Annotated in this window: 51 protein-coding genes, 1 tRNA gene, 1 other RNA gene and 1 riboswitch (1 of these 54 running past the window's edge); of the genes, 46 read left to right on the top strand and 7 right to left on the bottom strand. The window is 56.7% G+C overall.

Annotation, left to right across the window (positions count from 1 at the left end; genetic code table 11):
- From LBK75_07000 to LBK75_06955, 10 genes are all read left to right on the top strand, one after another.
- Positions 1 to 3,104, top strand: the 3' portion of a protein-coding gene (locus LBK75_07000) for an amino acid adenylation domain-containing protein (GenBank protein ID MDR1158040.1). The gene continues 1,249 nt to the left of window position 1, outside the view; 3,104 of the gene's 4,353 nt are visible here — the last part of the coding sequence; its start codon lies beyond the left edge, outside the window; the stop codon is at positions 3,102 to 3,104.
- A gap of 5 nt (positions 3,105 to 3,109) precedes the next feature.
- Complete coding sequence (locus LBK75_06995) at positions 3,110 to 4,060, top strand: ABC transporter ATP-binding protein (GenBank protein ID MDR1158039.1); 951 nt, start codon at positions 3,110 to 3,112, stop codon at positions 4,058 to 4,060.
- A 57-nt stretch (positions 4,061 to 4,117) separates the two neighbouring features.
- Complete coding sequence (locus LBK75_06990) at positions 4,118 to 4,936, top strand: ABC transporter permease (protein MDR1158038.1); 819 nt, start codon at positions 4,118 to 4,120, stop codon at positions 4,934 to 4,936.
- Between the two features lie 97 nt (positions 4,937 to 5,033).
- Positions 5,034 to 5,173: riboswitch (FMN riboswitch) on the top strand.
- A gap of 91 nt (positions 5,174 to 5,264) precedes the next feature.
- On the top strand, positions 5,265 to 5,918 hold the full coding sequence (locus LBK75_06985) for an ECF transporter S component (protein MDR1158037.1): 654 nt from the start codon (positions 5,265 to 5,267) through the stop codon (positions 5,916 to 5,918).
- Between the two features lie 269 nt (positions 5,919 to 6,187).
- Positions 6,188 to 11,527, top strand: coding sequence for a polysaccharide deacetylase family protein (locus LBK75_06980; GenBank protein MDR1158036.1), 5,340 nt, complete (start codon positions 6,188 to 6,190; stop codon positions 11,525 to 11,527).
- 290 nt (positions 11,528 to 11,817) lie between these two features.
- Positions 11,818 to 12,318 carry a small multi-drug export protein gene (locus LBK75_06975; protein MDR1158035.1) on the top strand — a complete coding sequence of 167 codons (501 nt, stop codon included), beginning with the start codon at positions 11,818 to 11,820 and terminating at the stop codon, positions 12,316 to 12,318.
- Between the two features lie 164 nt (positions 12,319 to 12,482).
- Positions 12,483 to 12,800 carry a hypothetical protein gene (locus LBK75_06970; GenBank protein MDR1158034.1) on the top strand — a complete coding sequence of 106 codons (318 nt, stop codon included), beginning with the start codon at positions 12,483 to 12,485 and terminating at the stop codon, positions 12,798 to 12,800.
- 10 nt (positions 12,801 to 12,810) lie between these two features.
- The gene (locus LBK75_06965) at positions 12,811 to 15,036 is read left to right on the top strand and encodes an ATP-dependent RecD-like DNA helicase (protein ID MDR1158033.1); all 2,226 of its coding nucleotides are present in this window, start codon (positions 12,811 to 12,813) and stop codon (positions 15,034 to 15,036) included.
- Positions 15,037 to 15,272: 236 nt separating this feature from the next.
- Positions 15,273 to 15,515 carry a DUF6514 family protein gene (locus LBK75_06960; protein MDR1158032.1) on the top strand — a complete coding sequence of 81 codons (243 nt, stop codon included), beginning with the start codon at positions 15,273 to 15,275 and terminating at the stop codon, positions 15,513 to 15,515.
- A 257-nt stretch (positions 15,516 to 15,772) separates the two neighbouring features.
- Positions 15,773 to 16,441, top strand: coding sequence for a ComF family protein (locus LBK75_06955; protein ID MDR1158031.1), 669 nt, complete (start codon positions 15,773 to 15,775; stop codon positions 16,439 to 16,441).
- Between the two features lie 150 nt (positions 16,442 to 16,591).
- Here the strand turns inward: LBK75_06955 and amt are convergent, their stop codons facing one another.
- Positions 16,592 to 18,325: an ammonium transporter gene (amt, locus tag LBK75_06950; protein MDR1158030.1), complete on the bottom strand. Its 1,734-nt coding sequence runs from the start codon at positions 18,323 to 18,325 to the stop codon at positions 16,592 to 16,594.
- A 423-nt stretch (positions 18,326 to 18,748) separates the two neighbouring features.
- Here amt and LBK75_06945 point away from each other — a divergent pair, with 423 nt between their 5' ends.
- The 6 genes from LBK75_06945 to LBK75_06920 all read left to right on the top strand — a co-directional run bounded on the left by LBK75_06945 (position 18,749) and on the right by LBK75_06920 (position 24,624).
- A complete protein-coding gene (locus tag LBK75_06945; GenBank protein ID MDR1158029.1) occupies positions 18,749 to 19,105 on the top strand; it encodes a hypothetical protein in 357 nt (118 codons plus the stop codon).
- An 81-nt stretch (positions 19,106 to 19,186) separates the two neighbouring features.
- Positions 19,187 to 19,753 (top strand): NUDIX hydrolase, encoded by a 567-nt coding sequence (locus LBK75_06940; GenBank protein ID MDR1158028.1) that lies wholly within the window; start codon positions 19,187 to 19,189, stop codon positions 19,751 to 19,753.
- A 130-nt stretch (positions 19,754 to 19,883) separates the two neighbouring features.
- Complete coding sequence (locus tag LBK75_06935) at positions 19,884 to 20,597, top strand: response regulator transcription factor (protein MDR1158027.1); 714 nt, start codon at positions 19,884 to 19,886, stop codon at positions 20,595 to 20,597.
- A gap of 47 nt (positions 20,598 to 20,644) precedes the next feature.
- Positions 20,645 to 22,408, top strand: a complete 1,764-nt coding sequence (locus LBK75_06930; protein ID MDR1158026.1) for a cell wall metabolism sensor histidine kinase WalK — start codon at positions 20,645 to 20,647, stop codon at positions 22,406 to 22,408.
- Entirely contained in the window at positions 22,405 to 23,703 is a 1,299-nt protein-coding gene (locus LBK75_06925; GenBank protein MDR1158025.1) for a hypothetical protein, read from the top strand. The genes LBK75_06930 and LBK75_06925 overlap by 4 nt, the downstream gene beginning before the upstream one ends.
- A gap of 84 nt (positions 23,704 to 23,787) precedes the next feature.
- Complete coding sequence (locus tag LBK75_06920) at positions 23,788 to 24,624, top strand: hypothetical protein (protein MDR1158024.1); 837 nt, start codon at positions 23,788 to 23,790, stop codon at positions 24,622 to 24,624.
- Positions 24,625 to 24,775: 151 nt separating this feature from the next.
- Here LBK75_06920 and recR read toward each other — a convergent pair whose 3' ends face one another.
- The 6 genes from recR to LBK75_06890 all read right to left on the bottom strand — a co-directional run bounded on the left by recR (position 24,776) and on the right by LBK75_06890 (position 30,072).
- The gene (recR, locus tag LBK75_06915; GenBank protein MDR1158023.1) at positions 24,776 to 25,354 is read right to left on the bottom strand and encodes a recombination mediator RecR; all 579 of its coding nucleotides are present in this window, start codon (positions 25,352 to 25,354) and stop codon (positions 24,776 to 24,778) included.
- 75 nt (positions 25,355 to 25,429) lie between these two features.
- Positions 25,430 to 25,759 carry a YbaB/EbfC family nucleoid-associated protein gene (locus tag LBK75_06910; protein MDR1158022.1) on the bottom strand — a complete coding sequence of 110 codons (330 nt, stop codon included), beginning with the start codon at positions 25,757 to 25,759 and terminating at the stop codon, positions 25,430 to 25,432.
- Positions 25,760 to 25,810: 51 nt separating this feature from the next.
- Positions 25,811 to 27,460, bottom strand: coding sequence for a DNA polymerase III subunit gamma/tau (gene dnaX / locus LBK75_06905; protein MDR1158021.1), 1,650 nt, complete (start codon positions 27,458 to 27,460; stop codon positions 25,811 to 25,813).
- Positions 27,461 to 27,494: 34 nt separating this feature from the next.
- Positions 27,495 to 27,760: signal recognition particle sRNA large type (gene ffs, locus LBK75_06900), an RNA gene on the bottom strand.
- 83 nt (positions 27,761 to 27,843) lie between these two features.
- Positions 27,844 to 28,161 carry an EscU/YscU/HrcU family type III secretion system export apparatus switch protein gene (locus LBK75_06895; protein ID MDR1158020.1) on the bottom strand — a complete coding sequence of 106 codons (318 nt, stop codon included), beginning with the start codon at positions 28,159 to 28,161 and terminating at the stop codon, positions 27,844 to 27,846.
- A gap of 45 nt (positions 28,162 to 28,206) precedes the next feature.
- Positions 28,207 to 30,072 (bottom strand): flagellar hook-length control protein FliK, encoded by a 1,866-nt coding sequence (locus LBK75_06890; GenBank protein ID MDR1158019.1) that lies wholly within the window; start codon positions 30,070 to 30,072, stop codon positions 28,207 to 28,209.
- A 258-nt stretch (positions 30,073 to 30,330) separates the two neighbouring features.
- Between LBK75_06890 and rsmA the strand changes: the two genes are divergently transcribed.
- From rsmA to LBK75_06740, 30 genes are all read left to right on the top strand, one after another.
- Positions 30,331 to 31,233, top strand: a complete 903-nt coding sequence (gene rsmA / locus LBK75_06885; GenBank protein MDR1158018.1) for a 16S rRNA (adenine(1518)-N(6)/adenine(1519)-N(6))-dimethyltransferase RsmA — start codon at positions 30,331 to 30,333, stop codon at positions 31,231 to 31,233.
- A gap of 43 nt (positions 31,234 to 31,276) precedes the next feature.
- Entirely contained in the window at positions 31,277 to 32,473 is a 1,197-nt protein-coding gene (locus tag LBK75_06880; GenBank protein ID MDR1158017.1) for a ribose-phosphate pyrophosphokinase, read from the top strand.
- A gap of 140 nt (positions 32,474 to 32,613) precedes the next feature.
- Complete coding sequence (locus LBK75_06875) at positions 32,614 to 33,729, top strand: AI-2E family transporter (protein MDR1158016.1); 1,116 nt, start codon at positions 32,614 to 32,616, stop codon at positions 33,727 to 33,729.
- Positions 33,730 to 33,901: 172 nt separating this feature from the next.
- Positions 33,902 to 33,977: transfer RNA gene (locus tag LBK75_06870), tRNA-Ala, on the top strand.
- A 319-nt stretch (positions 33,978 to 34,296) separates the two neighbouring features.
- Entirely contained in the window at positions 34,297 to 34,530 is a 234-nt protein-coding gene (locus LBK75_06865) for a hypothetical protein (GenBank protein MDR1158015.1), read from the top strand.
- A 3-nt stretch (positions 34,531 to 34,533) separates the two neighbouring features.
- The gene (locus LBK75_06860) at positions 34,534 to 34,761 is read left to right on the top strand and encodes a DUF3791 domain-containing protein (protein MDR1158014.1); all 228 of its coding nucleotides are present in this window, start codon (positions 34,534 to 34,536) and stop codon (positions 34,759 to 34,761) included.
- Positions 34,762 to 35,084: 323 nt separating this feature from the next.
- Complete coding sequence (locus LBK75_06855) at positions 35,085 to 36,227, top strand: Fic family protein (GenBank protein ID MDR1158013.1); 1,143 nt, start codon at positions 35,085 to 35,087, stop codon at positions 36,225 to 36,227.
- A 102-nt stretch (positions 36,228 to 36,329) separates the two neighbouring features.
- On the top strand, positions 36,330 to 37,628 hold the full coding sequence (locus tag LBK75_06850; protein MDR1158012.1) for an ATP-binding protein: 1,299 nt from the start codon (positions 36,330 to 36,332) through the stop codon (positions 37,626 to 37,628).
- Between the two features lie 59 nt (positions 37,629 to 37,687).
- Positions 37,688 to 37,927 (top strand): hypothetical protein, encoded by a 240-nt coding sequence (locus tag LBK75_06845; protein ID MDR1158011.1) that lies wholly within the window; start codon positions 37,688 to 37,690, stop codon positions 37,925 to 37,927.
- A 3-nt stretch (positions 37,928 to 37,930) separates the two neighbouring features.
- Positions 37,931 to 38,131: a DUF3791 domain-containing protein gene (locus LBK75_06840; GenBank protein MDR1158010.1), complete on the top strand. Its 201-nt coding sequence runs from the start codon at positions 37,931 to 37,933 to the stop codon at positions 38,129 to 38,131.
- A gap of 230 nt (positions 38,132 to 38,361) precedes the next feature.
- Positions 38,362 to 38,616, top strand: coding sequence for a type II toxin-antitoxin system RelB/DinJ family antitoxin (locus LBK75_06835; protein MDR1158009.1), 255 nt, complete (start codon positions 38,362 to 38,364; stop codon positions 38,614 to 38,616).
- The gene (locus LBK75_06830; GenBank protein MDR1158008.1) at positions 38,613 to 38,996 is read left to right on the top strand and encodes a type II toxin-antitoxin system VapC family toxin; all 384 of its coding nucleotides are present in this window, start codon (positions 38,613 to 38,615) and stop codon (positions 38,994 to 38,996) included. The genes LBK75_06835 and LBK75_06830 overlap by 4 nt, the downstream gene beginning before the upstream one ends.
- A gap of 816 nt (positions 38,997 to 39,812) precedes the next feature.
- Entirely contained in the window at positions 39,813 to 40,535 is a 723-nt protein-coding gene (locus LBK75_06825; GenBank protein MDR1158007.1) for a hypothetical protein, read from the top strand.
- 99 nt (positions 40,536 to 40,634) lie between these two features.
- Positions 40,635 to 42,353, top strand: a complete 1,719-nt coding sequence (locus LBK75_06820; protein MDR1158006.1) for an S-layer homology domain-containing protein — start codon at positions 40,635 to 40,637, stop codon at positions 42,351 to 42,353.
- Between the two features lie 45 nt (positions 42,354 to 42,398).
- The gene (locus tag LBK75_06815; GenBank protein MDR1158005.1) at positions 42,399 to 44,099 is read left to right on the top strand and encodes an S-layer homology domain-containing protein; all 1,701 of its coding nucleotides are present in this window, start codon (positions 42,399 to 42,401) and stop codon (positions 44,097 to 44,099) included.
- 94 nt (positions 44,100 to 44,193) lie between these two features.
- Positions 44,194 to 44,952: a hypothetical protein gene (locus tag LBK75_06810; GenBank protein ID MDR1158004.1), complete on the top strand. Its 759-nt coding sequence runs from the start codon at positions 44,194 to 44,196 to the stop codon at positions 44,950 to 44,952.
- Positions 44,949 to 45,722 carry a CpsD/CapB family tyrosine-protein kinase gene (locus LBK75_06805; protein ID MDR1158003.1) on the top strand — a complete coding sequence of 258 codons (774 nt, stop codon included), beginning with the start codon at positions 44,949 to 44,951 and terminating at the stop codon, positions 45,720 to 45,722. Before LBK75_06810 ends, LBK75_06805 begins: the two co-directional genes overlap by 4 nt.
- Before the next feature lie 23 nt (positions 45,723 to 45,745).
- Positions 45,746 to 46,459, top strand: coding sequence for a capsular polysaccharide biosynthesis protein (locus tag LBK75_06800; protein MDR1158002.1), 714 nt, complete (start codon positions 45,746 to 45,748; stop codon positions 46,457 to 46,459).
- 44 nt (positions 46,460 to 46,503) lie between these two features.
- Positions 46,504 to 47,262: a sugar transferase gene (locus tag LBK75_06795; protein MDR1158001.1), complete on the top strand. Its 759-nt coding sequence runs from the start codon at positions 46,504 to 46,506 to the stop codon at positions 47,260 to 47,262.
- A gap of 50 nt (positions 47,263 to 47,312) precedes the next feature.
- Positions 47,313 to 48,308, top strand: a complete 996-nt coding sequence (locus LBK75_06790) for a kinase (protein MDR1158000.1) — start codon at positions 47,313 to 47,315, stop codon at positions 48,306 to 48,308.
- Positions 48,305 to 48,967 carry an SIS domain-containing protein gene (locus LBK75_06785; GenBank protein MDR1157999.1) on the top strand — a complete coding sequence of 221 codons (663 nt, stop codon included), beginning with the start codon at positions 48,305 to 48,307 and terminating at the stop codon, positions 48,965 to 48,967. The genes LBK75_06790 and LBK75_06785 overlap by 4 nt, the downstream gene beginning before the upstream one ends.
- A gap of 7 nt (positions 48,968 to 48,974) precedes the next feature.
- Entirely contained in the window at positions 48,975 to 49,667 is a 693-nt protein-coding gene (locus LBK75_06780; protein MDR1157998.1) for a nucleotidyltransferase family protein, read from the top strand.
- Complete coding sequence (locus LBK75_06775) at positions 49,664 to 50,113, top strand: HAD family hydrolase (GenBank protein MDR1157997.1); 450 nt, start codon at positions 49,664 to 49,666, stop codon at positions 50,111 to 50,113. The genes LBK75_06780 and LBK75_06775 overlap by 4 nt, the downstream gene beginning before the upstream one ends.
- A 51-nt stretch (positions 50,114 to 50,164) precedes the next feature.
- On the top strand, positions 50,165 to 51,421 hold the full coding sequence (locus LBK75_06770) for a glycosyltransferase family 4 protein (GenBank protein ID MDR1157996.1): 1,257 nt from the start codon (positions 50,165 to 50,167) through the stop codon (positions 51,419 to 51,421).
- A 290-nt stretch (positions 51,422 to 51,711) separates the two neighbouring features.
- Positions 51,712 to 52,881 (top strand): glycosyltransferase, encoded by a 1,170-nt coding sequence (locus LBK75_06765; protein ID MDR1157995.1) that lies wholly within the window; start codon positions 51,712 to 51,714, stop codon positions 52,879 to 52,881.
- 2 nt (positions 52,882 to 52,883) lie between these two features.
- Complete coding sequence (locus LBK75_06760) at positions 52,884 to 54,236, top strand: O-antigen ligase family protein (GenBank protein ID MDR1157994.1); 1,353 nt, start codon at positions 52,884 to 52,886, stop codon at positions 54,234 to 54,236.
- A 1-nt stretch (position 54,237) separates the two neighbouring features.
- Positions 54,238 to 54,783, top strand: a complete 546-nt coding sequence (locus tag LBK75_06755) for an acyltransferase (GenBank protein MDR1157993.1) — start codon at positions 54,238 to 54,240, stop codon at positions 54,781 to 54,783.
- Positions 54,698 to 55,801 carry a glycosyltransferase gene (locus LBK75_06750; GenBank protein MDR1157992.1) on the top strand — a complete coding sequence of 368 codons (1,104 nt, stop codon included), beginning with the start codon at positions 54,698 to 54,700 and terminating at the stop codon, positions 55,799 to 55,801. Before LBK75_06755 ends, LBK75_06750 begins: the two co-directional genes overlap by 86 nt.
- The gene (locus tag LBK75_06745) at positions 55,798 to 56,898 is read left to right on the top strand and encodes a polysaccharide pyruvyl transferase family protein (GenBank protein ID MDR1157991.1); all 1,101 of its coding nucleotides are present in this window, start codon (positions 55,798 to 55,800) and stop codon (positions 56,896 to 56,898) included. Before LBK75_06750 ends, LBK75_06745 begins: the two co-directional genes overlap by 4 nt.
- Before the next feature lie 15 nt (positions 56,899 to 56,913).
- The coding region (locus LBK75_06740) for a Coenzyme F420 hydrogenase/dehydrogenase, beta subunit C-terminal domain (protein MDR1157990.1) at positions 56,914 to 57,671 on the top strand (758 nt) is incomplete at its 3' end.

Genomic DNA, 57,671 nt, shown 5'->3' with positions numbered 1-57,671 from the left:
CGCTTACGCGGCGGCTCTTGAATCATCCGGATAAGAGCGTCGAGGCGGTCAGCTGCGTCTCTCCGAAGGAAGAGCGATTGCTGGAAAAATATGGACAGCACGGCTCGGAGATGTTCTGGGGGGACTGTCTGCACGAACTCTTTGACGCGCAGGCCGCCCAGAGACCGGATGCCGTCGCCGTGGAGGACGCGCGCGGCTGCCTGACTTACGGGGCGCTCAGAGACAAGTCAGACGCTCTGGCCTGCTGTCTGCAAGCCAGGGGCCTGGCGCGCGGCGCGATCGTCGCGCTCGTGGTGGAGAAGAGCGTGGACTGTGTCGCCCTCATGCTGGCGATTCTGAAAGCGGGCGGCGCCTATCTGCCGCTCGACCCCGCCTTGCCCCGAGAGCGGATCCAGTACATCGTGGCCGACAGCGGCGCCTGGCTGGTGATCTCGGAGAGGCCTCTCGGCGCGGACGTCGGCGAGGTGTTGCTGCTCTCTGATTTGTTATTGGCGCTGTCGGAGACGGCCGATAAGACGGCCCGCGGGAGGGCCCACAGACCCCTGTGGCGGAGACGCCCCGATACGCTTGCTTATGTGCTCTACACATCTGGGACGACGGGGCAGCCGAAGGGGGTCATGATCGAGCACCAGAACGTCTCGGTGCTCATTCAGAGAAATTGCGGCCTATTCCCCTTCGCGCCGGGCGATGTGTGGACGATGTTCCACGCCTATCACTTCGACTTCTCAGTCTGGGAGATGTACGGCGCTCTGCTGACGGGCGGACGGCTTCTGATCGTGTCGTCGGAGGAGGCGCGCGATACGAGACGTTTCCGCGAGATGCTAATCGAACACCGCGTGACGGTTCTGAATCAGACGCCTTCGGCTTTTTCCCTGCTGAGTCAGGAGGACATGGCGCACGCGCCGGACCTGTCGGCGCTGAAAGTTGTTATCTTTGGCGGAGAGGCCCTGCACATCGGGAAGCTCGCGCCGTTTGCGGAGCGGTACCCGGCGGTGATGCTGGTCAACATGTACGGCATCACCGAGACCACCGTGCATGTGACGTACAAACAGATCACGAAAGAGGACATCGCGGCGGGCAAAAACACCATCGGACGGGTGCTGCCGACCTATCAGGGGTATGTGATGGACCCCCGCCACAAGCTGGTGCCGTTTGGCGTGGTGGGTGAATTTGTCGTCGGCGGCAGCGGTGTCAGCAGAGGGTACCTCGGCAACAAACCGCTCACAAAAGAAAAATTCATCACCTACCCATATCTGCGCAGAGGGCGGCTGTACTGCAGCGGAGACCTGGTGCGCTACGGCGCCGACGGCGAATTGGAGTATTGGGGGCGGATCGACAAACAGGTGCAGATCCGGGGTTTTCGCGTCGAACTGGAAGAGATTGAAAAAACGCTGCTCCGCCACGAGGCGGTACGGCAGGCCGCTGTTTTGGCCAGAGAGAGCGACGGCGGACTCACTGAGCTCGCGGCCTACCTCGTCACGGAGGGGGCGTCGCAGCCGGATGGGCGCGCGGTCCGCGATTTTTTGCAGGAATATCTGCCGGAGTATATGATTCCGAGCAAATTCCTGGTGGTGGACGCGCTCCCGATCACCGCCAACGGGAAGCTCGACAGCGAGACGCTCCGGCGCGCCCCGGCCAGGAGCCTCGATTTGGGGACCGCCTTTGTGGCGCCCGTCACGCAGCGGCAGCGCGAGATAGCCGAACTGTGGGGGCAGCTGCTGGAGGTGGAGCGGATCGGCATATATGACAATTTTTTCCATATTGGCGGCAATTCGATTCTGGTGACGCGGCTGATGTTTTTGATCAGCGAGCGGTTTCATGTGGACGTGCCCTACAAGTACTTCTTCTCGAAACCGACCATTCAGGATTTGGACAGTTATCTGGCGGACGGAACGGTCCAGACCGGCGGCGAAGTGGATCTGGACCGGGAGATGGCGCTGGCCGCGGACATCGCGGCCGCGGCGCAGAGTACCGCGGCGTGCGGGGCGGACATTCTGCTGACCGGGGCCACGGGCTTTTTGGGTGTCTACCTACTCAGGGACTTGCTGTGCATGACGAAGGCCCGCGTCCACTGCCTGGTGCGCGCCGACGGCGACGTCCAGGCTCTGGCGAGGCTGAGGACCGGGCTGGACTACTACGGGCTCGCAGACGTCCCCGTGGAGCGTGTGATCCCGGTGGCGGGGGATCTGACGCGCCCGCGGTTTGGGTGGTCCGAGGACAGATACGAGGCGTTGGCCGGGCGTATCGATGCGGTGTACCACTGCGGCGCGTCGGTGCAGTACGGGCACTCCTACGAGCAGCTGAAGGCGGCCAATGTCACGGGGACGGAAGAGATTTTGCGTTTTGCCGCGCGGACGCGGTCCAAGCCGGTGCACTACGTCTCGACGCTGTCCGTCTTCGACGGCACCCGTCTGGAGGTGGCGGGGGAGGACAGCATCCCGGACGTCACACACGGGAACCGCGTGAGCGGCTACGCGCAGACCAAGATCGTAGCGGAGGGGCTTATCCGGCAGGCGCGGGCGCGGGGGTTGTGCGTCAACATCTACCGCCCGACGAGGATAAGCGGCGATTCCGTCAGCGGCGCGTGTCAGGCCAGCGATTTTCTATGGCTGATGATCAAAGCGTGCGTGGAGGTCCGCGCTATGGTGGACCAGGGTATGCCGACGGACATGGTGAGCGTCGACGCGCTGAGTCGGGTGATCGTCGGGATCTCCCGGCAGGACGCCGGCATGAACCGCAACTACCATCTGAGTTGCGCGCAGGATCTGACGGCGGACCGCCTGTGGGCGTGGCTGTGCGCCTGCCGGTATAAGATGGCGCTGCTTGACTACCCGGCCTGGCATGCGCGCGTGCAAGAACGGGCCAGACGGGCTCCGCAGAGCACTTGCGCCAGCCTGCTGCCGCTGCTGCCGCGCGGCACGGAGAGGGCGGCGGCCATCCGCGTCCGCTATGCCGACGACAACACGCGCGCCTATTTCGACCCGGACGAGGTGTTCGCGATGCGGGATATGGAGCGATTGTTCCAGCGCACGGTACGGTTTTTCATACAAAAGGGTGTACTCCCGGATCCAGCGCTAAGCGATCCAAACACGGGAGAGGGGTGAGGCCTTTGGCCGATACAGTGCTGCAGGTGGAAGACCTGTGCAAGGAATACAGGACGCGAAAGGGCTGCGTGGTGGCCAACGATCACATCAGTTTCTCTGTGGACAGAGGTGATATCGTGGCGTTTCTCGGCCCGAACGGCTCGGGGAAGACGACGCTGATCAAGCAGATCATCGGCTACACGACGCCGACGTCGGGGCGCATCACCCTGTTTGGGGAGACCGTCTGCGGCGCGGGCGGGCTCTCCAAGATCGGATACATGATGCAGTCGCGCTTCGCGCACTGGGATCATCTGACCGCGTGGGATGCGCTGTTTTACACCGGGCGGCTGAAGAAGATGCCGAAGGCGGAGATTCTGGCGCACATAGCCTCTCTGGCGGCGCAGCTCCACTTGGAGCAGGACCTCCGGGTGGTGATGGAGACCATGAGCGGGGGCAAGAAGCAGGCGGTGGCGCTGGCCTGCGCGGTCATCGGATCTCCGGAACTCATCATCTTGGATGAGCCCACGAACGCGTTGGATCCGGAGATGCGGCAATACTTCTGGCATTTTCTGAAGCAGACCGCCGCCGCCACAGGTGCGACGGTTCTGTTGGTCACGCACAGCATCGGGGAGATCGAGAGCATCGCCTGCGAGGTGAAAATCTTTGCGAGCGCCAAGATCATCCGGGAGGGCAGTCCGCGCAGCCTGATCAAGGAGCTGAACCGTCAGATTCGGGTGGAACTCCTGCTGAAAGACGCGGAGGGTGAGACAGGAGCGGACTTTTTGGCGGGCTACGAGAAAAAGTGGTCGGAGGATCGGCGCACGCTGTTTGTCTACACGGGAGAGGACGACATTGTCCGCTGCATCGGCGAGGTGTTTTCCGATCGGAGCCTGAGTGCGCGCGTCGAGAACATACAGATGAGCCGGCCCAACCTGGAGGATGTCTACATCAAAGCCATGGGGGCCAAATTTGCGTGAGCCCGCGGCGTCTTGTGAGACGCCGCGGCGGGCACGAGAGAGAGGAGGGAACGGGCTTTGACGACACAGCCGATGCGGACGGCGGGCGCCGTCGGAAGACGCTCCGGCGGGGGACTGAAAGAAAGTATGCGCCGTCTGTGTACAGAGACCTGGATCTATTTTATGGTTGGCCTAAAACAGCAGGCGTCCCTCGCGGCGGTCAACGCGCTGTTTTCTATGGTCATTCCGCTGGGGATCGTGCTGATGGTGTGCCTGATGCCTGTGGTGGTGACGAAAGAAGTGGCCATCCTCTATATCTCCGGTAACTTTGTCACGTCCATCTCCAATTTGTGCATCACCACGCTGGCGCAGATTTTGATCGGCATGCGGGCCAGAAACGGGTTTGAGCACATGGCCACGCTGCCCATCTACCGTGCCAGCCCGCTGCTGGGGGTATTTTTCAGCGCGGCCGTCAGTGTGCTGCCCGCACTGATTGTGACGCCGATTGTGGGGACGCTGCTGCTCGACACGGGTTTTGTGTTGTCCTTTTGGCTGGGACTCATCATTCTCATGAGCATGGTCATCATGATAGGTCTCGGCGCGATCATCGGAACCTGCAGCGAGCGTTATCACACCAGCCAGACCCTTTCCATGATTATGATGTTCTTTGTCATGTTCGCAACGCCGGTGTACTATTCTCTGGACAGCCTGCCGCCGGCGTTGCAAGTCTTCCAGCGGCTGCTCCCGTTTACCTACGCGCTGGAGGCCATGCGCAGTCTGATGGTGTCCCCGGTCCTGACGCCCACAGTCCTTCTGGACTTCGGCGCGCTGTTTGTTTTTCTGTGTGTGACCATCGGGTTTACGATGAAGTTTTTTACCTGGAAACAGCGGAAGTGAACGGAAAACAGGCAAGCGCCGCATGCGGGTGGCGGTTTGTGAAGTTTTGTGCAAAATTTCCCCTTGCTTTTTTCCGGGCGCGGCGGTACAATGATTTTGTTCTCTTCGGGGCGGGGTGAGATTCCCCACCGGCGGTGATACGGGGCAGCCCGTCAAGCCCGCGAGCGTCTCTTTTGAGGCGCTGAACCGGTGTGATTCCGGTGCCGACAGTGACAGTCTGGATGGGAGAAGAGACCATGGGTCACGCGGCGTTAGTCGCGGTTCACTCATGGGTGCGCGCCCCGGTATGAGCCGGGGCGTATTTTTTTTTGCAGGGAGGCGCTTGTCCATGTCGAACACACACACGCAGCCGTATCCATCGGGCCGGGCCGTCAATGTGCGGATGCTGGTCATCATGGCGCTGTTTTCCGCGCTGTCCGGCGTCCTCATGTATCTGGACTTCCCGCTGCCGTTCTTTCCACCGTTTTTGAAGCTGGACTTCTCCGACTTGCCGGCGCTGCTGGGGACGTTTTGGTTCGGGCCTCAGGCCGGGCTAGCGGTGGTGCTTGTCAAAAACCTCATCCATCTGTTCGTGACATCCACCGGCGGCGTGGGGGAGCTGGCCAACTTCATCGTCAGTGCAGCCCTGGTCGGGACCGCCGGCCTCGTCTACCGGCTGCGTCGAACCCGGGGCGGCGCGGTGGCGGGTCTCGTGTGCGGCGCCCTGGCCATGACGCTCGCGGGCGCCGCCGCGAACTACTACATCACGCTCCCGTTCTACGCGAAAATCATGCCGATGGAGACCATCGTCGCCATGTGCGCCCGGCTGATCCCCGCCGTGCAGACCACGTGGGACATCGTCCTGCTCAGCATCACCCCGTTCAATCTTTTCAAGGGCGCGCTCGTCGGCGGGCTCACCTTCCTGCTTTACAAACGGGTGAAAGGCCTCGTTCCCGAAACGCCGAAAGGCCCGCGGTGCACGCCCCGGCGGGGTGTGATCTGAAGACCGCAAAAAGACCGCAAGCGCTGGAACAACAGCGTTTGCGGTCTTTTTGCGACGCCAGGCAATAGCAAAAAAACGACTGCGCGGGGGTTTGCAGTGGAAAAAATATAAAATATCACGAAAAAAGGATTTTTTCTGCATGTTGTGGAAGAAAATAGAACTATAAGAGAATGGACAAATTGTGAGGCTGCCCATATAATTATTGTGGTTAATCTGACTTTTGCTAGGAAGAAAAAGTGAAGAGACAGGGAAAAGGGGTGCCAAACAAAATGAAAAAATTCTTAACGTGGTTACTGCTGACGGCAAGTGTTTTAATGATTGCGTCCCCGCTGGCCCCGCTGGCCGCCGCGCCGGCTGCAGAGGCTGAGGTCTCCATTGTAAGCATTGAAAAAAGCGACGAGGCTGTCACCCTGAATCTGCATACATCCGGCGCTGCCGGCGAGAAGATCGGCGATGTGTTCTTTGCAGTTTACGACGAGAGAGGCAGGCTTGCATACGTGTCCGAAAGAAAGGACGCGCTTGTCGGAACGGACGCTTACACATGGACCGGCGTCGATTTTGCGAGCGAAGCAAACATAAAGGCGTTTTTATGGGATGCGACGACCGGGGTGCCGCTGTGTGAAGCCTCGGCGTCCGTTATCCCCGCTCTCCCGGTGCTGTTCGAGAAGGGGCAGTGGGCGGCCGCGCTTGGTGAAATCACGGTCCACACGCCCGGCGGCGACTCCGCATGGGCCTATGAAGACGGTCTGATCCGCATCTATAATGGCGTTCCCGTGAGCAAGAACGTGGCGTTTCGGTTTGTATTTGAAAATCTCGTCGACATGAGAGGGTATGATGCGGTCGTCATGGAGTTGGAAGAAGCGCCCGCCGGATGGTTTGGCGGCATATTGCGGTTCCGGATTGATCAGGACGCCGGATGGGGCAGCGACAGCCACACCGACATCATCCGGATGGAGAGCGGCACCAATGTGAGCAGCGGTATGGTTGGCATGTCCGCCGGCAACTGGGATCTTGAGAGACTGCGGGGCGTGGGCGGCTTGCCCGCGTATGGCGAGTCCGTGAGGATCAAGAAGATTTACCTTGAGGGCGACGGAAATTACGCCCCCGTCACCATCAACGGCGACGCCCGCAATCTCATGGACATCTACCCTCCGAGAACCGGGAATACGCCTGTGAGAACGATCACCACTTCGAGTCAGTATGCCGCGACGGTGGCGTGGAGCCCTTCTCATCCTACGTTCCGGGCGGATACGGTGTACACCGCGACCATCACACTGACGCCGAAACCCGGCTGGAAGCTGGACGGCGTGCCGGCGAACTGGTTCAGGATCTACTATCCGACCGGCGGCGCCGTGCAGGTGACGCACGAGGCCGGGTCGGGGATACTCACCCACACGTTCCCGGCGACCAAAGCCATCCTGCCCTATCCGGAGCCCACCCAATTTGTGGCGCTGTCTTTTGACGATGTGTACTTGTCAGACACGGAGGCGCTGGTGGACGTTTTGGACCGGCTCGGCGTCAAGGGCACGTTCTTTGCCAACGGGATCAACCTCGAAAAGGCGGGCACAAGGCCGGAATACAAAAGGGCGCTCGACAAATTGATTGACGGGGGCCATGAGCTTGAAAGCCACGCGTGGCAGCATGAACGGTACGACAATACGGCCGACGAAAACGTGACGAGGGAAAACTTCAAGAGAAATCAGGACGTGATCTTTGCGCTGACCGGGAAAATGCCGAGATGGATCCGCATCCCGTATGCCAGCCACGGCACGATGTCTCTGCGGGTGGCAGGTGAATTTGGCCTGACAAATTTGCGGGGGCTCGCGACAAACGACTGGGACTTCCCCAATTCGGCGTCCCGTTTGGTGAATACGATACTTACGGCCACGGGCAACAACAGTGTGAGAGACGGTCAAATCTACGTCTCCCACAACCAGCCCGGACAAACCAACACAGTGCAGGCGCTTCCTGAGATTGTGCATGAACTTCGCAGCAGAGGCGTCGGCTTTATGACGATTGCTGAACTGAGAGAGCACAGAAACTTTACGGCTTCACCCGGCGTCAATTATGCAAACTTTTTCCAAAACAGCGCCACACCGCAGGTCATCACCCTCAACACGCAGCCGACGGCGCCCGCCGCCGAAGCGCTTGTTGAGGGGCATATCAGCGGCAGCCTCACGGTCAGGGCGACAGCCGCGCAGGGCGCGGCGCTGTCCTACCAGTGGTACATGAACACAACGACTTCCTCCGACAACTGGGTGGCCATTGACGGCGCAGCAAGCGACACATTCGCGGTGCCGACGGATTTGACGGAAGGCACGTATTACTACGATTGCAAAATCAGTGCGCCGAACGCGCCTTCGCTGACTTCAAATGTGGTGGCGGTTGTTGTCACGAAACCTGCTGCGACGGAGCTTCCGGTGCTGTTTGAGAAGGGGCAGTGGGCGGCCGCGCTTGGCGAAATCACGGTCCACACGCCCGGCGGCACGTCCACATGGGCCTATGAAGACGGTCTGATACGTCTTTCCAACAACGGCGCCGGTGCGGCTGCCAGGAACATACCGTTTCGGTTTGTGTTTGAAAATCTCGTCGACATGAGGGGCTATGACGCTGTGGTCATAGAATTGGACGAGGCGCCCGTCGGATGGTTCCGCAGCATACTGCGTTTCCGGATTGATCAGGATGCTGCGTTTGACAGCCTGACCAGTACCGATACAATACGGATCGCGAATGGGACCAATGCGATCGTGTCGCCTGGCATCAACATTGGTTTCAGTACCGGCAACTGGGATCTCCAGAGGTTGAGAGGCGTGGGAGCGCTGCCCGATCTCGGTGAGTCTGTAAAGATCAAGAAGGTTTACCTCGAAGGCGACGGCGTCCTAGATGCGCCCGCCCGAATCAGCTTCCCGCAGATCCGGGACATCGTACCGCCGAGGACCGGAAATGCGCCCGTGACATCCGTCACCACATCGAACCAGTACACCGCAACGGTGGAATGGAGCCCCAATGACGCTGTTTTTCAACCGGATACCGTGTACACGGCGACCGTGACATTGACACCGAGACCCGGCTGGACCCTGGACGGCATAGCGGCCAACTGGTTCAGAATCTACAACATCACGGGCACGGGGTCCTCGGCAGCCGGCTATGGAACCACGCATGCCGCCGGTTCGGGTGTGATCACCAAAACATTCCCGGCCACCAAGCCGGCGGTTCCGTACCCGGTGCCCACCCAGTTTGTCGCACTCTCTTTTGACGATACAATCAGTCCCAATACGAACGATCTGCTGGATGTGTTGGATGCGCTCGACGTCAAAGCCACCTTCTTTATCATCGGCAACAACCTTGAGAAGTCAAACAGACATCCGGAATACAAAAGGGCCATCGACAGAATCGTCGCCGGTGGTCATGAAGCGGGCAATCACACATGGCAGCATGAGCGCTGGACCAATGCCGACCCAGATGTGATGATGACGGACTTTTTGAAGGCGCAGAATTACCTCCGCGAATTTACCGGGAAAGACGCGAAATGGATCCGGTTCCCGTATGATGACAAAAACGCGAACATCACAACGGCCGCGGGCCAGCTGGGCCTGTCCAATTCGTGGGGTTTTGACACGAATGACTGGGATTTGCAAAACTCAGCTTCTTATCTGGTGAACAGATACTTCACGCAGACAAACGCCAACAATCGACCAAGAGGCGGTCAGGTCTACGTGCACCACGATCACCAGGACTACCAAAACAGTACAAAGAAGGCACTTCCCGAGATTGTGCATGAACTTCGCAGCAGAGGCATCGACTTTAAGACAGTCTCTGAACTGAGGGAGTATTACAACGCGGCGGTCACGCCGGGCAACACGTACAGCAACTTCTTCCCGTCGTCCAGAATCACCATAGACACCCACCCGGCGGCAAGCACCACCGTAACGGCGGGCGGCGTAACCGGCAGCCTGACCGTCGCGGCGACGGCGACCCCGAGCGCGGAACTGGACTATCAGTGGTACGCGGCTTCCGCCGACGGCTGGACAGCCGTGGACGGCGCAGCAAGCGCGACGTTTGAGCTCCCAACAGATTTGACGGAAGGTACATATTACTACTATTGCGTAGTAAGCTCGCCTGGTGCGCCTTCTGTGACTTCAAACGTGGTGGCGGTTGTTGTCGCCGCACCGCTGCCCCTGGTCGGCGAGGTTCGACCGATAGCGGCGCCGGTGGCGGGCCATTTCCCGGCCGGCCTGTTTAAGTACCCGTATAAAGCCAATTTATATAACAACACCGGTACGGCCGCCTCGGTGGGCAACGGTTTCAACCAGACGCTTACCTGGGAGCCCGCGATAGATAAAGCCTTTCTGCCGAACACGGAATACACGGTGACACTGACGCTGGAGCCGAACGCCGGTTGGTCGGACTGCGGGATGCCGGGTACGGTAAGAAGTTTTGCCGTCAATGCCATCACGCCTGCGCAAATCGCCGGGTTGCCCTCCGAAGGCGTGAAGGCGACGACCTGGGAATACGAGGACGACAACCTGCTCATCCACATCACCTTCAGCGCGACCGCCTCCGCGGAAGCGGCTCCGGATGTTGTTTTCTACGAAGATTTCTCGAAGGGTGTCCACGAAGATAAGACCGTTGGTGAGGGCAAATTTATGTTGGCGCAGCAGGCCAACCGCCAGGGTCTGGGTAACTGGCGCGACAATATGACGACGGTAAGGGTCAGGGAGGATGGGGGCAGTGAGCTGGTACTCGGCTACAAGAAAGACCCGGACGCGGCGCCTGCCAACGCCAGCACATACGTGAAAAACAACTTTATCACGGCCGGCGGCGTGCGCACCCGCGGCAGAACCACCGCCCAGGGCGGCGGCGCCTACGGCTCAGATGATATCATCTACGAGAATGCGTTCGGCTACTACGAAGCCAACGTCAAGTTCCCGCAGAGCAACGCGGTGTGGGGCGCGTTCTGGCTGTTCAGTCCGGCGACAGCGGCGCCTCTCACGATAGCGGAAGGCGGCAGCCAGTATGCGACCGAGATAGACATCATTGAGAGCGCCGGTTATCTGGCGAAGACGTTCAATGCAGCCTATCACACGTATAGAAGCAGCATCGACAGAAATATAAACACCGGGCCTCGCAGAGATACCGGCCGCAATCTTCTCTACCCGAACGACCCGGGCTGGGAGACGGCCTCCCGCATGGCCGCCTCCGAGGAAGTGTCCATTGAAAGCAGCGCCAGGAGATCTGGTATCGACATCTACGACGGCAAATTCCACAAAATCGGCTTGGAATGGTCGCCCACGGATTACATCTTCACGGTGGACGGCGTCGTCATCGGGAGCTGGAAAAATCTGAGCTCGCACTATTCCAGTTCGGGTGGTTCGTACAGCGATTGGTCATGGATCCGGCAGAACGAGGGCGTCTTACAAAACCCGGCCTATATCAAGCTGACGGTCGAAGCGGCCGAATGGGCTGATGAGAGCAGCGGAAAGCAGGGCGTTTCCCCCGACTCCGGCGAGATGGTCGTCGACTATGTGTACGTGTTGAACGGACCAAAGTCCGCTGTCGACAAGACGGCGCTCCAGGCCCGTGTCAACGCCTTGAAGGATACCGTCTAATGGCGGCTATGTGCAGGCCCGGGACGCATTCCAGGCCGCTAAGGCTCGCATAGATGATGGGGCGCGAGTGAAAGCTTTTTGGAACAAAGATATTCAAGACACGAAGGCCTGTCCGGCACACAATTTTGCTGCCGGACAGGCCTTCGTTTACGGGTCACAGAAGAAAGCGGGGAGGCCGCCTTCGAAAAATTTTCGTTGAATCCAGCCTACAGATGGGGTATAGTATAACAGAGGAACAGCCGGCGGGCGTCCGCCGGCTGTCGGTCTGTGCAGATGAGGGAGGTGCGGTTTTGGGAGAAGTCTTTTCATCGCTGGGAGACTGGTTGCAGGGTTTGCCGCCAACGGGGCAGGCCGTGATGACGTTTTTCATTTCTATGGTCCCGGTCATTGAGCTGCGCGGGGCCATCCCCGTGGCCGCGGTGGCCGGACTTCCGTGGTACACGGCTTTTTTTGTCAGTGTGGTCGGCAATATGGCGCCCGTCCCGTTCATCGTGGCGTATGTCCGGCGCGTTTTTTTGTGGATGAAAGACCGAAGCCGGCTGGCGGGCGCGGTCTACCGGCTGGAGAAACGCGCCTTGGCCAAGGCCGACAAGATGTACCGCTATGAGCTCATCGGTCTGTGTCTCTTTGTCGCGGTGCCGCTGCCCGGGACGGGAGCCTGGACTGGCGCGCTGATCGCCGCGCTGCTGGACATGCGCCTGAAAAATGCCTTTCCGGCCATCCTGATCGGTGTCCTCCTCGCCGCCGCCATCGTCACAGGGCTCTCGTATACAGCTGCGAGTATCTTCTAAGAGATGTTGTTGAAGATGGAACGCGTTCCATCTTCGTGTGGCGGCCGTCGGTATTTGATTGATTTGGGATTTTGTCACCCCAAACCCCGGTTTTGGCATAAGATGGTTCAGGCCATGGGCCGCTTCAGGCGTCGGGCGGTAGGCGTCGGGGATGAGGTGACGAAATGTCGGAATTTTTTGAGATGATCGTCGCGCTGCTGGCTTCCATCGGCGTGGTGTCCGTCGTGTGGTTGTGTCTGGCGCCGCTGTTGGATGAGGGCGTTCCGGCTTGTTCGGCGCAAATCATTCTGCGGCTGACGGGCGGCGCCGATCCTAGGCCGGTGGTCGGCCGGTTCTTACGGCTGTGCCGCCGGGGCGCCGCCGAGGTGCGCGTCGTCGTGCTGGACGAGGACCTCACGCCCGATGTCCGCCGCGCGGTGGCGCTCCTCTGCCGGGACAATCCGGCGCTCACGCTCGGCGCTCCATCACAAAAGAGAGGATGAGAACACGCCCATGGAGCATCAGACAGAGACGGTGATCTCGGGCGAGGTGTCCGCCGTGGTCTATGCCGGTAAGCGCACCGGATACGGAGTGATCCGGGTGCGCGGCGGGTCGGAGGACGAGATCACCGTGGTCGGATACCTGCCGGACCCGGCGCCCGGTGAACGGATCGAGGCCCGGGGCGCCTGGACGACACACCCGCAGTACGGCCCCCAGTTCAAAGCCGACGCCATCGTCCGGACCCTGCCGGCAGAGGCGTCGGCCATTTTGGACTACCTCTCCGCCCGTGTCGTGCCCGGCATCGGCGCGGCCACTGCGGCGCGGCTCGTGGCCCGCTTCGGGGCCGAGACGCTGACCATCCTCGGCACGGCCCCCGAGCGGCTGAGCGAGGTCTCCGGCATCACGCCCCGGCGCGCGGCCGCCATCGGCGAGGCCTTCGCCAAACAGCACGGCGTACGGCGGCTGATGGAGTTTTTGAGCGGGTACGGGCTGCCGCTCCATCTGGCCACCCGCCTCGCCGAGCACTACGGCGCCGCGGCCGTCGAGGCAGTGCGAGCCGACCCCTATCTGTTGGTGTCCGAACCGTTTGCCGTGTCCTTCTCCAAGGCGGATGAGCTGGCGTTGGCCCTGCACTTCGACGGGGACGACCCTCGTCGCGTGCGGGCGGCTGTGCGCTTCGAACTCATGTTCAACGCGGAGGAGGGACATGTCTTCCTCCCCGAGATCAAATTGATCGAGTCCACCGTCCGCTTCATCGGCGTCGACGCGGGCACGGCGTACGAAGCGCTCGAAGCGCTGGCGGTGGAGGGCGCCGTGATCCGGACCGCAGTGGGGCGCATCGACGCCTGTTATCTGGCGGAACTCCGCGAGGCGGAGGTGACGGTGGCCAGACAAGTGGCCGCCCGGTGCACGCCGCTGCCCCCCCCGGGGGACTTGGATGCGCTGATCGACGCGGTGCAGGCCGCGGCCGGCGTCGACTACGCCAAGGCGCAGCGTGAAGCCCTTTGCCTCGCGGCGCAGAGCCGCGTCATGCTGCTGACCGGCGGACCCGGCACGGGCAAGACCACCACGCTGCGCGCGATGCTGGATCTCTTCGACCGGCTGGGACTCTCCTGCGCGCTGGCCGCGCCCACCGGGCGGGCCGCGAAACGGATGAGCGAGGTCACCGGGCGGGAGGCCCGGACGCTCCACCGCCTGTTGGAGATCGGCTTTAACCCGGAGACCGGGCGGCAGGGCTTTGTCCACGACGCTGCGGCGCCGCTTCGGACCGATGTGGTGGTGATCGACGAGATGTCGATGGTTGACACCCTGCTGATGCGGGCGCTGGTGGAGGCCTTGCCGGAGAAGGGGCGGCTCGTGATGGTGGGCGACCCGGACCAACTGCCGTCGGTGGGCCCGGGCCTTGTGCTCTCCGACCTGTTGGCGAGCGGCCGGGTGCCGTCCGTCCGCCTGACGGAGATCTTCCGGCAGGCCGGCCAGAGCCAGATCGTGCGGCGGGCGCATGAGGTAAACCGGGGCGCGCTCTCCCCGTTGCGCGGCGCGCGCGGCAAAGACGAGGATTTCTTTTTTCTCTCTCGGTGCGCGCCGGAGGACGCGCTGGTCACGATCCTTGACCTGTGTGCCCGGCGTCTCCCTCAGAACCTGGGCCTCGCGCCGGCCATGCTCCAGGTAATTTCGCCCACGCGCCGGGGCGTCACAGGCACCGTGAACCTCAACCGCCACTTGCAGGAGGCGTTGAATCCGCCGTCGCCGGAACGGCCGGAACATCGTTTCGGCGCCCAGATCTTCCGCGTGGGGGACAGGATCATGCAGATCAAAAACAACTATGACCTCGTCTGGAAACAAGTGGAGGGGCCGGGCGGGGGGCTCGGTGTTTTCAACGGCGATACCGGTGTCGTCGTGGCGTTGGACGTGCGGGCGGAGCGGCTCACCGTGCGTTTCGACGACGACCGGCTGGCTGTCTATCCCTTCGACAGGCTCGGAGAATTGGAGCCTGCCTGGGCGGTGACGGTGCACAAGGCGCAGGGCAGCGAATACCCCGCCGTGATTCTGGCCGCCCTGCCCGGCCCGCCGATGCTCATGAACCGCCGGGTGCTGTACACGGCCGTCACGCGGGCCCGGCGCTGGCTGATCGCCGTGGGCAGTGAAGACACCCTGCGCGCCATGGCCCAAAACCACCGTGAAACCCATCGCTACACAGGACTGACGGAACAGCTGATCATTGACTGTGGAGAATGATTTGGGTGTTGATACGACGACATCTTGGGCGTGGCCTGAGATATCGTCGTATTTTTTTGGTGAAATGGTCCAGGTGCTAAATTACCATTAATTACCATATATAAATTCTCAAGCATTTTCCATTTGGGTCTGTTTCGCGCTTTGGCGGTGTGATAAAACGAAGATGTATCAGACGCGTCGAAGGCGCGGGTATGGGATCTTGTATACATACAGAGGATGGAAAGGAGTTGAACAGCATGGATACCTGCAACACAGGCGTGCCCGTTTGGCGCTACCACGTCGTTCCCGAGACGGCGCAGAATCCGGAACTCGGGCAGTACCACACATACGGCATACATATCGAGGGAGCGGAGTGCGACCAGACGGTTCACGACGTCGCCGTCTCTCGGGAGACAGCCGCCCGGATCGCGGAGCTCTGCAACCGCAACGGTCTCTCACCGGTGCACTTCCGGGATGTTTTAGACGACTTGCTGCCCTGAGAGACGGCTCGATGATCTCTGCGGACGTATGGCGTTCAAAAGACAAGCAAGCGTTCGCAGGTGATTGTTTGGCGGTTTTGGCAGTCCTCAAGACCTTGACGGGTCGGTGCGTCCGTGATAGCATGGGTTGGGTCGAGAGGGGCGGCGCCCCTCCTGGGCCGGAACTCAGGGGTTCTCTCACGACCGGTTTTGGCGCCTGACGCTGCGTCCGACACCAAAACCGGCGATGAGAGGGACCCCTTCGCGGAGGAGATGCCATGCTGTCGTCCGTGCTGGACCTGTTGGTCCCGCCGCGCTGCCTGCTTTGCGGGCGCCTGAGACCGGCCGGCGGCGCCGGGTGTGGGTTTTGCCCGACGTGTGAGAACGCTCTGCTTCGCGTGCCGGCAGGGTGGGTGGTTCCGCTCGGCCGCGTGGTCTGCGCGGCGCCGTTTTACTACGAGGGCGCCGTGCGCGAGGCGTTGCACCGGTTCAAATTCCAGGGAGTGCGCGCGGTGGCGCGCCCGCTGGCGGCCGCCATGACCGGCGCGGCCGGCCACCTGCCGCCGGGGCAGTGGGACGCTGTCACCTGGGTGCCGGTCAGCCCCCGCCGGCGGCGGGAGCGCGGCTATGACCACGCCTTTCTGCTGGCCAGGGAAACCGCCGCGCGGCTCGGGCTCAGGCCGGTGCGCACTCTGCGCAAAGTGCGCCATACCATCAGCCAGAACAAATTGGCCGGCGATGCAGCCGCGCGCGCGGAGAACGTCCGCGGCGCGTTTGCCGCCGACGGGGCCGCGCGGGGCCGGCGCTGGCTGCTCATCGACGACATCCTGACCTCAGGTGCGACATTGCGCGCCTGTACGGATGCTCTGTATGCCGCCGGCGCCGCCGGCGTCTTCTGCCTCACCGCCGCCAAGGCTCGCCGGCTCCGGGAAGTGCGCGGGCCGTGAACAAAGCGCCGCGCTGTAAGCGAGACAAACCTCCAAGAAGAAGACCGAAAAGAAGGATTGACATGCGAGAGTCCCCCCGCCGCGCGGCGGGGGGACTCTCGCATGCTGCAAAATGGCGCGCTTGACAGCCGGCCACAAATGATCTTCAGTTTACACTTCATCCTGTAAGGCGTCGTAGCCTTCTTCGCCGGTACGGACTTTTATCACATTTTCCACATTGTTGATAAAAAGCTTGCCGTCGCCAATATTTCCAGTGTAAAGCGCCCGTTTAACCACGTCCACTAGCGTAGGCACAGGCACTTTGCAGATGACAATATCCAGTTGCACTTTGGGCAGCAATTTGGTTTCCACAGGCGTGCCGCGGTAATATTCTTTGGGATGACCTTTTTGCATACCGTATCCCATTACGCTGGTGATCGTCATACCGGTAATGCCAATAGCGTCTAAAGATTCCTGCAGTTTGGACATTCGATCATATCCGGTGATGATGGAGACCTTTGTAATTTTTGCGCCCGGATCCGCCGTGTTGACAATCGGGATGGCTTGTGCTGCGGGAATCACCGGCTTGGGCGGACTGACGGCAATCACTTCGTCGCCATCTGTCAGAAGATTCACTGCCGCCGCAAAGTCGGGATACGCTTTGTTGCCGTGCTCACCAATATCAAGACCCTCTATCTCTTCCTGAGCGGTTACACGAATGCCGATGGTTTTTTTCAAAACGAACCATACCAGCGCAGAGGTCGCAAATCCAAAAACGGCAACGGCAAAAACACCAAGCGCCTGAATACCAAGCAATCCAAAACCTCCGTCATAAAAAAGACCGTTGGCGGGTGACAAGGTGGTTATGCCTTCTTCTGCAAAGAGGCCGATCGCGAGTGAGCCCAAAATACCACACACCAGATGAACGCTGGTTGCGCCAACCGGGTCGTCCACTTTGGCCTTGTCAAACGCAAGAACCGCAAACACCACCACAATACCGCCAATCGCGCCAAGGAGCAGTGAGACCGGAATGCTCACGTAGGCCGCGCCGGGCGTAATAATGACCAAACCCGCGAGACAGCCATTGATGGTCATGCCGAGATCTGGTTTGCCGATTTTGAGCCAGCTGGTTATCGTGGACAGTAAGATGCCGGCGATGGCCGCCGTGTTCGTCGTAAGCAGCACATGAGCCACGTCGCCCGGATTTGCAAAGCTTAGCGTAGAACCGGGGTTGAAACCAAACCAACCAAGCCACAGCACAAATACGCCGATAACCGCCAAACTCATATTGTGCCCGGGAATCGCCCTGGGCTTGCCGTCTTTGCCATATTTACCGATGCGTGGTCCAAGAATGATAGCGCCCGCCAAGGCTGCCCAGCCACCCAGGGAATGTACCACGGTGCCCCCGGCAAAATCTTGGAATCCAAGATTTGCCAGCCAGCCGCCGCCCCAAATCCAGTGGCCGATGACAGGATAAATGATCAATGTCAAGGCAAACGAAAAGACAATAAAAGCTACGTATTTCACGCGTTCTGCGACTGCGCCGGAAACGATTGTGGCTGCTGTACCGCAAAACACAAGCAGCCAGAAAAACTTGATCCAAAACGCAATTGGAGAGCCCAAAAGTAAAGTGTCAGAATTGGTGTAATATTCGGGAATGCCGCTGAGGATCCAAATATTCTGTGTACCAATGAAAGGATTGCCGCCGCCAAACATCAGGCCAAAGCCCAACAACATGAAACCGAGCGAGGAAACAGCGAACACGATAAAGTTTTTGCTGAGGATGTTGACTGCATTTTTCGAACGGGCCATTCCTGATTCTACCGACGCGAAACCAAGGTTCATCCAAAAAACCAAAAACGCCGCCAGCGATACCCAAAGGGTATCAATAATAACTTGAGACATATGCACCTTTCCTTCCCTTTTGAAATTGTATAAAATTATATAAAAACAAAGGCGCCGTGCATTCCGTTTTGGAATGCGCAGCGCCTTTGCTACGTTCTAATTATAAAAGATAACACATCATTTGTGTTTTGTCAATCAAATTTTTTTGCAAGCTTGTATTCCTTTTTTTGCCAGATCGCCCGACTCAGCACGAATGCGGTTGTGCGGCGGCTCCTGCTCTTCAGGCAGCGCAAAAGGCCGGGCAAGCTGGGATGCCCGACCTCTGCGCTTGATTTCCCCATGGTCCCGCCGGGTGTTGGAGGTCACCCGACGAAACGGAGTGTGAAGCATAGCGATGTAAAAAATTGAAGGAGGCCGCCCATTGCGGGACAGAGACTGGCGGGGGTGGGGCAGGGGGTCGCTCATCTGTCAAAAAGAAACTTTTTGAGTGAAGCGGCGGCCCCGCTGCCGCATGCCCTCTTGCGAAGAATAAAAATTGCTCTGCGCGGGTTTAAATATATCGTTGCCCATCCCTCTGAGTTGATGTTGTCCGGCCCGACCGGCCGGTACAAAGTGTGGGTGTTTGCTGTTTACAATCTTATTTTACCTGCTTTTTCAGCAGAATCCTACTACCCCAACGGGTGGTTTTTCCTGTTTTGCCTCCAGAATTCGGGTGAGAAATGGGTAGAGAATCCAGTTGTTTCCTTCCGCGGCCGCGGGAAAACATGGAGAGAAAATGCAGAAAACCCCGAAAAACACCCTGGTAAAGCCCGAAAAGAACCGGCGCCGCGCCGCGCATGAAGTTATTGGAGGCGCCCGATTGAGAAACGCCGGGAAAAGGTGTATAATAAAAAAAGAATGGGGCAAAGGAGGTGTCGGCCATTGGATCTCCGAGAGACGCCCCTCGGGGGCGAGATCCTGTATCGGGGCAAGATTGTCGATGTGCGGGTGGACCGGGTGGCGCTGCCGGACGGCAAGGAGGCCACCCGCGAAGTGGTGGTGCACCCCGGCGGCGTCGCCGTTGTGGCGGTGACGCGGGACCGCCGGGTGGTGGCGGTGCGCCAGTACCGTTATCCGATGGGGGAGGTTTTGCTGGAAATCCCCGCCGGCAAGCTGGAGCCGGGCGAGGACCCGGCCGACGGCGGCCGGCGCGAGTTGCTGGAGGAGACAGGCTACACCCCCGGACGCTACGAGCCGCTCGGCGTTCTCTACCCGACACCGGGGTACTGCCAGGAAAAATTGCATCTTTTTTTGGCTACGGACCTCACCCAGGCGGGGGCCAACCCGGACGAGGACGAGTGGCTGGAGGTTGTCCATGTGCCGCTCGACGAGATGATGGCCCGCATTTTAGACGGGCGGGTCCGTGACGCCAAGACCATTGCCGGCGTTTTGATGGCCCGCGGCCGGCTGTCGGACGCGGCGTCCGGCGCGGCGCCGGACACGAAATGACCGGAGACGTCCAAAAGTCAGAGATTGAGGTGAGTACCTTGTTGCCGCGAAGCGGCAACAAAAAACAAGAATTTGGGTTGTGGGTTGCAGGTGCAACCCACGTTAGAGGTTATGGAAAGAGGGGAATGAGATGGGTGCCGCGCAGCGGTGCATTTTGATCGTGGAGGACGAGCCCGCGATTGTTGACATTTTGTCTTTCAACTTGGCGCGGGCGGGGTATGCGCCCCTCACGGCGCCGGACGGAGCGGCGGGCCTCGCCATGGCCGTGGAGAAGAATCCAGACCTTGTGCTACTGGATGTCATGCTGCCCCGGCTGGACGGCTTCGAGGTATGCCGCCGGTTGCGCGCCGGCGGGTTCAACGCTCCTATTTTGATGTTGACTGCCCGCGAGGAGGAGACAGACAAGGTGCTGGGGCTGGAACTCGGTGCCGACGATTACATCACCAAGCCGTTTTCGATGCGGGAACTGCTGGCGCGCGTGCGGGCCAACATCCGCCGTACGGCCATCGCGGACGCCCCCGCCCCCCCGGGCGAATCCGTCCTTACGGCGGGGAACATCGCGCTCCACCCGGGGCGCATGGAAGTCACAAAGCAGGGGCGGACGCTGCTGCTTTCCCAGCGGGAGTACGACCTGCTGCATTTCTTTATGCGCCACCCGGACAATGTGTTTACGCGTGAGGAGCTCATGGAGAAAGTCTGGAACTACGAATATTACGGTGACTTGCGCACTGTGGATGTAGCTGTACGCCGGCTGCGGGAAAAGATCGAGGACAACCCCAGCGACCCCGTTCTTTTGCTGACCCGCCGCGGCGCCGGCTATCTGTTTGCCGGCGCGCCCCGATGACAGGGCTCGGCGCGACGGTTTGAAAGAGGGGAAGGCGGTGACGTCCGGTGTTTCGCAGCCTGCGCGCCCGACTCGTGCTGTTTATGCTGCTGCTGATTGTCCTGATGATGTCCGTGGTGGGGACGTTCCTCATCAACAGCGTCGCGCGTTTTCAGCTTGAGAACTTTGTCAGCACGATGTCGGATACGTTTTCAAACAACGAGGACTTCGCTGCCAGCCTCTATGCCGCCGCCGACCAGGGGGCCGACGCGCCGGCCCGCCTCAAGGAGGTGCTGCGCGCCTTTTCGGGGGTGTTGGGCATCGACACGGGGCAGCGCAACTACTATATTCTAGATGCCGTGTCCGGCGCCTTTCTGGACGGCTCCGATCAGGAGGCCGGCGAGCGGTTGGCGCTCACGCCCACCATTTTGCGGGCGATGAGTACAAAATCGCCCCAGTATTCTCAGCGTGCGGGCGATCCCTACTTGGACGTCGCGGTTCCCGTCGGGCCGCAGCCGGCGTACATTGTCTACATCAAAGACACCAAAGACAGCATGCAGGCATTGATCATCCAGCTTTTCACCATCATTGTGGAGGCGCTGGTGGTCGGGCTGCTTTTTGCCTGTCTGCTCTCGTTTGTGTTCTCCAAGGCCATCACGATGCCGTTGGAGGACCTGACCCGGGGCGCCACGCTGATGGCCTCCGGAGATTTCACGCACGAGCTTACGGTGCGTTCGACCGACGAGATAGGCGTGCTCACGGGGACGTTCAACCACATGGCCGACGTCCTGCGGCGGACGCTGGAGGAGGTCGGTTCGGAGCGCGACAAGCTGGGCACGCTGTTTCTTCACATGAAGGACGGCGTGGCCGCCTTTTCCGAGGAGGGCTGTCCTATCCAGGCGAACCCCGCCGCCGAAACCATGCTGGGGATCCCCTTTGACAAGATGTGCTCTTACGATGAGGTGCTGGGGAGGTTGGCGCCGCTGGGAGAGGTGCTCTCGGTGGGCCAGCCGCGCGTGCTGCAGCGGGAATATGTAAACCGGGGACGCACGCTGCAGGTCTCTCTGGCTCCTTTTGGCGGTGCGGACGCCGAGGGCGTCATGGCGGTTATCCACGACGTGACCGAGCAAAAAAAGCTGGACGAGATGCGCCGGGAATTTGTCTCCAATGTGTCGCACGAGCTGCGCACGCCGCTCACAAACATCCGCAGTTATGCCGAGACGCTCTCCGAAGCGGAGGACCTGCCGCACGACACCGCCCGCTCCTTCTCTCAGGTCATCCTGAACGAGGCGGAGCGCATGAGCCGCATCGTGCGGGACCTGCTGACGCTCTCCCGGTTCGACTACGGCAAGATGGACTGGCATTTTGAGCCCTGCCCCCTCGCCGACGTGCTGAAAAACACCTACGACGCCATGCGGATGGAGGCGCGCAAAAAGGGGCACGACGTCACGCTGGAGTTTGTCAGCATGCTTCCCGACATTGTGGCCGACCGGGCGCGGATCGAGCAGGTGATTGTCAACGTGCTCTCGAACGCCATCAAATACACGCCGGACGGCGGCCGGATCGAGATGGCGGCCGGCGCGGCCGGGGACGGCGTGTGGGTTAGCGTGAAGGACAACGGGATCGGGGTTCCGCCGGAGGATATGCCCCGTCTTTTCGAGCGGTTCTACCGTGTGGATCGCGCCCGTTCCCGCCAGTCGGGCGGCACCGGACTGGGGCTTTCCATCGCCCGGGAGATTGTCGACGCCCACGGCGGCGAGATCCAAATCGACAGCACGCTGGGCGAGGGGACATGCGTCACCGTCCGCCTGCCGCTGAGGGTGGAGCCATGAGGGCGCGTGCGGCGGAACTCGGCAAGACGCTGCTGATCTGGGTGCTGCTGCTCAGTCTGCTGTGGCTCACGGGGCTCGCCTGGGTGTATGACGACAGCCTGCTGGACGCGCCCGCGCTCGCCTGGGTGTCCGACGCCAAGCGTTTGCTCGGGTTCAGCGGGACCGCGCCGGATCCGATTGCTCCGCCGGACGGCCGCGTCGCGCGGGAAGCCGCCCGGCCTGTGCGCGTCGCCGTGATGCAAGCCGGAGCGCGTCTCGGCGCCCAGTACGCGCCGGAGACGGTAAACGCCCTGTACGAGCGGTTGAAGAACATCATGGGCGAGGCGATCGGCTCGGCCGCGCCGCCGCGCCGGCAGACGCGGGCGGAGTGGGAGCGGGCGCTGGCGTACGACAGCGTATACTGGGAATATGCCGCCGCCGTGCCGCTGTCGGTGCTGGCCGAGTGGCTGTCCGTGGCGCCGCCGGCGGGGTTCGACGCGCCGGTGCGCCGCTTCTTTCTCTCAAACCGAGACGGGGCGCTGGCGCTGTTCTTCCTCAACGAGGAGAGCCTTGTGCCTTATGTCAGCGATACGGCGCTGACCTTCGAACCGGTCGACACCTCGGGGTTGTCGCCCTGCCGCTTCGCCTTCGAGGCGGGGGGCGGGGCGCTGGCGCGTGCTCCCGACACCCTGATGTTTGACGCGCCGCCCGTGCTCATGGCCGTCCGCTGCGAGGCGCCGGCGCTAGTGCCGGCGGAGGCGGAGATAGAGGCCTTCCTGCGCGGTCTGCGCGTCAATCCGGACACCCCCGCGCACTACACGGAACCGGACGGTACCGCCGTCTATATGGACGACCCGCGCATCTGCCGCTTCTCGCCGGACGGCGTTGTCCGCTACCGGGCCCACGGGGCGGCGGACGGCGCTGTCTCCGACACGCCGGCCGGTCGGATCGAGGCGGCGCGCGCGTTGCTGGAGACACTCGCGCCGCTGCTGGGCGACGCCCGGTTCTCTTTGAGCGGCTGCGTGCAGGAGGAGGATAGGTTCGTGGTGGATTTCGACTACGAGACGCAGGGCGCCGCCGTCCTGCCGCCGGCCGGGGATCCGGCGGCGCGCGTCGTGTTGAGCGGCGGGGTCATCTCGGAGGTCACCGTGCGGGTCCGCCGTTTTACACAAACGGACGAGCGGGTCGATCTCATGCCGGAGTCTCTGGCCTACCGTCTATTCGCGGATCGCATCCCGGTGCGCACCTTTGCCTTGGAAGTCTGTTTCGCGGACGGCACAGGCCTGCAGGCGCCTCGCTGGTATGGAAAAAATTAACAATTACTGGGAATCTATATAGATTTTATTGCAATATATTGCGACAAAATTGTATATTTTCGTATGTTTTGGGTGGGGTTTGAGATGAATTGGCCGAAGATCAAGTGGCTTTTGATCGTTTGCCTGCTGTTTGGGAATCTTTTGATGGGCGGAGTCTATTATGCCCGCCGCGAAGAGACGCGGCACACCGGGACGCAGATGTGGGCCGATCTGACTGCGCTGTTGGCGGCGCAGGGTGTGATGCTGAGCCAGGAGGGGGTTCCTCTGCCCGAGGAGCGCGTCGAGGTCCACTACCTGCCGCGCGACACAGACCGGGAGGCGGCGTTGGCGGTCCGCTTTTTGGGGGCCGCCGCTCCGGTCGACCAAGGTGGATACATCACGCTCTACACGGGCGGGGCGGGGTGGATGCAGTTTCGCGGCGGCGGCCTCTTTTCGCTGGAATACGAAACGCCCCAAACGCCGGAGGACGACATCATGGAGGATGCGCGGCGCCTGTTGACAAACGCCGGTTTTTTGACCCGCGAGAGCGAGGAACCGCTCCCGTCCCTGGGGGACGCCGGGCTTATCACATTGCCCCAGAAAATAGCGGAGCGGCCGGTGTGGAACGCCTATGTGGCGCTGCGCTACGACGAGACGGGCGGCCTCGACAGCGTGTACGGCTGCTGGTTGTGGGGTGTGCTGCACCCCGCCGCCGGCGAACCGCCCGGACCGTCGACCGCCGAGGCGTTGCTTGCCCTGACGGACGCGCGGGCCGCGGCCGGACAACCCCTCACGCGCATCGAGTCGGCCCGGCTCGGCTTCGTCGCGGCGGCGGCGCCTCCGGATCTGACCCGGTTGGCTCCCTGGTGGCGCATCGTGACCGACCAGGGCGTCTTCTACGTGGACGAAAACCGCCGCGTGCATGAGATGCTGCCCATGTGAGGGCTTTGGGTACAACAATGTGGACGCCCATTTGAGCGCCCACACGAAAACCGCCTTTTTCGTTTAGTTTTTTGTTGCCGCGAAGCGGCAACAAAAAACAAGAATTTCTAATGTGGGTTGCAGGTGCAACCCACATTAGAAAAGGACCGATTCAGAGAGCCCGGCGTCCCTCCAGCGCGCGGGCCAGCGTGATTTCGTCGGCGTACTCCAAGTGCCCGCCCACGGGGATGCCGTAGGCCAGCCGCGTGATATGCACAGAGAAGGGGCGCAGCAGGCGCGCGATGTACAGCGCCGTCGCCTCGCCCTCGGTGTCGGGGTTGGTCGCCATGATGACTTCCTCGATGCCGCCCGCGCTCACCCGCCCAACGAGTTCCGCGATGCGGATGTCGTCCGGCCCCATGTGGCTCATCGGCGAGATCACGCCGTGCAGCACGTGGTAGCGCCCCTTGAATTCCCGGGTGCGCTCCAGCGCCGCCACGTCGCGCGGGTCCGCCACCACGCAGATGACAGACGGCGTGCGGTGCCCGCTTTGGCAGATGGGGCAGATCTCGCTGTCGGAGAGGTTCTGGCACACGCGGCAGCAACCGATGGCCCGCCGCGCCTCCCGGAGGGTATCGGCAAACGCCTCGACGTCCGAGGCAGGCAGGGACAGGACATGAAACGCCAGCCGCGCGGCCGATTTGCGTCCGATGCCGGGCAGGCGCGCGAACTGGTCGATGAGTGTTTCCATCAGCGGTGGATACGGCGTCAAAATAAACCCTCCTCCCGGCGCCGGCGGCGTCTAGGTGACACAGTACACTAGTGGTCAAAACGGCAGGCGAAGGCCGCCTGTGAAGCGCTGCATCGCCTGGGACATCTCGTCTTCGGCCATGTGAAGCGCCTCGCCCACCGCCGCTACGATGAGGTCCTGGAGCATCTCGATGTCCTCCGGGTCGACGACGTCCGGCTGCAGTGTCACCGACAGGAGCTGCCGCTTGCCGTCGGCCGCGGCGGTCACGGCGCCGCCGCCCGCGGACGCCGTGAAGATCTTGGCCTCGATCTCCTCCTGAACGCGCAACATATCCTGCTGCATTTTTTGCATCTGTTTCATCATATTGGCGCCGCCCATGCCGCCGCCCTGAAAATGTTTGGCCATCGGCCTTTCCTCCCTTCTCTCTTAGAAACTGCCGCGTGATCGCTTGCGAAATCAAGGTTCGACCCGGATCACGCCCTCGCCCCGGCGGAGCAGTGCCTCCAGCCGGTCAGCCGCCGGGGACGGCGGCAGGCCCGTGGAAACGGTGATCTCCACCGGATGCCCGAGGACATGCGCCGCCACACGGGCCAGCGTGTCGAGCAGGCCTTTGTCCCGCAGGCGTTCCAACTCGTGCGCCTCGACGGCGATGAGCAGTTCGTGAGCCCGGACGGTGAAGTGCGCCCCGCGCAGCAGCGCGGCGGAAAACAGGGAGATCTCTCCCCCAAGCGCCTGCAAAAACATGGCGGCGAAATCCGCCGGCGCCTCCGCGGCGTCTGCCTCCGCAGGGCCTGCCTTCACGCCGCTTGCCTCCGTGTCGCGCGTCTTTGTGTCGATGGTCTTTGCGCCGCCCGTCTCCGCGGCCGGTACGGCCGCGGGCGCCGCCGCCCCGGCGGCCGTCGGGGAAGGCGCCGTGGGCCCCGCCTCCGGCCGCGGACCGTAGCCGACCGCCGGCGTCGGGTGTGCGCCGAGCGTCTGTTCCAGGGCCGCCACGCGGGCTTCCAGCGCCGTCGCGTCGCCCGAGAGACGCTCGTCACAAAGCCGCAACAGACAGAGTTCCATGTCCACGCGCCGGTTGCCGCCGCGCGCCATCAGCCCCTGCGCCTCCTGGATGAAGGCGATCGCCGACAGCAGCCGGGCCCGCCCGAACTGCGCCGCGAGGGACTGCGCGGCGGCTCCGTCGATCTCGATCCCGGACAGGGACGGCAGATCCGAGGTGTACGCCGACAGCAGCAGATCCCGCAGCAGCACACAGAGCTCGTCCAACACCGAGGCCATGTCTCGTCCGGCCGCCACGAGATCGGCGAAGAGGGACAGCGCCCGCGCGGCCTCCCGTGCGGCCACGGCGGCGGCCAGATCGGAAATCTGTGTGAGGCCCGCCAACCCGAGCGCATCGCAGACGGCCGACTCGTCCACTTGGGTCGGCCCGGCGGTGACGCACTGGTCCAGCAGCGACAGCGCGTCGCGCAAAGATCCGTCCGCCAGCCGGGTCAGCAGCAGCGCGGCTTCCCCGGTGAGGGAGAAACCTTCTCCGGCGGCCACCGCGCGCAGCCGCGCTCCGATGTCGGCGGGGGCGATGCGGCGGAAGGCGAAACGTTGACAGCGGGACAAGATGGTGGCTGGTACCTTGTGCATCTCGGTGGTGGCCAGGATGAATAGCACGTGGGGCGGCGGTTCCTCCAGCACCGTGAGAAGCGCGTTGAACGCCCCGGAGGACAGCATATGGACCTCGTCGATGATATACACCCGGCGCTTCACGGCGGCGGGCGTGTAGACCAGCTCTTCCCGCAGCGCGCGGATGTTGTCCACCCCCGTATGGGAGGCGGCGTCCATCTCGACGACGTCCAAGACGCTGCCGTTTAAAATGCCGAGGCAGGAGGGGCATCGGTTGCAGGGGTCGCCCGCCACGGGCGCCTCGCAGTTGACGGCCCGGGCGAGGATTTTGGCGCACGTCGTCTTGCCTGTCCCCCGCGTGCCGGTGAACAGGTAGGCGTGTGACAGCCGCCCGGCCATACACTCGTTTTTCAGGGTCTCGGTGACATGCCGCTGGCCGACTACGTCGGCGAACACGAGCGGCCGCCATTTCCGATACAGCGCCTTGTACACGTGGCCCTCCCCGGGGCGTCGTTCTCCCGCAAGACCGCACACCCGCCGTTGAGGCGCGCGATCCGTCCGTTACCCGGGCCGCCGGCTCGGAGACGGCGCCCTTGCGGCACACGGGAGGCGCCGTTTAATGCTGCTCGGTTCCCCGCCTGACATGGTTCACGGGTTCCCGTTGCGCAAGACCGGCTCCTCATCGCTGCACACCCGGGGCTGACGACACATCGCGGCCCCGCCGGCGGGGATTCATCCCTGCTGAGGCGGGTTGCAGGTGACAGGGCACCGCCGGCTCCCCGACTAGTGCGGTCTTGCGGAAGAACGACTGCCAGATGCAATACATTGATTATACTATGAAACGTGCACAAAGGCAATGGGGCATTTTGCGGTCGTCAGCGCGTATCCGCGGGTCCCGTCCGCGTCCCGTCCGCCCCCAGTCTCCGGTCCATGTCGCAGACAAAGAGCAGGATCTGCGCCACGACGGCGTAGAGTTCGGGCGGGATTTCCCGTCCGAGGCCGATCTCGTTCAAAGTGTGCGCCAGTTCCGGGTCCATGTGGACGGGGACCTCGTGGGCGCGCGCCGTGTCGACGATGCGCGCCGCCGTGAGCCCGCGTCCGGCGGCCACCACGCGCGGCGCGTCGTCGTGTTCCGCGTCGAACTGCAGGGCGGCCGCCTCCCTGCGCAGCGGTCGCTCTTTCCACCGGGTCATCTTCAATCACGTCCCTTGCACCATTTTATCGAGGGCGCCGCCGCGTCAGGCCTGCCGGTCGAAGCGGTAGCGCCGGTCGAAGAACGCCCGGGCCTCCGCCACGGCCAGAGGGCCGGCGGCGGGCTCCAGCAGCTGAATGAAGGAGGAGCGGGTCAACCGATATCCGACGCCCGTGAGCAGGGCGCCGAGCTTCGGGGAGGCGGTCCGCGCCAGATCGGCCTGTTCCTTTGACGGCAGCCGAAAGTCGCACTCCACATGCTTCCCGATGACTTTGACAAGCGCCTCCACACGCCCCATGTGGGCGGTGTTGAGGGAGAGAAACAATGTGGCGTTTTTTGGGTCGAGCCGGCTGTGCGCGCCGTCGTCGCCGAAGACGTACAGTTCGGCCGTCGTCTCTTGCCCGTTCAGCGTGACCGGCCATTGGACCACGGCTGCGAAGTTGCCGAGCTGTTGCGTGAAGCGCACGCCGGCGGCAATGTCTCGCAGCGCCGCCTCCGCCTGCACCCGTTCGGCGGGCGGGCGGGCGGCGGCTTCCTCGCCCGCGGCGTGCAGCGTGTCGAGGAGACGCCGGGCCAGATCCGCATCCATCGCGCGGGGCAGTTCGTCGGCCTGTTCCGGCCGGATGTCTCGAAAGAGTCCGGTCAGCGCCGCGCGCAGGGGGGGGGCGTCTGTTTTGTCCGGAGCCCCTGGCGGCCTGGCGGCGCCGTTTGCCATACCTGTCTTGGCTGCCTCGGGCACATAGAGAGGCTTGACGGTCCCGGCGGCGCCGGCGGTCCCGGCGGTCCCAAATGTGCCGACGATACGGGCCAGATCGGCCGGGATGCGCCCGATCGCTGTCGCGCCCTCCGGCGCCGGGGCCGCAGGCGGGCGTGGGGCGGCGGCGTCCGCGTCCGCCTCAGATACGGCCATGGTTCCGGTCGGCCGGACCGCTGCCCCGGCGGCCGCTGCCGGCGGGGCTGGCTCGGCCCTATCGGCCGGCCACGGCGCCGCGGCCGGGTCGTTTGCCACCGCGCGGATCATCGCGCGCAGGGTGTCGATGTTTACCACCCCGGGCAGCCCGGTGCCCCCGGCCGGATCGGCCGCGGCGCCGCGGCCGAAGATGGCGAGGATCTCTGTCTCAAGTGAAGCCGCCGTGTGCGGGGAAATGGCCTCCCGGTGGACCGCGCCGCCTGAGATACGCTCGGCCGCGGCCGGTGCGGGCGGTACAGGGTTTGTCTCCGGCACGGCCGGCGGCGCCTCTGTCGCAGATCCGGGCGCGATGCCTCGAAGCACGTTCGCGGCGCCCGTACTGGCGGACGCCTGGCCGACCGCGGCGCGTCCGGCCAGAGGTGCGTCCGCGCGGCCGGCCATGTCCGCGGCGGGAAAAAGCAGATCGATCAGATCGATGAGCTGCCGGCCGAGCATCAGGTCCTGCCGGCTCATCCGGTTCAAAAAGGCGACGGACTGCTTGTCGAGGGGGATGTTGTGCGCCCGCAGGAACACGGCCTGTTCCGGGGTGATGTCGGGGATGGAGACGAGGGCCGAGGCCAGCCACCGGAACAAACGCTCCGCTGGCGGCAGACCGGCGTTCAGCATCGCCGAAACCAGGCGCACATTTTGAGGGGTCTGCCCGGCTTTCCACTGGTGCAGCAGCGAACGGGCGTCGGGGCGCCCGTCGGCCGCCTTTACCAGAAGCGTCCCGTCGGACTGCCCGGAGACGGTCAGCCACAGTGTGTCGCCGGGCGACGCCTGTAAGACGGTTTCACTGCGTGCCGACACAACCGCTCCGTCCGGCAGCCGGAGCGTGAGCTGCCGCCCGGCGGCGGTCAGCACCTCTGCTTCCAGCACGTTGCCCACAGCCGCAAAGCGGCCGTATTCCTGCGCGTCGGCCGGCGCCCGGCCGACCGGCGACATAGATGCATCGATCCTCATGACGAACCTCGTTTCTCTCCACGCGCCAAGCGGGGGCGTCCGCGCGCCCTCACTTTCCTCTACTATAGTATCGTGTGCCCACGCCCGCAAAATTACGTCCCGGCGCAGAAAAATCCTATCCCGAGGCGTTGTCAGCGTACCCTTGTTAGCGGGACCCAATTGACGCAGGGGAGGAATTTTGCTACAATACAGGGGGAACGCCCCGCCCGCCGGCGCCGCCGGCCGGCATTTTTGGTTGCCGGACGGAGGGAGGACGCCATGGGAGGAGAAGACGAGCGGCTGTGCGACGCGCGTTACATCCGCGCCCTGCTGGCCCGGTACGGGTTTCGTTTTTCCCGCGCGCGGGGGCAGAACTTCCTCACGGCGGACTGGGTGCCTCGGGCCATCGTACGGTGCGCAGGGCTGGACGGGACCCAAGACGTCTTTGAGGTGGGGCCCGGTTTGGGCGCGCTCACGCGCCCGCTGGCGCGGGCGGCCCGGCGCGTTGTGGCCGCCGAGGTGGATGTGTCGCTGCGGCCCGTGCTTGCCGAGACCCTGGCGGGGCTCGGCAATGTGGACGTGCTCTGGGCGGATGTGTTGACCCTGGACCTGCCGGCGCTGGTCGCCGCGCACTTTCCGGGCCGCCGCCCGGTGGTGTGCGCCAACCTCCCCTATGCCGTCACCACGCCGGTGCTCACGCGTCTGCTGGGGTCCGGGCTATTTGCGGCCCTGACGGTCATGGTGCAAAAAGAGGTGGCGCAGCGCCTGTGCGCCGACCCCGGCACGCCTGCGTACGGCGCTTTCTCTGTGTATGTGGGCGTCCATGCGCGCCCGGCCATTGCCTTCGACGTGCCGCCGGACGCGTTTTTGCCCCGGCCGCGCGTGACCTCCAGCGTCGTGCACATGGTCTGCCAAAAACGGCCGCTGCGCCGCGAGGATGTGTTTTTCCGGTTGGTGAGGGCCGCTTTCGGGCAGCGCCGCAAAACGCTGCAAAACGCGTTGGCGTCGGCCCTGCCGCTCCCGAAAGAGGAGCTGTCGGCGCTGATAGCCTCCTGCGGACTTGCGCCGTCGGTGCGGGGCGAGACGTTGGGGATACCGGAATTTGAGGCGCTTTCAGACGCCGTGGCGGCGTATGCGGGTCCGCTTTTGTCGCGGGGAGAAGACGCGAAAGGCCGACCCTGACGAAAAATGTGAGAAGCGTATGAGAAGAATAGAGGTGGGCACAATGATCTATGAAGAGACGCCTTCGCTGCCCTACGGAGCACTGGGAATTATTGGAATGCGTGGTTGCGAGGATATGATCTCCCGTATCGACTTTTATCTGACGCACTGGCGCTCGGAAGACGCCCAATCCGTGGGGCAGCTCACACTGGACGCGGCGCCGCCGACCTCCGACGAGGGCCGGTTTCAGGTGCGGGCCGCTTGTCCCCGGTTCAACACTGGCGAGGGCAAGGCGCTTATCCGGCAGTCGGTGCGTGGGTACGACCTGTATATCCTGACGGACATGTTCAATTACGGGGTCAGCTACTCCATGTACAACCAAGTGGTCCCGATGAGTCCGGACGACCACTTCCAGGACCTCAAGCGGATCATCGCGGCGGCCGGCGGGAAAGCCCGGCGCATCACGGTCATCATGCCCATGCTGTACGAGGGCCGCCAGCACCGCCGCTTCGCCCGCGAGTCGCTCGACTGCGCGCTGGCGCTGCAGGAGCTGACCACGATGGGTGTGGAAAACATCATCACCTTCGACGCCCACGACTCCCGCGTGCAAAACGCCGTGCCGCTCAAAGGGTTTGAGAATGTGCCGCCCACGTACCAGATGCTGAAGGCGCTTTTCAGGGCCTATCCGGATCTCATGGTGGACAAGGAGCATCTGATGGTGGTCTCCCCCGACGAGGGCGGCATGGCCCGATGCATCTTTTACTCGTCGGTGCTTGGCGTGGACCTCGGGATGTTTTATAAGCGGCGAGACTACACGCGCATGGAACATGGCCGCAACCCCATTGTGCGGCACGAATTTTTGGGTGATAACGTGGCGGGGAAGGATATCATCGTGGTGGACGACATGATTTCCTCCGGGGACTCCATCCTCAGCATCGCGAACATTTTGAAGTCGCTGGGCGCGCGCCGTATCCTGGTGTTTTGCACCTTCGGCCTCTTCTGCGAGGGGCTGTCCCGGTTTGACGAGGCGTATGAGAAGGGCGTCTTCGACAAGGTCTTCACCACAAATCTCATCTATCGCACCGATGCGTTGAAGGCGCGTCCCTGGTATCGGGAGGTGGACATGTCCAAGTACATCTCCTACATCATCGATACCCTCAACTACGACCGCTCTATCAGCGAGTTGCTGGAGCCGACCATGCGGATCCGCCGTCTGCTCCAGAGCCGCCGGCCTGTTACGGCCGAGCGGCCCCGCGCGTGAGGCGGCCGTTTTTGTTGCATTTGGGTGAGACGGAGCACCCGTTTGTCCGGGCGCGGGCCGGTTTGGCGCGGCCTCGGGCGAGATTTTATCTTCCGCGTCCGGTGAGCACCGGGGCGCGGGCCGGTTTCAGGGAGGGTAATATGCTGTCGAAAGCCAAGGAATACATCAAATATATCATCCCCTTCGTACTGGGCGTGTTTCTGTTTTCGATGATCACGGACTTCGAAAACACGATGAAGTTTCTGTCCAGCGTGTGGAGTTGGATCTCCTATGTGCTCTCCCGCTTTGTGATCGGGCTCAGCATCGCCTATTTTCTGAATTTCTTTGTCCAGTGGCTGCGCAAGACGTTCAAGTTCCCCTTTTGGCTGGCGGTGATCTCCGCGTACCTTGTTCTCATCGGCGCCGTGGTGTGGATGATCATCTACATCGTGCCGTATATGATCACCAGTGTGGAGCAGCTCATCGTCGTGGCGCCCGGCTTCATCGACAACACGGGGGAGTTTTTGGCGCATTACTTCCCCCGCATGGACGCGGACAGCCTCAGTTTCCTGACGACCTTTGTCACGGGGGCCTCCGACCAGTTCATCAAGTGGGCGACGGAGCTCGTCAACGTCTCGACCTTCCTGCCGGTTGTGCGCTCGGCCGGGCGCGGTCTCCTCGACATCAGCTTCGGGCTGCTCATCTCGTTCTACACGTTGGTGGGCAAGGACAAAATCCTGGCGGCGCTCAAGCGGTGCGTATATGCCTTTATGGCGTCGGACAAAGTCGAAAAGCGCATCCAGTTCTGCCGGGAAGCAAACGAGATCTTCTCGCAGTATGTGGTCGGCAAATTTGTCGACTCCCTGATCATCGGCGTGCTGAGCGCGATTTTGTACGCCATCTTCGACCTGGAGATGATGCCGTTTCTGGCGGTGCTGGCCTTCCTCTTCAATATGATTCCTTATTTTGGACCCATCATCGGCATGGTCATCACCGGGATCATCCTCCTGTGTTTCTCGCCGCTGCACGCCCTGTATTCGCTGATCATCTCCGTGGTGCTGCAGACGATCGACGGATCCATCATCGGGCCCAAGATTCTGGGCGATGCGGTGGGCATCAGTCCGCTCCTCACGATCGTGGCGATCTCCGTCGGCGGAGACATCGGCGGGCTGCTCGGCATCTTCCTCAGCGTGCCCGTCGTGGCCACGCTGAAGACCCTGGTATTTGACAGGTGGGTGAAGCACAAGCTGGAGAAGAAGCGCGTGCAGATCGAGTAGCGCCCGCGCCGGGCGGGACGTTTGCCGGCCAAACCGGGAATAGAGAAAAGGAATTGTGCAAACACGCTTGACATCGTTGTGGATTTCCTGTACTATAAAAAAGGATGGCGCCGGCCTCTCCCAAGTCTGCCGGCGCACCGCCCGTGGTATTTTGTGGTATGGTTTTGTATATGGGGGTATAGCTCAGCTGGGAGAGCGCTTGAATGGCATTCAAGAGGTCAGCGGTTCGATCCCGCTTATCTCCACCAAACCATCTTAAAAACAAACCCCCTTATAAGGGGGTTTGTTTTTTAAAAGGCTTAATTCTATCTCAATATGTTTACAAGAACGCAATTCCGCTTGAAATTTCCGCACTGCCGCGCAAAACAGCCAAACTTGGCGGTTGGGAGGGTAAAGTGACCATGTCCGAGGACTTTAATGCGCCGATGGAGGAATTTGAGGTGTAAATGTCGTCGCATTCTCGTAGGGGCGGCATTCTACCGCCTGCGGCGGAGAGGCATTGTAGCAAAAAGAAAGGTTGACAGCGATTAGAATTCATAAAGCATGTCGGGAATGAGGTCGTAAAAAATGGATAAGCATACTGTGTTTTTGTCACTCTATTCGTACCCGATCGTTACGGATTTGGCCGCGCGAAAAAATATCAATAAAGCGCAGGCATTAGACTTGTATTATAATTCAAAATTTTATCGTTTATATGAAAAGGAAAGCACAAAATTATGGCATTTTAGCAAAGTGACATTGAGTAAGATGCTGGATAAGGAAATCACAACAGGAAATTTAGAAATTCCTGTGGAGGGGTGAGCTATGGATAAAGATTTGGAGCACATTGAGTTTGTGATGTACTGCATCGAAACCTACAAAGCACATAATGGTATTGATGGAAAGCAAGCATATGTTGCCCTAAAAACAGCAGATGCTATCCGGTTTGTCGACAAAAATTATGAATCTTTGCATACATTTGGAGATGCAGAGATTGTCAGAAATATTGACGAATATTTGAAAAACCGGCGACAGGGTTTTCCTGCGCAATAAAATTACCCATCACCCGTCGTCAGCATGCCATTGATGCGGCTGATTTACAATTTCCGAGCGAACCATATTTTGCCACCTACTATATCAAAAGACAGAACAGAAAACTCTGCAAAAAGAACAATATATAGAAATTCCCCAAGCTAGCCCACAATATATAGTGGATGGTGGGGGGTGTTTTCTGACAAGGTCGGGAGAGCGCTTGAATCATTGCTTAAATTGAAATTGAGCATCTTAGATTATCTATCTTATTTCAATTTTACTTGACAAATTGAAATAAGATAGATATAATATAACGTGTGATTTCAGAAAAGGAGGAATGACCTTTGCCTACAAACAGAGCTGGAACGCTCAAACCCAATCTCTCGGGCGAATCGGCGTACAAATCCTTTGCACCCACGACCTTGCCGCCCAATCCAACGATTGAGCTTGCCGATATGGTAAATTTGCTTGTGGCGGCGAATAAGCAGCTTGCGCTCTTGAACGGATTATCCGCTTACATTCCGAATATCAATCTGTTCGTTTCCATGTATGTCCGCAAAGAAGCCCTGATGTCCTCACAAATTGAGGGAACGCAGGCGACGCTTGAAGATGTGCTTGACCCGTTGCTGGATGAAAATGCGAACCGCAATGTGGCCGATGTTATCAACTATATCAAGGCGACGGAATTCGCGATTGAACGGCAGAAAGAATGGCCGCTTTGCAATCGTTTAATTAAGGAAACTCACGCTGTTTTAATGGAGGGAGTTCGCGGACAAGAGAAAAATCCCGGCGAGTTTCGCCGTTCGCAAAATTGGATTGGCGGCGGGGGCAGTACCCTTAAAAACGCTCGGTATATCCCGCCAAACGTCGAGGATATGATGGAGGCGATGTCTGACCTTGAAAAATATATCAACGCAGAGGACGAACTTGACGTATTGATTCGCGCCGCGCTCATTCACTATCAGTTTGAAACCATTCACCCTTTCCTTGACGGGAACGGGCGTGTCGGGCGGCTGCTCATTACGCTGTTTCTAATGGAAAAGGTCGTTTTGTCCGCGCCCGCGCTGTATATCTCATATTTCCTCAAAAAGAACCGCATTGAGTATTACGACAGAATGACCGACGTGCGAAACAAAGGAAACTATGAGCAATGGGTCAAGTTCTTTCTGCAAGCCGTTTTAGAATCCGCCGAGGACGCTGTGGATAAAATCCAAAAGCTCTCCGCGCTCCACGCTAAAAACGCGGAAACAATCGGTAAAATGGGCAGGGTCGCAAAAACTACCATGCGCTTGCTTTCCTACCTTGAAGCAAACCCTATCATCGAGATGGGGAAAACAGCCGCTGCGCTCTCGCTCTCGTTTAATACGGTTTCATCGGCAGTCAAACGCCTTTGTGACGAGGAAATTTTGGTGCAAAGCGAAACCGAACAGCGTAGCAGAACCTTCAGCTATAAAGACTATCTTGACCTACTCCGTGAGGGAACGTAATACCGTCTAACAGCAAAAGCGACAGGCGCTGAAAGACCTTGAAAAACTGAAACGATTGGGCTACGCAAGTATAGTATGATAAGTGCGAGGTGATAACACTTTATGGAACGAAAGATCGTGAAAGACTTGCTGGCATGGAAGAATAAGCCGGATAAGCTGCCGTTATTGTTGCAAGGGGCGCGTCAAGTAGGCAAGACGTATATCCTGCTGTCCTTCGGAAAGCAGTACTATAAAAACGTGGCATATTTCAGCATGGAGGAATCCAGAGAGATACCCGCCATTTTTGAACGCGATCTGAATCCGGAAAGGATTATCCGTGAGCTTGCCGCACAAAGCGGGCAGAGTATTTTCCCGGAGGATACGCTGATCGTTTTTGATGAAATCCAAGCCTGCGAACAAGCGTTAACTGCGCTGAAATACTTTGCCGAAAGAGCGCCGCAATACCATATCATTGCGGCGGGCAGCTTGCTGGGCGTGGCGATGAAGCGTGAAAAGTTCTCTTTCCCCGTCGGGAAGGTGGATATGCTCCCTCTGTATCCGATGGATTTTGAGGAATTTCTGTGGGCTGTCGGGCAAGAGAAGCTCTGCCATTTAATCCGTGACTCCTATGAGGGATTCACGCCGTTGTCGCTCCATGACACTGCGATGGATTTGTATAGAACCTATCTTGTGGTGGGCGGTATGCCTCGCGTGGTGCAGGAATACGCCGACAAGCGCGATTTTGATTTTGTAGTCGCCCTGCATCGTACACTGAACGATTCCTATATCGCGGATATGGCAAAGTATGCTGCCCCGCAGGAAACGACACGCATTATGGCGGCGTGGGCGTCGGTTCCCGCGCAACTTGCCAAAGAGAATCGCAAATTTCAGTACAAGGTCATAAAGTCCGGGGCGCGGGCAGGCGAGTATGCGGTCGCGTTGGACTGGCTGAAGGCGGCGGGTATGATCCATAAATGCATCCATGTGACGGAGGGGAAAATGCCGTTATCCGCGTATGCGGAAAATGAAGCGTTCAAGGTTTACATGGTGGACACCGGGCTGCTTTGTTCCAAGCTCGACATCGCTGCCCATATCGTGCTGCACACGCCACATAGTTTTGACGGGTTTAAAGGCGCGTTGGCGGAAAACTATATCATGCAGGCGCTGGTCACAAACGGTATTACGCCGTATTACTGGAGCTCGTCGGGTAAAGCCGAGGTGGATTTTGTTTTTCAGGACAGGCAGGGTAATATTATCCCCTTGGAAGCAAAGTCCGCCGACAATGTGCGCGCAAAAAGCCTGCGGAATTACAGAGACATATACAAACCCATTCATTCTGTCCGCGTATCGGCTAAAAATTTTGGCTTTGAGAACAGCATAAAGAGCGTACCGCTCTATGCGGCGTTCTGTCTGAAAGGATGAGGGGTAACGATGATTCTTTTTTGAAATTTCAATCCGTATTAAATAAGGAGGTTTAAAGGATGGACGAAAAAAGATTTTCTTCGCAGCTTTTTCTAATCACTCCGCAGGTTATCGGGCTTATCGCGGAGAAAAGCCAAATGGATGAGGAAAAGGCAATCGAGTTGTTTTATACCTCCGAGCTATACGCGGGGTTGGAGGACGAACAGACGAAACTGTGGCATTTAAGCCCGTTGGCACTTTTTGAGATGTTCTGTGAGGAACGTGAAATAGGTAAAATTACCTATCCGGAGGAGGCCTAGGCTATGAGCAAAGCGGGAAAGTTTCTTGTGTTCTGCCTTGAAATGTACAAGGCGGCAAAACATATGACCGGCAAGGAAGTCATTGAATTATTCAAGCAGTACGGCATTATCGATTATGTGTTGTCCTGCTATGAAGCCATGCACACCACGGGGACGAACTATATCGTAGAGGATATTGACTTATTTGTAGAAGCAAGACAATAGGGTTAATAATTAGCCTATGACCTAACCACTTGAACGATTGTGCTTAATAGGGCACGTATAGTAGTGTGAGGGATGTCCGGCGGTGACGCCGGTTCCTACTCGACCGTCGCACCAGTCGTCAAGACGGCCACAAACGCATATAGAATATTGTTCAAGACAACACATATTTCTTGACATCGTGCATACAATATGATATTCTTATGACAAAAGACAAGACGGGAGGTTATGTCATGAATACTAACATTAACATCCGCACGACGAGCGAATTAAAAACCGGTGCAAACGATGTTCTGAAGCGCATGGGGTTGGATATGTCTACTGCGGTCAACCTATTTCTGACCCAATTGGTTTATAAGAATGCAATTCCGTTTGAAATTTCCGCGCCTCCGCGTAGAACAGCCAAACTTGGCGGTTGGGAGGGCCAAGTAACTATGTCCAAGGACTTTAATGCGCCGATGGAGGAATTTGAGGAGTATATGCAATGAAATATCTGCTGGATACGCACGTTGTTATCTGGGTGGCCGCCAATCCGCTGGAATTGCCGGATAACGTGAAGTCGATGATACTTGACCCGGATTTGGAAAAGTACGTCAGTATTGTTTCCGCGTGGGAGACCGCGATTAAGTTAAACAACGGAAAACTGAACATAAAGGGCGGCTTGCTGGAGTTTTACCGTATGGTGGATGAAAATGGATTCATCCAACTTGGGGTGGAACGGGAGTATATTGATAATCTGGCACGACTTCCGATGATTCACCGCGACCCGTTTGATCGAATGCTGATTGCTACGGCCCTCGTGGAAAATCTGACGTTAATCACAATCGATGAAAATATCAGGAAATATGACGTGGCGACTGTTTGGTAAATCGCCGCGTCTCAAAAGCCCGTGAGTTGTGAGTAAAATTCACGGGCTTTGTTGATGCACTTGGCATTGGATGATAGCTTGACAGTGAAAATCTGTTATTTTTCGATGTCTTTTTGCGCTCCTGGTATGTAAATATATTACTGGGATTTATTGGATATATACCTTCAGCATTCAAAAGCGCCCGATTTGGGCTTTGTCAGCCGGCGGATCGGCCGGCTGGATGGTATGCTGTTTTTCAGCCGATATGAGAGGCGCGGTCCCCGGTTTCGCCGGCGCCGCGGGCCCGTATATCGCGATGGACACGGGCAGGCAGAAAATTTTTTGTTTGCTTATTACGCGTTTGCGTCGATTTCTTTCCGTCGAAACATGACGTGCATATCGGCAAAGGTAAGAATGCCAACCATTTTCGCCTCCGGCGTCCCCGTCCGGGCGTTGCGGCAGGTGGCGGTATGCCTGCTGCACTCGGTATGACCGAACTTATTTTTGACGCATCTCACAAAAAGTTCCGCGAATACGTCGTGTATTTGCGGAACTTTTTGTGATATTTGTCCCCAAAATCTCTCAATACCGCCTCTGACAGACGAAAAAACGGCGTTTGGCCGCTCGAATGGCTGTAAAGTGGCTTGACAGATATCGACCCGATATGTTAGAATAAAATGGTATTCACCCATAAATTTTCCATTTTTTCTGCGATAAATCCTGATTTGGTCATTTTTGGGGGCGGACGGTCCCGTTTGTGCTTGTTTGATCGCGAGGTGCGCTGTGAAGAAAAAGAAGAAGAGGCGGTCTCCTGCCGCGAAAAGACGGATCCTTGCTTTGCGTATCATTTTTGGCGCGGTCGCGCTGGCGGCCGTGATTGTGGCGGTGTGGCAGTGGGACAACATCGGCGCCTTCGTCGCCTCCCGGCGGTACTCATCCGACGAGCTGGAAAAGATGCTCTCCGAAAATGAGAAAGACACGGAAACCATCCTTGAGAGGCTTCCTTATGTCACGCTTCGCCCGTTGACGGACGACGAAAAAGTACAGCTCCGCAGCGGGGAATTGACGGAGGACGAAGTGGTGGAGCGCATTCTCGCCCTGTCGGTTCCCGCCGCCTCTGCCGGTGTGGACACAGCGCCTAAGCCCGGTGCGAACCCGGCCGCGACCGACACGCCGACCGCCTCTCCCGCCCCCTCGCCGCCCGCGCCGGGCGATGAGAAAGCGGAGCGAATCGCGACGCTCGTCGCGCGCATCTACGTCCTGCGCGAGTCCATGACCGGGCAGCTTGAGGGCATTGTGGGCGCGGCCAAGGCCGAGTACAACGCCCTGCCCAAAGAGCAGCGAACGGACGCGAAAAAAGCGGAGTTCGCCACGAGGTGCCTGCGCCAGGCCGCCGCCCTCGAACGGCAGTCTGACGCGACCGTCGACACGATTTTAAAGGAGATGGAACCCCTTTTGCGGGAGACGGGCGGGGATACGGGCCTGGTCGGCGAGATCAGACGGGCGTATGCGAATGAAAAATCGTTGAAAAAATCATATTTTATCAATCAATATTCGTAAAAGCACATTGTGCGCATAAATGGCAATAAATGGATACATAAGAAGAGGCATTAAGAAGAAGCACACGCAGGAAGACGCACAGAGAAGAAGGTGGACCGCATGAAAAAAATCATTGCCGTCATACTGGCGGCGGCTTTGTTGTTGCCATTCTCTCTGCCGGTGCTGGCGGCGGAGCTGGAGAGTTTCACCGACATGCCGACGGGCTGGTCGCGCGACGCGGTCGTCGCGGCCGTCGAAAACGGGCTGCTCCAGGGGAGCAACGGAAAAATCGATCCGCAGGGCAGCCTGACGCGGGTGCAGATGGCGGCGATTCTTGTCCGCGCGTTCGGCGTGGCGAACATGAGCAAGGCCGCGGATCTCAGTGCGTTCACCGACGTGGATCCAAACGCGTGGTATTATAAGGAACTGTCTCTCGCCGTCGGCATCGGACTGCTCCTTGGCGACGGGCAGGGGCGGCTCAGGCCCAACGACGTCACCACGCGCGAGGAAGTCGCGGTGGTGTTGTCGCGCGCGTTTTTCCTGCTGGACGCCGAGGTGGATCTGTCGGTTCACACGGATGCCGGCAGGATTTCGTCGTGGGCGCGCGACGGCATGGCGGCGCTGGCCAAAGCGGGCCGCCTGCAGGGCTATCCCGACGGTACGTTACGGCCACAAGCGACCATCTCCCGTGAGGAATTCGCGCAGATCATGAGCCGTCTGGTCGCCCGTTACATCACGGAGCCGGGCGAATACACGTTCGAGACGGACGGCGCCGTCGTCATCCGTGTGCCGGGCGTGATTTTGAAGGGCTGTGTCATCGCGGGCGATCTCATTTTAGGAGACGATTTGGTCCGCGCGGACGTGACGCTGGAGAACACGGTGTTTGTCATGCCGTCGGGGGCCGCGGCGGCGGCGCCCCGGCTGATCGTCCGCGCCGAAGAGAACGTTGCTGAAGGCGGTCCGCCTCCGCTGATCGGGCCGGGCGACGGTGAGGACGGCGAAGATGTCGAAGACGGGCAAACGCCCGGCGGAGACGGCAGTTCGACGCCCACGGTGCCTTCGACGCCCTCGACGCCCACAATGTACACGTTGAACGTCAGTGTGTCGAGCCCGCCGCAGAACGTTTCCACACAGAGAGCGACGGGGCTTGCCGGCGACGGTGAGGCGGGCCTCTTGGTCATCCTCGGCCATCTGAGAGACAACGCGCAGTACTTGGAGAGCCAGCTCACCCCCAGTGCTTCTCCCACCGGGTTGTTCGGGCCTTTGTTCGGCCTGCTCGGCGGCGACGTCACCCTGGACACGCTGGCCGATTTGACGGCGCTCACGCAGTATGTGACGGTGGCGCCGGGCAGCGCCGCGGACGCGGCCAAGTGGAGAAGCCCAAACAGTCGCCTCGAAGATTTGGAGGGGCAGAGCACGTTGATTTTTGACGACGAGCCCTTCTACACGGAAATGCTGGTCGACGTCGGCCGGGATGCCGGCGGCTACACATTGCAGGTCACTCTCACGGGCAGCGTCAATGGCCTGACCGTGGGCAGTTCTTATCTCACCGGGGCCAATCATCTCTACGACAATGTCTTCGGTTCCATCGAGCGCAGACTGGATGCGTTGCTAAGCCGGTATGATCTGTCCGCCGACATTACGGCGGCCGACTACATAGCGCAGACCAGGGCATGGTTCAACAATCTGGCGGAGTCCGAACTGAGCGAGCTGCTCACAGCCACGCAAGGCAGTGCCGCTCCCCTGATGAACAGAGACACATCCATCGGGGCGGTCGCCGGGTACGTCTTCACGTTGCGCGCCCCCGGCTTCACCGTCGATGTGAGCGTCGTTCGGTAATGCAAGACTGATCGCGAAAAGAAGGAGGTGGGTAGCTTGCGCGGCATGAAAAAAGCGACGGCCGTCGTGCTGTCGGCGTTGTTGCTGCTGTCACTCTCTCTGCCGGCGTTGTCGGCGGAGCTGGAGAGTTTCACCGACATTCCAACGGGTTGGTCGCGCGACGCTGTCGTCGCGGCCATTGAGAACGGATTGCTCCAGGGGAACAACGGCAAAATCGATCCGCAGGGCAGCCTGACGCGGGTGCAGATGGCGGCGATCCTTGTCCGCGCGTTCGGTGTGACGAACAGGGAGCATGCCGCGGATCTCAGCGCGTTCACCGACGTGGATCCGAACGCCTGGTATTATAGGGAGCTGTCCCTCGCCGTCGGCATCGGACTGCTCCTGGGCGACGGGCACGGACGGCTCAGGCCCAACGACGCGGCCACGCGCGAGGAGGTCGCGGTGGTGCTCTCCCGCGCGTTCTATCTCCTGGACGCCGCGGTGGATCTCTCAAACCGCGCGGACGCCGGCGCGATCTCGTCGTGGGCGCGCGACGCTGTGGCGGCGCTGGTCAAAGCGGGCCGCATGCAGGGCTACCCCGACGGCACGCTGCGGCCTCAAAGGACCATCTCCCGCGAGGAATTCGCGCAGCTTATGCGCCGCTTGGTCGCCCGCTACATCATGGAGCCGGGCGAGTATACGTTCGAGGCCGACGGCGCCGTTGTCATCCGCGTGCCGGGCGTGATTTTGAGGGACTGTGTCATCGCGGGCGATCTCATCCTGGGGGACGATTTGGCCCGCACGGATGTGACGCTGATAAATACGGTGTTTGTCATGCCGTCGGGGGACGTGACGGCGACGCCCCGGATGATCGTCCGCGCTGAGGCGCGCATAGTGGAAGCCGGCGACAGCGACGCGCCGCCGCTGGTCGGGCCGGAGGACGTCGGAGACGGGGAAACGCCCGGCGGGGGCGGACCCGGCGGCGGTTCGACGCCCTCGGCGACTACATATACGTTGAACGTCAACATGTCCAGCCCGGAGCAGAGCGTCGCCACACAGAGAGCGACAGGGCTCCCCGGCGACGGCGAGGCGGGTCTTTTCTACCTGGTCCTTCGCGATCACATGAGACGTAACGTGACATATCTGAAGAGCCAGCTCACGCAGAGTTTCCCGTCCACAGGGTTGTTTGGGCCGCTGTTCGACATGTTCCGAGACGACGTCAGTCTGGACATGCTCGCCGATATGACGGAGATCTTGCAGTACGTGACAGTGGCGCCGGGCAGCGCCGCGGGCGCGGCCAACTGGAAAAATCCGTACATCCACCTCAGGGACTTGGAGGGGCGGAGTACGCTGATCTTTGACGACGCGCCTTTCTACGCGGAGGTGTTGGTCGACATCGGCCGGGTAAGTGGCAGTTACACGCTGCAACTCACCGTCACGGGCCGCGTCAGCGGCCTGACCGTGAGCAGTTCCCTGCTTGCTGGGGCAAGCGGCCTCTATGACAATCTCTTCGGCTCTGTTGCGCGCAGGCTGGACGTGTTGTTGAACCGCTATGAGCTGGACGGCGATATCTCGGCCGGCGACTACATGGAGAGGATCGAGACCTGGTTTGACGGCCTGTCGGAAAGCGAACTGAGCGCGCTGCTCACGGTCACGCAGGGCAGTGTCGCCCCCTTGCTGAACAGGGACGTCTCCGTCGCGGCGGTCGCCGGGTACGCATTCACGTTGCGCGGCCCCGGCTTCACCATCGATGTCAATGTCCAGTGACGCGGCGGCGCCGCGCGCGCCCCTTCGCAGTACACCTTGCGTCGAACGGGCGGAGCGCCATTCGGCGTCGGAAAGAGGTTTTGTTTTGGCTGAGATGACTGAAACCACCGAAATTGATTTGAGAAAGCTGGCGGTCGCCCTGCTGCGCCGGTGGTGGCTGCTTCTGGGCGCGGCGCTGCTCGGCGGTGCGGTCGCCATGCTGTTTACCCGTTTTCTTGTCACGCCGATGTACGCGGCCACCATCAAGCTGTATGTCAACAATTCCAACGAGGTGGGCGCCTCCTCCATCTCCTCCAGCGACATCACCGCATCCAAGTCGCTTGTCGACACCTACATCACCATCATCCGGAGCGACACCGTGCTGGACGAGGTGCTGGCCATCACGGAGTCGGCGCACACGCCCGGCAGTCTGAACAAGCTGCTCACGGCGGGTGCGTTGAACGCCACGGAGGTGTTTTACATCACCGTCACGGCCGCTGACCCCGCCGAGGCGGCGCTCCTCGCGAACGCGATCTCCGAGGTCGCGCCCAAGTATCTCTCGGAGATTGTCGACGGCAGCTCCGCGAAGATTGTGGAGCGGGCCAAAGTGCCGGCGGAACCGTCCTCGCCCAACGTCAAACTCAACACTGCCGTCGGCGCGTTGTTGGCGTTGTTGGCGGTGGCGGCAGCGGTCCTTCTCATGGCGGTCTTCGACGTCCACATCCTGTCGGAGACCGACCTGCGCAGCCTTTCGGATTTGCCGATCCTCGGCGTCATATCCGATTTCCAGGCCGCCGGGAGATCTGGGCACGGGTACTATGCGTACCGCCGCACCACGGGCAAAACGAAGGGGGAGGAGGTGGCCGCCGAATGAGCGGCAAAAAACGCAGCCAGCCGTCCGCGCAGGGCCGCAAAGCCGGCGTGACGGACGACCCGCCTGAGAGCCATGGCGTCAGGGGCGACCGTCAGCATATCCTGGGTGAGAAAATGCCCTTTGCCCTCATCGAGGAATACAAGATGTTGCGCACCGCCGTCACATTCGCCGCTTCCACGGGCGGGGAGACGTGCAAGCTCATTGGCGTCACCAGTCCGCTGCACTCGGAGGGCAAGAGCATCACCTGTCTGAACCTCGCCATCGCCTTCGCGCTTACCCAAGTGCGGGTGCTGCTTCTCGACTGCGACCTCCGCAAACCAAACATCGCGCCGCTCCTGTCCATCAGCGCGGCGCCGGGGGTCAGCAACGTGTTGGCCAACATGTGCGGTGTCAGCAAGGCGGTGTGCAAATTGCGGCGCCACGACGCCCGTCTGGACGTCGTTCCGTCGGGCGACATTCCGCCGAACCCCTCGGAGCTGCTGGGTTCCGAACGTGCCGGCGCCGTTTTGACCGCGCTCTCACAGTCCTACGACTACATCTTTGTGGACTTGCCGCCCGCGCTGTTGGTGTCCGACGCCATGGCGCTGTCCAGACACCTGTCCGGTCTTGTCGCCGTGATCCGCGCCGGTCAGACGAAAAAGGACGATGTACTGTTGACGCTGGAGCGCTTTCGTCTCGCCAACGCCAATGTGTTGGGCTTTGTGCTAAACGGCGCGCCGCGGGCAAGCGCGAAGCGGTACTACGCATCAAAATACGGCCAATACGCGTGATACCGCGCCGGACGGGTGAGGGCTTGACTGATTTTCACACACACATCCTGCCCATGATGGACGACGGGAGTCAGAGTGTCGGTGAGTCCGTTGCGATGCTTGCGCGCCTCCAGGCGCAGGGTGTTACGACGGTGGTCGCCTCCCCGCACTACGACAGCGCGCGAGAGGCGCCCGAGGCATTCGCCGCGCGCCGCGCGCGAGCCCTTGCCATGTTGGCCGCAACGCGAAACGCCGAGACGCCGATCATCTTGCCGGGCGCGGAGGTCAAGTTTTTCATCGGCCTTTCGCAGGCGCCCGATCTCCGGCCGCTGTGCCTGGAGGGAACGGACAGTCTTCTGCTGGAGATGCCTTTTTGCCCATGGACAAGCCCCGTCGTCAACGAGGTCTATAAGCTTATCACCGTACGCGCGCTCACGCCGGTCCTCGCGCATGTCGAGCGATACATAGCGGACAGGTACAATCTGGACGTCCTGCGGGATCTGATCTCGTTCGGCGCGGTGGCGCAGAGCAACGCGGAGTTCTTTTTGTCGCGCCGGACGCGCGCCCGCGCGTTTTCCATGCTCCGCAAGGGATACATCCACGCGTTTGGAAGTGACTGCCACAATCTTGAGGACAGGCCGCCGAACATGGGGGCGTTGTTGTCTCTCATCTGCAAAAAGCTGGGAATTTCGCAGTTTCACGCGCTGCAAACTTCGGCGGAAGTTGCGATTTTGGGTCAAAGGTTGAAAACAAACTGAATGATACAAACGCGCACACCGGCGCGTGGATTTGGAGGGAGAAGATGAATATGTACCACGAACCCTTGCCTGCAGATGCGGTGGATCTGTATTGGGGGGGAGAGGGAGCTTCGCGGCAGTTCGAAGAGGAGATGGCGGCAAAAAGTACGGCGTTGGAGGAATTGGCCGCCTTACAAGTGGATGCCAGAGTTGGCGCTCGGCACGCGTATTTGTTCGCCAAACGGGCGATGGACATCGCGATGGGAGTGGTTGGTTTTATCTTGTTGTTGATTTCACTGCCGTTTGTGGCCGTGGCGATCAAGCTGGATACGAAGGGGCCGGTGTTCTTCGCGCAAAAGCGCATCGGTAAAGATGGGAAACCCTTCACTATGTTCAAGTACCGCAGCATGACCGTGGACGCTGACCAGATGAAGGCGTCGCTGTTAGAGCGTAACGAACGCGAGGGGCCGGTGTTCAAGATAGCGGACGATCCGCGCGTCACGCGCGTCGGGGCTTTTTTGCGGAAGACATGCATAGACGAACTGCCACAGTTTATCAATGTACTGCTGGGCGACATGAGCATAGTAGGGCCGCGGCCCCCGTTGCCGGAGGAAGTGGCGCAGTACAAGAGATATCAGCGGCAACGGCTCGCTGTCAAGCCGGGCATCACGTGTTATTGGCAGGTCATGCGCGAACAGGCGCCTACGTTTGACGATTGGGTGCGGATGGACATCGAGTACATAAACAAACGGTCTTTGGCTGTGGACATAGGGATGGTTTTTCGGACCTTCGGCGTGATCTTGGGGCACAAGGGGCATTTGTGAGATGATATGAATGTATAATAAAGAAATAGTGAAGGGGAAGATATGGTGTAATGATCATAACAAAGACACCGTTCCGGATGTCATTTTTTGGAGGAGGCACAGATGTACCGGAATTCTTCAGTGCTCATGGTGGGGCGGTGATATCGACGACGTTTGACAAATATTGCTATGTGAATGTAAGACATCTGCCGCGTTTTTTTGAGTACTCATCAGAGTTCTCTTATTCTGAAATTGAGCGTGTCACGCGATTGCGCGACATCAGGCATCCGGCCATTCGAGAGGCAATGAAAGTATTGGATATGCATGAGATACGCTTGTCATATGAAGCGGATTTGCCGGCCCGAACAGGTCTTGGTACAAGCAGTTCGTTTGCGGTGGGGATGTTAAACGCATTTTATTGTTTGAAAGGCAGATACGTAGACAAGAAAAAGCTCGCGGATGAAGCGATATATTTGGAACGAACGTTGTGCAATGAGGTGGGTGGTTGGCAGGATCAGATAGCGGCTTCATATGGCGGACTCAATCGTATTGATTTTACCGAGGCGCAGTACGATGTAAGGCCAATCATCATCAGCAGAGAACGAAAGAAACAGTTAAATGACAATTTGATGATGTTTTTTACCGGTTTCTCGCGCTTTTCGTCGGAGATTCAAAGTGTGACCCAATCAAGAATACAGGAAAATACAGACAGCTTGAAGGCGATGCTAGCGCTTGTAGATGACGCGGAGGCGGTCTTGACCCATGATGAGATAGACTTGGACGAGTTCGGTGTTCTGCTTGACAAATCGTGGAACCTCAAACAACGGACGGGCAAGGGTATCACTACAGAGTATATAGACACATTGTACGAGAAAGCAGTGGCCGCAGGCGCGCTCGGTGGGAAATTATTGGGTGCCGGTGGCGGTGGATTTTTACTGTTTTATGTTCCTTCAATGAAACGGAGTGCCGTGACCAGTGCACTGAGTGAACTTTTATATGTCCCGTTTGAGTTTGAGGACGCGGGTTCTCAGGTGGTTTACTACTCGCCGGAGGCACTGACAAGATGAGAAGCCAGGAGATCTCGTTAAAGAATAGCACGTTGCGCATGATAGATGAGCTGTATATGCGCCATCCTGTCCTGGGTGTCTGTGACAATGACATCGTGGAGACTGTGGGGTTGTTGACAAGAACATTTGTCGTCGGCGGAAAACTTTTAACGGCGGGGAATGGCGGTAGTGCTGCGGATGCACAGCACATAGTGGGCGAGCTGATGAAAGGATTTGCCTTGCCACGGCGACTGACAGAAACCGATGAACAGAAGTTTGCAAATGCGCCGAATCGACAAGTGCTCATGTCAGAACTGCAAAAGACATTGCCCGCAATATCGCTCGTTGGAGAGACGGCATTGATGACGGCATTTGCAAATGATAAAGCACCTGAATTTGCTTTTGCGCAACAAGTGTATGGGCTCGGTAGGCCAGGCGATGTGTTTTTTGGTATAAGTACATCAGGCAATTCACTCAATATCCTATACGCAAGCCAAACAGCCAAAGCGGTAGGAATGAGCGTGGTCGGCCTTGCGGGAGAAAATGGCGGAAAGCTTCGTGAATTATGCGATGTTTGCATAACTGTACCTGAGACGGAAACGTATAAAATACAGGAGTTGCATTTGCCTGTATACCATACCATGTGTCTCGCCTTGGAAAATGAGTTTTTTGGAGGATAGCCGGTGTATGCAAGCGATTGTTTTGGCAGGCGGATATGGTACGCGGTTGCGTAGCGTTTTGAAAAATATGCCAAAGCCAATGGCGCTTGTCGCGGGAAAGCCATTTTTGGAATACATCTTGACATGGTTGTTGGCAAACGGTATCACAGAAACAATCATTGCCGTTGGATATATGGGTGAAAGTATAGTCAGCCACTTCAAGGATAGATATCACGGTATGAAAATCAGATATTCTCGTGAGACAGAGCCGTTGAAGACAGGGGGTGCGATTAAGAAAGCACTCGGGTACTGCCCGGAGAATACAGTATTCATTATCAATGGGGACACATATTTCGATGTGGATTTGCGTAGTATGGAAGTCGATTTTAATGAAAAGAAGTATGATCTGCTCATGGCAGTCAAGGAGTTGCACAATTTTGATCGTTATGGATCTCTTATCATTGAGGATGGAAGGGTCACAGCTTTTAGTGAAAAGCAACGACAGATATACGGATATATAAATGGCGGCGTGTACATAGTCAACCGTGATTTACTAGATGATTGTCCGGAGATATTCTCATTCGAGACTGATTTTATGGAGAAGAGTATTTCTAATATTTGTATTGGGGCATTTGTCTCAACTGGATATTTTATAGATATTGGAATCCCGGAAGACTATGAGTTGGCACAGGTTGAGTTTAGAGGTGGCGCACCGCGATGAATAAGGCTGCGTTCTTTGACAGAGACGGGACAATCAATATCAACACGGGACATACGTACAAGATAGAGGAACTCAAGTTCATATCAGGCAGACCAGAGTTGATCAAGGGATACAATGACGCAGGGTACCTCGTTATCGTGGTCACGAATCAGGCGGGCATAGCGAAAGGACTCTATACAGAAGATGACATGCACAGATTCAATCGGCATATGAACGAACGATTACAGGGTGAATACGGCGCACACATCGATGCTTTTTATTTTTGTCCGCACCATCCTGATGTCACAGGTGAATGTAATTGCCGCAAACCCAAGCCTGGCATGTTGCGAAGGGCGATTGAGGACTTTGATATTGACGTAGGGGCATCCATATTATTTGGAGATCAAGCATGGGATATGCAAGCGGCGCAAGCATGCGGGATTAAGAATGTGTTGTTAGACGATTGAACAGGGTGCAACAACACGACCACATTACGATGTTGGGGAGACATGGACATAATGTGTAAAAAAGTGCTTTTAGTTGCAACACGAAAATTTTGGCCAGTAAATTCTGGAAAAGATCTCACGCTTTTTTATAATTGCAAAGGGCTTAATGAACGATATGGATACAAAGTTTTTGTCTACTGTATGGACTCTGAAACCAATCCACATATGCCCGTACCGGCCTTTATAGAAGAAGTGAAATTTCTAGGTAGAATTTCACTTCTTGAGAGATTTTGTAATCTCATCAGATATTCAGTATTCGGCGCAAAATGGCCGATTCAAATTGCTCTCTACCGCAGCAAACGTGCTATAAGAGAATTGCAATCTTATTTCAACGAAATAAATCCCGATGTTGTGTTTATAGATATGATCAGACTTGCACCATATAGTGAGATTTTCTTTTCTCAAGAATGTAAGAAGATACTCATTATGGATGATGATCTTGCAAAACGATATAAACGACAACTAGCAACACAGGCTGCCGATTCAGATGTTATGGGAGCATATAGCGATAAATTGCCAAAGAGCATACGTTGTATTTTGCATCTTAATTTTCTTAAGTCCGCTATTTTGAAGTTTGAAATCCCACGAATAGAAAAAGCGGAGTGTAAAATTATACCTTTATATGACTATATTACATACATTTCTCCTGTCGAACGAGACGAATTTGAGATGCGTCATCATTCTGGCAAAGGAGTTCTATTAACTGTTGGTACAAATTTGCCGTCGGTGGACAGTAGAGAAAATAAAATCATAAAGAGAAGAAATACACTTGTGTTTGTTGGAAATTTCAGCGTCGCAGCTAATGTAGATTCTTTAACAATGATAGTGGCGAAAGTTTTACCTAAACTACGCAAAGATGCTGTGCTTCATGTGATAGGTAAATGTCCGCGGGTGCTTTCAGAGAAATTCCAAGATAATATACGAGTGAAAATGCATGGGCGAGTTGAAAATTTAGTGCAAGAAATAATGACATGTATGATTTATATAGCCCCGATTGCATATGGTACGGGGATAAAATCGAAAATAATAGAGGCAATGGGGATGAGCATGCCTGTAGTAACCAATACAATGGGTGTTGAAGGGATTGTTGCAAGAAACGGTGTAGATGTTTTTGTGAGAGATGATTTTGATGAAATGGCAGCTATTGTTGAACGGTTATTGGATGACGATAATTTACGTGAGACTATCGGTGCTAATGCGCGACAATTCGTATTGAAGAATCATACATGGGATAGAGTCTATAATGCCTTTGATGAAATGGGATTGTAAAGAAGTTAATAGCCCTGTTTAAAAAATCAATAAATATGTATCATTTGAGTAAAATGGTGATGGTGGCGAGATAAATGAGACTTAAAGAAAAGAGGAATCGGATTTGTCATAGTGAGTAGCCATATGACCGAATCATTTGATTTTTTGGAGAAGCTTGGACATAGTTTATTAAGAACCCATGAAACTGCAACAAGCATGAAAATAAATGAGTGAGACTTTGTCACGGAAAACTTCAATTGGGATACCGCTGAGAAGTGTTTTGAGAAAATCCTCAGAAAGGGAGATGAATATTGAAGCTGTTATTAATTTGTAAAGGAGCACCGTCAGGAGTTGGTGGCGGCGATATTGGAGCAAATAAAGCATATGTATGCATAAAAGAAATCTGCCAAGAAAACGGTATTGATTTCAAATGTGTTTCTCCTGATAATAATCCCGAAGAAAACCTCGGCTGTGAACTGAAAAAAAATAGATCGATTGACTTATTAGCCAGAGTATTCGGTCACACCACGTCTTTGTATGTGATGTGGCTTAAATATAGGGAGAAAATTTTTGCATATAGTCCAGATATCGTCATCTCAATAAGCTCGCGATTGGGGTTTGTTACTAAAAGTATAGCTCGTCGAAATAAGGCGACAAATTGCATAGTTGCTTTTGAAAATGTCGAATGCGACTATGCAATTGTGCCATTCCTACAATTGCATAGTCTATTACGCACAATATTCACGCGTATTGAACGCATGTTTGTTGTCAGGGACGAAAAGGCTGCGCTGAAATATGGTGCTTCTTTTATATTCTTGTCTGACAGGGACTATAAGCGAACGAGAGAAATTTACGGACGAGAGATTTGTAATCATCAGATAATTCCAGCGTGTATTCAAAGTGAAATCCGGCTTACCATAAACTCTCCGAAACCAACAATTGTTTTTGTGTCGAGTCTTCAGTTTAAGCAGAATGTAGCATCGCTTTTGTGGTTCTTAGACAATGTCTGGAACGTCTATTTCAAAGAGAGCGATAGTGTCAATTTTATCGTTGCCGGTGCTGAGCCACCTCCAATAGTTGTGGAACGCTTGAAGGACGAGCGGAATGTAAAGCTGTATAAAAATTTTAAACACATGGCGGACATCATCCCTCGTGGCGCGCTCCATATTTCACCTATTACAGTTGGTGCTGGCATGAAAGTGAAGATCGCGGAGGCGCTTGCGGCTGGGCTTCATATTCTGGGTACTGACGAGGCTCTGGTAGGATATAGTGAGTGTTTTGGAGCGAGGGGCATTAGGCACGCCAACACGCCTGGTGAATATAAAATTGCGATTGAGAAGTATATCGCATTGGGTCATGAAGAGATAGAGCAGATTTCGCGGGAGAATCAGGAGCTTTTTCACAGATTCTATACTTATGCTAGGGCAAAAGAGGGATATGAGAAAGTATTGAAATCTGTTGTAGTAGAGGAAGCGAATTGACCATGGATGTGCAGTTATCGACAAGGAGAGAATACTTAGATAATCGTGTCAATATTATTGTCAGCAATGCAGGGTTTAACTTCGTTATTGTCGTATTTTTGATTCAGGCATTAATGCATGATTTTATTGACATATTGCACTTGAGTTTTGCCTTTACGATGACAAAGATGTTTGCGGTTGTGTTTGCAGGCTTTGTTTCCTTACCAAATATAAACAAGATTTCAGTGGGCACAAGAAGAATTGAATATGGGTGGTTGGTATTTGGGATAGTGGTCCTCATATATGGAAATTGGGATTTGCGCAACGGTTATTGGTACGTCGCTTTCTTTTATTCTGTAACAGTCTTACTGGTGTTTATGCTTTCATACTCGACCAACTGGATAAACACTTTTTTTGATGTCCTGAAGATATTTACAATAATTCACGCTATAGGTACGCTCTTATTCTTTGTTTTTCCGTCGTTATATTCTTTATATCGGCCTATTATTTATGCAACAAGCGAGAGCCCTTATTTAGATGGATACAAAAGTGGACTTACTCTCCATTATTCTACAAATGCAGTGTATCTTGCCCAAGGATTGATAGTATATTTTACAGAAATGATATCAAATAAAAAGATAATAAAAAAAGGATTGATCCCATTTATCTTAATTCTGTTTGCGTTAATATTAACGACAAAAAGGGCTCACTTGTTGTTCGGAGTCATCGTTCTTTTTTTCATCTATTATATCCAAACAGGCCATTTTTTAAGAATCATAAAATTCTTGTTTGTAGGTGTCTTGCTATTAGTGGGTGTCTACATATTGGCACAATGGATTCCAGAAATCGGAAACGCCTTGGAACGATTTACTGGCGGTAATTTATCTGATATGACTGGCAGAAATTATATTTATGAAGCTGTCTATCAATTGTTCAGTCAGAATCCGATTTTTGGGAGAGGGTGGAACTGGTTTATGTATTCGGATGTAAGTCGTTTCTTATCACAAAAATACAATTTCATATTTGTGGGCACAGAATATATTCAGGTTCATAATGTTTATCTTCAATTGCTTTTGGAAGTTGGTATCGTTGGTTTTGTGCTTCTCATGTTTTTATTTATCAAAACACTACTGGTAGGATTAGATTTGTATAGAAGATTGTGGAGGGACAATAAATTATTGGATCCAATTGAAAGCAAATTTACTCTTTTTTCAATAGGGTATCAAATATTTTTCCTCTGCTATTGTATGACCGGGAACCCTCTGTACGATACGATGGTATATATTGTTTATTTCTTCAGTTGCGCCGTCGTCATAGCATTAAGGAGGAAATACAGTAGTTTGTTAACAATCGATTGGCGCGGGGGTTTAGATTAAAATGAAAGTAGTAATAAGACGGATTGTCGCAGGTGTAATTTACGTATTTTTCAACTATTTTGTCAATAATATTCCCGCATATTGGTTGCGCAGGCTATTATATTGTGTTGCTGGAATGAAAATCGGTAGAGGTTCGAGACTTGCAATGAAGGTCATCGTATTCTTACCGTGGAAGATTCGCATTGGCGCGAATACGATGGTAAATGAATACACAATTTTAGATGGTCGAGGCGGACTTGAGATTGGAGACAATGTTTCGATTTCGATGTTTGCGATAATATATTCGGCATCGCACAAAGCGCATTCAGATACCTTTGAATCTTTCAAAGAAAAAGTTAATATTGACGATAATGTTTGGATTGGTGCACGAGCTATTGTTTTGCCGGGTTCCAGATTATCGAAAGGCTCAGTTTTAGCAGCAGGCAGTTCATTTACAGGCGAGACGGAAGAGAATGGAATATATGCTGGAGTGCCGGCAACGTTTAGAAAAATGCGCGCTATTAGTGATTCCTACAGATTGGGTAGGCATTTATACTTTTTTAAATAGGGTGAGATTAATGGAGTTTGGTAAAGTTTCAATTATTGTTCCTGTCTATGAAGCTGAAACATATCTTCGCAACTGTATTGATAGTATTTTAGCGCAAACATATCATGATATTGAAGTGATTTTGGTTGATGATGGAAGTCGTGATACGTCAGGTATTATTTGTGACGAATATGCGCAACAAGATGCAAGAGTGATCGTTATCCACAAAGAAAATGGTGGTGTATCTAGCGCAAGAAACATAGGGCTGAACGTGGCGAAAGGAGAGTATATTGGGTTTGTTGATAGTGACGATACTATTGAAATGGATATATATGAATTATTGTTAAAATCTCTGGTGGGAAATAATGCCGATATGGCAACATGTGGGTATAAATGTATTTATGATATTGGGACACAAGAAATTAAGGTTGAGAATAGCATATACCAAGTAAAGGAGTTTTGTAAACTCGTATTATCCGACTTTAGGATGTATAGAATTATGCGAGGTCCATGTAATCGGATTTTAAGAAGAGATTTGTTGCGTGAAGACAATCTCAATATATATGGATTGCAGTTTGCGGAGGAGATTTCATATGGCGAAGATACATTATTTGTTTCTGATGTTTTGCTTAAATGCAACACTATTACGTTTGTTGATGCTTGTTTATACAATTACTATATCCGTGAAAATGTCAACAGTATATGCGCCAATGTTTCTGATGATAAGAATTATCAAGATACGATGACTGTAAATAATCGTCTTTGCGAGAGTTTTAAGAAAATTCTTCCTGAAGAAAAAGGAAAAATTGATAAGGTTTTTGAACTTCAAAATTTGCTTGCAAAGCGAGATGGAAAAATTGCAGCTGCATTAAGAAGTATTGATACTATACATAGCGTTTACAGATTGACATTTAAAGAATTTTTGCAAATTATTAAATTGTCAGACAGTCGAATTATCACTATAAATACGATTCTTATATATTTTGCTCCTAAGTGGTTGTATAGAATGATTTGTAAAATTGTGAGGCGGAAGAAATGAAAAAAATTGCGATTATAACATTTGTGAGAGAGCGGAGCCCGGGTGCTGTGCTTCAGGCGTATGCGCTTCAACAATTTATCTTAAAAATTCAACCAAAGCGTGTTCATGTAGTCGACTTGGATTACTCTTTCAAGCCGTTATTTGATCCAAAAACTAAGTTTGTCAGTCTTTCCAAAGGCATAGGTGCAATACGGACTCTGAAGGGCAGAATCTGTAATCCCGTCCATTTCAGAGAATGTAAAGCTTTTGTAGAGAATAATATTGCTTTAAGTACCAAGAAATATTCATGTGCGAATATCCAGAGTGCAAATGAGTTGTATGACATTTTTATTGTTGGCAGCGACCAAGTATGGAATGGAAGAATGACTGACAATAGTTTTGATGATTTTCTTCTCACCTTCTGTAACAGAGATAAATACTCATATGCGGCTAGTTTTGCCAAAGTAGAGATTTTCGAGCAATACAAGAGTAAAATTCTTGAAAGGCTGCAGTCTTTTAAGGGCATATCACTCCGAGAACCAATCGGAGTCACGGATATTGCCTCTAATACAAGGGAAACACCTTATGTCCATATTGACCCGACATTGCTTCTCGACGGAGCAGACTACTTGAAATTTATTGATAAATCTCTTGTTCCAGAAAGAAAATTCATTTTTGTATATACAGTGGCTCACCATAACAAATTGCTTGATTTTGTGCGCAGAGCACAAAAAGAAACGGGATACATAGTTGTATATAGCACTCCATATAAAGAAAGCGGATTGGATGACTTGCCTGGAATCGTTCGCATTAAGGCATTGCACCCAAAACAATTTATCAGCCTTATTGCAAATGCTGAACTTGTTTACACAACCTCGTTTCACGGTACAGCGTTCTCAATATTATTGAAAAAGAATTTTTTTGTGGAAATAAACTGCGCAGACGGAGTTAATACGCGTGTGAAAAGTTTGCTTGAAATACTTGATTTGATGGAGCGGGACATTGAAAGAATCGACGATAGTTATACTGCCCTTTCGGATTATTCGACTGTTTTTGAGAAACTGCAAAATAAACGCGAAGAAGCGAAACAGTATTTAGACGGGATAATTGAAAATTAGGAGAGATTATTACGTATGGATTATGTTTATTCAGATAAAACAAAATGTTGCGGCTGTGCAGCTTGCGCTCGTTCTTGTCTTACAGGCGCTATAGTTATGCTAGCGGATGCAGAAGGTTTCATTTATCCAAAAATTAACAAAACACAATGTGTCGATTGCGGGCTGTGTCATAAGGTCTGTCCCTATATAGACAATGAGGTTGTCGAAAATTTTCACCCTCACTATAAGTGTTACGCCGCCACGCATAAGGATAGAGCGGTTTTAGAAAGATCATCTTCTGGCGGTGTGTTTACGGCTCTTTCCGATATCATCTTGGAGCAAGATGGCGCTGTCTATGGATGCGGTTATACCGAACAATTGAAAGCCATACATATGCGAGCGACGAGCACTACAGAACGCGATAATTTATGTGGTTCGAAATATGTTCAAAGTGAAATCGATGATAGCTTCATATATGTTCGCGATGATTTGCGCAATGGTCTGCATGTATTATTTATGGGTACGCCTTGTCAAATTGCGGGATTGTTATTATTCCTGTATGGTGAAAACACGTCAAACCTCCTGACAGTTTCTTTGATATGCCATGGAGTCCCCAGCCCAAAATTATTTGCTGAATATTTAGATTATTGCAATAAAAGGAGAAACGCGAAGATAGTCGAGTATCATCACCGCTCTAAAAATAATTATTGGGCACATATAGAGTGCAGTAAATTTGTGTATAATAATGGTGATAGTGATAGTGATAGTGATAGTCTCATGTCTCAGGCTTGGAA

Source organism: Oscillospiraceae bacterium, assembly GCA_031265355.1.
Taxonomy (GTDB): Bacteria; Bacillota; Clostridia; order Oscillospirales; family UBA929; genus JAIRTA01.
The sequence above is the reverse complement of the archived record's forward strand: the minus strand, read 5'-3'. Positions and strand labels throughout refer to the sequence as shown.

Excerpts from the sequence above, each read along its gene's own strand:
- LBK75_06985 (MDR1158037.1), top strand. The coding sequence starts at position 5,265 with ATGTCGAACACACACACGCAGCCGTATCCATCGGGCCGGGCCGTCAAT.
- LBK75_06980 (MDR1158036.1), top strand. The coding sequence starts at position 6,188 with ATGAAAAAATTCTTAACGTGGTTACTGCTGACGGCAAGTGTTTTAATG.
- LBK75_06970 (MDR1158034.1), top strand. The coding sequence starts at position 12,483 with ATGTCGGAATTTTTTGAGATGATCGTCGCGCTGCTGGCTTCCATCGGC.
- LBK75_06965 (MDR1158033.1), top strand. The coding sequence starts at position 12,811 with ATGGAGCATCAGACAGAGACGGTGATCTCGGGCGAGGTGTCCGCCGTG.
- LBK75_06960 (MDR1158032.1), top strand. The coding sequence starts at position 15,273 with ATGGATACCTGCAACACAGGCGTGCCCGTTTGGCGCTACCACGTCGTT.
- LBK75_06955 (MDR1158031.1), top strand. The coding sequence starts at position 15,773 with ATGCTGTCGTCCGTGCTGGACCTGTTGGTCCCGCCGCGCTGCCTGCTT.
- amt (MDR1158030.1), bottom strand. The coding sequence starts at position 18,325 with ATGTCTCAAGTTATTATTGATACCCTTTGGGTATCGCTGGCGGCGTTT.
- LBK75_06935 (MDR1158027.1), top strand. The coding sequence starts at position 19,884 with ATGGGTGCCGCGCAGCGGTGCATTTTGATCGTGGAGGACGAGCCCGCG.
- LBK75_06925 (MDR1158025.1), top strand. The coding sequence starts at position 22,405 with ATGAGGGCGCGTGCGGCGGAACTCGGCAAGACGCTGCTGATCTGGGTG.
- LBK75_06920 (MDR1158024.1), top strand. The coding sequence starts at position 23,788 with ATGAATTGGCCGAAGATCAAGTGGCTTTTGATCGTTTGCCTGCTGTTT.
- recR (MDR1158023.1), bottom strand. The coding sequence starts at position 25,354 with ATGGAAACACTCATCGACCAGTTCGCGCGCCTGCCCGGCATCGGACGC.
- LBK75_06910 (MDR1158022.1), bottom strand. The coding sequence starts at position 25,759 with ATGGCCAAACATTTTCAGGGCGGCGGCATGGGCGGCGCCAATATGATG.
- LBK75_06895 (MDR1158020.1), bottom strand. The coding sequence starts at position 28,161 with ATGACCCGGTGGAAAGAGCGACCGCTGCGCAGGGAGGCGGCCGCCCTG.
- LBK75_06890 (MDR1158019.1), bottom strand. The coding sequence starts at position 30,072 with ATGAGGATCGATGCATCTATGTCGCCGGTCGGCCGGGCGCCGGCCGAC.
- rsmA (MDR1158018.1), top strand. The coding sequence starts at position 30,331 with ATGGGAGGAGAAGACGAGCGGCTGTGCGACGCGCGTTACATCCGCGCC.
- LBK75_06880 (MDR1158017.1), top strand. The coding sequence starts at position 31,277 with ATGATCTATGAAGAGACGCCTTCGCTGCCCTACGGAGCACTGGGAATT.
- LBK75_06875 (MDR1158016.1), top strand. The coding sequence starts at position 32,614 with ATGCTGTCGAAAGCCAAGGAATACATCAAATATATCATCCCCTTCGTA.
- LBK75_06865 (MDR1158015.1), top strand. The coding sequence starts at position 34,297 with ATGGATAAGCATACTGTGTTTTTGTCACTCTATTCGTACCCGATCGTT.
- LBK75_06860 (MDR1158014.1), top strand. The coding sequence starts at position 34,534 with ATGGATAAAGATTTGGAGCACATTGAGTTTGTGATGTACTGCATCGAA.
- LBK75_06850 (MDR1158012.1), top strand. The coding sequence starts at position 36,330 with ATGGAACGAAAGATCGTGAAAGACTTGCTGGCATGGAAGAATAAGCCG.
- LBK75_06845 (MDR1158011.1), top strand. The coding sequence starts at position 37,688 with ATGGACGAAAAAAGATTTTCTTCGCAGCTTTTTCTAATCACTCCGCAG.
- LBK75_06840 (MDR1158010.1), top strand. The coding sequence starts at position 37,931 with ATGAGCAAAGCGGGAAAGTTTCTTGTGTTCTGCCTTGAAATGTACAAG.
- LBK75_06835 (MDR1158009.1), top strand. The coding sequence starts at position 38,362 with ATGAATACTAACATTAACATCCGCACGACGAGCGAATTAAAAACCGGT.
- LBK75_06830 (MDR1158008.1), top strand. The coding sequence starts at position 38,613 with ATGAAATATCTGCTGGATACGCACGTTGTTATCTGGGTGGCCGCCAAT.
- LBK75_06820 (MDR1158006.1), top strand. The coding sequence starts at position 40,635 with ATGAAAAAAATCATTGCCGTCATACTGGCGGCGGCTTTGTTGTTGCCA.
- LBK75_06815 (MDR1158005.1), top strand. The coding sequence starts at position 42,399 with ATGAAAAAAGCGACGGCCGTCGTGCTGTCGGCGTTGTTGCTGCTGTCA.
- LBK75_06810 (MDR1158004.1), top strand. The coding sequence starts at position 44,194 with ATGACTGAAACCACCGAAATTGATTTGAGAAAGCTGGCGGTCGCCCTG.
- LBK75_06805 (MDR1158003.1), top strand. The coding sequence starts at position 44,949 with ATGAGCGGCAAAAAACGCAGCCAGCCGTCCGCGCAGGGCCGCAAAGCC.
- LBK75_06795 (MDR1158001.1), top strand. The coding sequence starts at position 46,504 with ATGAATATGTACCACGAACCCTTGCCTGCAGATGCGGTGGATCTGTAT.
- LBK75_06790 (MDR1158000.1), top strand. The coding sequence starts at position 47,313 with ATGATCATAACAAAGACACCGTTCCGGATGTCATTTTTTGGAGGAGGC.
- LBK75_06785 (MDR1157999.1), top strand. The coding sequence starts at position 48,305 with ATGAGAAGCCAGGAGATCTCGTTAAAGAATAGCACGTTGCGCATGATA.
- LBK75_06780 (MDR1157998.1), top strand. The coding sequence starts at position 48,975 with ATGCAAGCGATTGTTTTGGCAGGCGGATATGGTACGCGGTTGCGTAGC.
- LBK75_06775 (MDR1157997.1), top strand. The coding sequence starts at position 49,664 with ATGAATAAGGCTGCGTTCTTTGACAGAGACGGGACAATCAATATCAAC.
- LBK75_06770 (MDR1157996.1), top strand. The coding sequence starts at position 50,165 with ATGTGTAAAAAAGTGCTTTTAGTTGCAACACGAAAATTTTGGCCAGTA.
- LBK75_06760 (MDR1157994.1), top strand. The coding sequence starts at position 52,884 with ATGGATGTGCAGTTATCGACAAGGAGAGAATACTTAGATAATCGTGTC.
- LBK75_06755 (MDR1157993.1), top strand. The coding sequence starts at position 54,238 with ATGAAAGTAGTAATAAGACGGATTGTCGCAGGTGTAATTTACGTATTT.
- LBK75_06750 (MDR1157992.1), top strand. The coding sequence starts at position 54,698 with ATGCTGGAGTGCCGGCAACGTTTAGAAAAATGCGCGCTATTAGTGATT.
- LBK75_06745 (MDR1157991.1), top strand. The coding sequence starts at position 55,798 with ATGAAAAAAATTGCGATTATAACATTTGTGAGAGAGCGGAGCCCGGGT.